At 34.0% G+C, this 47,822-nt stretch carries 47 protein-coding genes and 1 other RNA gene; 39 read left to right on the top strand and 9 right to left on the bottom strand.

Going from position 1 to position 47,822, the window contains the following annotated elements; genetic code table 11:
- The first annotated feature begins 165 nt into the window (after positions 1-165).
- Positions 166-426 (top strand): metal-sensitive transcriptional regulator, encoded by a 261-nt coding sequence (locus LB941_RS10285; protein WP_253361879.1) that lies wholly within the window; start codon positions 166-168, stop codon positions 424-426.
- 129 nt (positions 427-555) lie between these two features.
- Here LB941_RS10285 and LB941_RS10280 read toward each other — a convergent pair whose 3' ends face one another.
- Positions 556-1,368, bottom strand: a complete 813-nt coding sequence (locus LB941_RS10280; protein WP_253361877.1) for a Cof-type HAD-IIB family hydrolase — start codon at positions 1,366-1,368, stop codon at positions 556-558.
- A 200-nt stretch (positions 1,369-1,568) separates the two neighbouring features.
- Between LB941_RS10280 and LB941_RS10275 the strand changes: the two genes are divergently transcribed.
- Genes LB941_RS10275 through LB941_RS10260 form a run of 4 tightly spaced genes read left to right on the top strand, consistent with a single transcriptional unit; the run spans position 1,569 to position 5,066 of the window.
- Positions 1,569-2,318 carry an alpha/beta fold hydrolase gene (locus LB941_RS10275; protein WP_253361875.1) on the top strand — a complete coding sequence of 250 codons (750 nt, stop codon included), beginning with the start codon at positions 1,569-1,571 and terminating at the stop codon, positions 2,316-2,318.
- A 19-nt stretch (positions 2,319-2,337) separates the two neighbouring features.
- The gene (locus tag LB941_RS10270; protein WP_253361873.1) at positions 2,338-2,661 is read left to right on the top strand and encodes a metal-sulfur cluster assembly factor; all 324 of its coding nucleotides are present in this window, start codon (positions 2,338-2,340) and stop codon (positions 2,659-2,661) included.
- Positions 2,662-2,679: 18 nt separating this feature from the next.
- Complete coding sequence (locus LB941_RS10265; RefSeq protein WP_253361870.1) at positions 2,680-3,666, top strand: ABC transporter permease; 987 nt, start codon at positions 2,680-2,682, stop codon at positions 3,664-3,666.
- Positions 3,666-5,066, top strand: coding sequence for an RsmB/NOP family class I SAM-dependent RNA methyltransferase (locus LB941_RS10260; protein ID WP_253361868.1), 1,401 nt, complete (start codon positions 3,666-3,668; stop codon positions 5,064-5,066). The genes LB941_RS10265 and LB941_RS10260 overlap by 1 nt, the downstream gene beginning before the upstream one ends.
- A 163-nt stretch (positions 5,067-5,229) precedes the next feature.
- On the opposite strand, the gene fni is transcribed toward LB941_RS10260, so the two are convergent.
- Genes fni through mvk form a run of 4 tightly spaced genes read right to left on the bottom strand, consistent with a single transcriptional unit; the run spans position 5,230 to position 9,284 of the window.
- Positions 5,230-6,255, bottom strand: coding sequence for a type 2 isopentenyl-diphosphate Delta-isomerase (gene fni / locus LB941_RS10255; protein ID WP_253361866.1), 1,026 nt, complete (start codon positions 6,253-6,255; stop codon positions 5,230-5,232).
- Positions 6,256-6,266: 11 nt separating this feature from the next.
- Positions 6,267-7,337, bottom strand: coding sequence for a phosphomevalonate kinase (locus LB941_RS10250; protein WP_253361863.1), 1,071 nt, complete (start codon positions 7,335-7,337; stop codon positions 6,267-6,269).
- 25 nt (positions 7,338-7,362) lie between these two features.
- Positions 7,363-8,331 carry a diphosphomevalonate decarboxylase gene (gene mvaD / locus LB941_RS10245; RefSeq protein WP_253361861.1) on the bottom strand — a complete coding sequence of 323 codons (969 nt, stop codon included), beginning with the start codon at positions 8,329-8,331 and terminating at the stop codon, positions 7,363-7,365.
- The gene (gene mvk, locus LB941_RS10240; protein ID WP_253361858.1) at positions 8,331-9,284 is read right to left on the bottom strand and encodes a mevalonate kinase; all 954 of its coding nucleotides are present in this window, start codon (positions 9,282-9,284) and stop codon (positions 8,331-8,333) included. The genes mvaD and mvk overlap by 1 nt, the downstream gene beginning before the upstream one ends.
- A 156-nt stretch (positions 9,285-9,440) precedes the next feature.
- Between mvk and LB941_RS10235 the strand changes: the two genes are divergently transcribed.
- The 6 genes from LB941_RS10235 (at position 9,441) to nth (ending at position 16,795) form a co-directional block, all read left to right on the top strand.
- On the top strand, positions 9,441-12,224 hold the full coding sequence (locus LB941_RS10235; RefSeq protein WP_253361856.1) for a helicase C-terminal domain-containing protein: 2,784 nt from the start codon (positions 9,441-9,443) through the stop codon (positions 12,222-12,224).
- 87 nt (positions 12,225-12,311) lie between these two features.
- Positions 12,312-12,812 carry a cell wall elongation regulator TseB-like domain-containing protein gene (locus LB941_RS10230; RefSeq protein ID WP_253361854.1) on the top strand — a complete coding sequence of 167 codons (501 nt, stop codon included), beginning with the start codon at positions 12,312-12,314 and terminating at the stop codon, positions 12,810-12,812.
- Between the two features lie 22 nt (positions 12,813-12,834).
- Positions 12,835-14,013, top strand: coding sequence for a pyridoxal phosphate-dependent aminotransferase (locus LB941_RS10225; protein WP_253361852.1), 1,179 nt, complete (start codon positions 12,835-12,837; stop codon positions 14,011-14,013).
- 15 nt (positions 14,014-14,028) lie between these two features.
- Entirely contained in the window at positions 14,029-15,330 is a 1,302-nt protein-coding gene (gene asnS, locus LB941_RS10220; RefSeq protein ID WP_253361850.1) for an asparagine--tRNA ligase, read from the top strand.
- A gap of 96 nt (positions 15,331-15,426) precedes the next feature.
- The gene (locus LB941_RS10215; RefSeq protein WP_253361848.1) at positions 15,427-16,152 is read left to right on the top strand and encodes a DnaD domain-containing protein; all 726 of its coding nucleotides are present in this window, start codon (positions 15,427-15,429) and stop codon (positions 16,150-16,152) included.
- On the top strand, positions 16,145-16,795 hold the full coding sequence (gene nth, locus LB941_RS10210) for an endonuclease III (protein ID WP_253361846.1): 651 nt from the start codon (positions 16,145-16,147) through the stop codon (positions 16,793-16,795). The genes LB941_RS10215 and nth overlap by 8 nt, the downstream gene beginning before the upstream one ends.
- Positions 16,796-17,071: 276 nt before the next feature.
- On the opposite strand, the gene LB941_RS10205 is transcribed toward nth, so the two are convergent.
- Together LB941_RS10205 and recU are read right to left on the bottom strand one after the other, a co-directional pair.
- Positions 17,072-19,396 (bottom strand): transglycosylase domain-containing protein, encoded by a 2,325-nt coding sequence (locus LB941_RS10205; protein ID WP_253361883.1) that lies wholly within the window; start codon positions 19,394-19,396, stop codon positions 17,072-17,074.
- Between the two features lie 27 nt (positions 19,397-19,423).
- Positions 19,424-20,038, bottom strand: coding sequence for a Holliday junction resolvase RecU (gene recU / locus LB941_RS10200; protein WP_253361844.1), 615 nt, complete (start codon positions 20,036-20,038; stop codon positions 19,424-19,426).
- Positions 20,039-20,187: 149 nt separating this feature from the next.
- Between recU and LB941_RS10195 the strand changes: the two genes are divergently transcribed.
- The 4 genes from LB941_RS10195 to LB941_RS10180 all read left to right on the top strand — a co-directional run bounded on the left by LB941_RS10195 (position 20,188) and on the right by LB941_RS10180 (position 22,849).
- The gene (locus LB941_RS10195; RefSeq protein WP_253361842.1) at positions 20,188-20,742 is read left to right on the top strand and encodes an SLOG family protein; all 555 of its coding nucleotides are present in this window, start codon (positions 20,188-20,190) and stop codon (positions 20,740-20,742) included.
- 83 nt (positions 20,743-20,825) lie between these two features.
- Complete coding sequence (gpsB, locus tag LB941_RS10190) at positions 20,826-21,167, top strand: cell division regulator GpsB (RefSeq protein WP_253361840.1); 342 nt, start codon at positions 20,826-20,828, stop codon at positions 21,165-21,167.
- 24 nt (positions 21,168-21,191) lie between these two features.
- Positions 21,192-21,568: RNase P RNA component class B (gene rnpB / locus LB941_RS10185), an RNA gene on the top strand.
- Positions 21,569-21,697: 129 nt separating this feature from the next.
- The gene (locus tag LB941_RS10180) at positions 21,698-22,849 is read left to right on the top strand and encodes a THUMP domain-containing class I SAM-dependent RNA methyltransferase (RefSeq protein ID WP_253361838.1); all 1,152 of its coding nucleotides are present in this window, start codon (positions 21,698-21,700) and stop codon (positions 22,847-22,849) included.
- Positions 22,850-22,965: 116 nt separating this feature from the next.
- Here the strand turns inward: LB941_RS10180 and LB941_RS10175 are convergent, their stop codons facing one another.
- Positions 22,966-23,439 carry a universal stress protein gene (locus tag LB941_RS10175; protein ID WP_253361836.1) on the bottom strand — a complete coding sequence of 158 codons (474 nt, stop codon included), beginning with the start codon at positions 23,437-23,439 and terminating at the stop codon, positions 22,966-22,968.
- Positions 23,440-23,474: 35 nt separating this feature from the next.
- A complete protein-coding gene (locus LB941_RS10170) occupies positions 23,475-25,058 on the bottom strand; it encodes an Nramp family divalent metal transporter (RefSeq protein WP_253361834.1) in 1,584 nt (527 codons plus the stop codon).
- Positions 25,059-25,247: 189 nt separating this feature from the next.
- Between LB941_RS10170 and LB941_RS10165 the strand changes: the two genes are divergently transcribed.
- From LB941_RS10165 to murI, 24 genes are all read left to right on the top strand, one after another.
- Entirely contained in the window at positions 25,248-26,279 is a 1,032-nt protein-coding gene (locus tag LB941_RS10165; protein WP_253361832.1) for a helix-turn-helix domain-containing protein, read from the top strand.
- The gene (locus LB941_RS10160) at positions 26,276-27,721 is read left to right on the top strand and encodes a RecQ family ATP-dependent DNA helicase (protein WP_253361830.1); all 1,446 of its coding nucleotides are present in this window, start codon (positions 26,276-26,278) and stop codon (positions 27,719-27,721) included. The genes LB941_RS10165 and LB941_RS10160 overlap by 4 nt, the downstream gene beginning before the upstream one ends.
- Before the next feature lie 261 nt (positions 27,722-27,982).
- Positions 27,983-28,552, top strand: a complete 570-nt coding sequence (locus tag LB941_RS10155) for a LysM peptidoglycan-binding domain-containing protein (RefSeq protein ID WP_253361828.1) — start codon at positions 27,983-27,985, stop codon at positions 28,550-28,552.
- A gap of 69 nt (positions 28,553-28,621) precedes the next feature.
- Positions 28,622-29,296 (top strand): (d)CMP kinase, encoded by a 675-nt coding sequence (gene cmk / locus LB941_RS10150; protein WP_253361826.1) that lies wholly within the window; start codon positions 28,622-28,624, stop codon positions 29,294-29,296.
- A gap of 75 nt (positions 29,297-29,371) precedes the next feature.
- The gene (rpsA, locus tag LB941_RS10145; RefSeq protein ID WP_253361824.1) at positions 29,372-30,556 is read left to right on the top strand and encodes a 30S ribosomal protein S1; all 1,185 of its coding nucleotides are present in this window, start codon (positions 29,372-29,374) and stop codon (positions 30,554-30,556) included.
- An 86-nt stretch (positions 30,557-30,642) separates the two neighbouring features.
- Positions 30,643-31,953 (top strand): ribosome biogenesis GTPase Der, encoded by a 1,311-nt coding sequence (gene der / locus LB941_RS10140; RefSeq protein ID WP_253361822.1) that lies wholly within the window; start codon positions 30,643-30,645, stop codon positions 31,951-31,953.
- 224 nt (positions 31,954-32,177) lie between these two features.
- The gene (gene hbs, locus LB941_RS10135) at positions 32,178-32,453 is read left to right on the top strand and encodes a non-specific DNA-binding protein Hbs (protein ID WP_253361820.1); all 276 of its coding nucleotides are present in this window, start codon (positions 32,178-32,180) and stop codon (positions 32,451-32,453) included.
- A 103-nt stretch (positions 32,454-32,556) separates the two neighbouring features.
- Positions 32,557-33,816 carry a tetratricopeptide repeat protein gene (locus LB941_RS10130; protein WP_253361881.1) on the top strand — a complete coding sequence of 420 codons (1,260 nt, stop codon included), beginning with the start codon at positions 32,557-32,559 and terminating at the stop codon, positions 33,814-33,816.
- A 237-nt stretch (positions 33,817-34,053) separates the two neighbouring features.
- Positions 34,054-35,007 (top strand): LysR family transcriptional regulator, encoded by a 954-nt coding sequence (locus LB941_RS10125; protein ID WP_253361818.1) that lies wholly within the window; start codon positions 34,054-34,056, stop codon positions 35,005-35,007.
- 40 nt (positions 35,008-35,047) lie between these two features.
- Positions 35,048-35,974 (top strand): manganese-dependent inorganic pyrophosphatase, encoded by a 927-nt coding sequence (locus LB941_RS10120; protein ID WP_253361816.1) that lies wholly within the window; start codon positions 35,048-35,050, stop codon positions 35,972-35,974.
- 135 nt (positions 35,975-36,109) lie between these two features.
- The gene (gene hisJ / locus LB941_RS10115) at positions 36,110-36,943 is read left to right on the top strand and encodes a histidinol-phosphatase HisJ (protein ID WP_253361813.1); all 834 of its coding nucleotides are present in this window, start codon (positions 36,110-36,112) and stop codon (positions 36,941-36,943) included.
- A 363-nt stretch (positions 36,944-37,306) separates the two neighbouring features.
- Positions 37,307-38,485, top strand: a complete 1,179-nt coding sequence (locus tag LB941_RS10110; protein WP_253361811.1) for an ATP phosphoribosyltransferase regulatory subunit — start codon at positions 37,307-37,309, stop codon at positions 38,483-38,485.
- A complete protein-coding gene (gene hisG, locus LB941_RS10105; protein ID WP_253361809.1) occupies positions 38,460-39,092 on the top strand; it encodes an ATP phosphoribosyltransferase in 633 nt (210 codons plus the stop codon). Before LB941_RS10110 ends, hisG begins: the two co-directional genes overlap by 26 nt.
- Before the next feature lie 12 nt (positions 39,093-39,104).
- Complete coding sequence (gene hisD / locus LB941_RS10100; RefSeq protein ID WP_253361807.1) at positions 39,105-40,376, top strand: histidinol dehydrogenase; 1,272 nt, start codon at positions 39,105-39,107, stop codon at positions 40,374-40,376.
- 17 nt (positions 40,377-40,393) lie between these two features.
- On the top strand, positions 40,394-40,978 hold the full coding sequence (gene hisB, locus LB941_RS10095; RefSeq protein ID WP_253361805.1) for an imidazoleglycerol-phosphate dehydratase HisB: 585 nt from the start codon (positions 40,394-40,396) through the stop codon (positions 40,976-40,978).
- The gene (hisH, locus tag LB941_RS10090; RefSeq protein WP_253361803.1) at positions 40,978-41,589 is read left to right on the top strand and encodes an imidazole glycerol phosphate synthase subunit HisH; all 612 of its coding nucleotides are present in this window, start codon (positions 40,978-40,980) and stop codon (positions 41,587-41,589) included. Before hisB ends, hisH begins: the two co-directional genes overlap by 1 nt.
- The gene (hisA, locus tag LB941_RS10085) at positions 41,586-42,311 is read left to right on the top strand and encodes a 1-(5-phosphoribosyl)-5-[(5-phosphoribosylamino)methylideneamino]imidazole-4-carboxamide isomerase (protein WP_253361801.1); all 726 of its coding nucleotides are present in this window, start codon (positions 41,586-41,588) and stop codon (positions 42,309-42,311) included. Before hisH ends, hisA begins: the two co-directional genes overlap by 4 nt.
- A complete protein-coding gene (gene hisF / locus LB941_RS10080; protein WP_253361799.1) occupies positions 42,301-43,059 on the top strand; it encodes an imidazole glycerol phosphate synthase subunit HisF in 759 nt (252 codons plus the stop codon). The genes hisA and hisF overlap by 11 nt, the downstream gene beginning before the upstream one ends.
- The gene (gene hisI / locus LB941_RS10075) at positions 43,056-43,361 is read left to right on the top strand and encodes a phosphoribosyl-AMP cyclohydrolase (protein ID WP_253361797.1); all 306 of its coding nucleotides are present in this window, start codon (positions 43,056-43,058) and stop codon (positions 43,359-43,361) included. The genes hisF and hisI overlap by 4 nt, the downstream gene beginning before the upstream one ends.
- Positions 43,362-43,377: 16 nt before the next feature.
- Entirely contained in the window at positions 43,378-43,698 is a 321-nt protein-coding gene (hisE, locus tag LB941_RS10070) for a phosphoribosyl-ATP diphosphatase (RefSeq protein ID WP_253361795.1), read from the top strand.
- Between the two features lie 13 nt (positions 43,699-43,711).
- Positions 43,712-44,788, top strand: coding sequence for a histidinol-phosphate transaminase (gene hisC / locus LB941_RS10065; protein WP_253361793.1), 1,077 nt, complete (start codon positions 43,712-43,714; stop codon positions 44,786-44,788).
- Between the two features lie 103 nt (positions 44,789-44,891).
- The gene (locus tag LB941_RS10060) at positions 44,892-45,653 is read left to right on the top strand and encodes a DeoR/GlpR family DNA-binding transcription regulator (protein ID WP_253361791.1); all 762 of its coding nucleotides are present in this window, start codon (positions 44,892-44,894) and stop codon (positions 45,651-45,653) included.
- 69 nt (positions 45,654-45,722) lie between these two features.
- Positions 45,723-46,883 carry a pyridoxal phosphate-dependent aminotransferase gene (locus tag LB941_RS10055; protein ID WP_253361789.1) on the top strand — a complete coding sequence of 387 codons (1,161 nt, stop codon included), beginning with the start codon at positions 45,723-45,725 and terminating at the stop codon, positions 46,881-46,883.
- 71 nt (positions 46,884-46,954) lie between these two features.
- Positions 46,955-47,731: a glutamate racemase gene (gene murI / locus LB941_RS10050; RefSeq protein ID WP_253361787.1), complete on the top strand. Its 777-nt coding sequence runs from the start codon at positions 46,955-46,957 to the stop codon at positions 47,729-47,731.
- The last annotated feature ends 91 nt before the right edge of the window (positions 47,732-47,822 follow it).

Raw genomic sequence — 47,822 nt, 5'->3', positions numbered from 1 at the left:
GAGGACGTATCGGTTCGACCCCGATCACCGGTATAGTGATAAGCTTAACTGTTAATAAAGACAGTTAAGCTTTTTTTGGAATTGATTATGTTGTTAAACTAGCTTTAGTTAGAATCGAGTGTCTGAAGTTTGGTTATGAAATATATTAGAGAGGGTGTAGCTATTATGGAAAAACAGGATAAAATGGTGATAAATAGACTTAAGAGAACAGAAGGACAATTACGTGGAATTCAAAAAATGATTGCAGATGAAAAAAGTTGCGTGGATATAATTACACAACTTAGTGCAGTTCGATCTAGTGTAGATAGAATTATGGGTATTATAGTAGCTGAAAATTTAAAAGAATGTTTTGAAAACCCTGCAGAAAATGAAAAGCTTCAAAATCAAAAAATTGAACAAGCAATTAAAATGATTATAAAAAAGTAGTACCATCGAATAGAAAATTAGGGAATACAATAGTAAAATACTATTAGTATTTCCTACGTATAATAAATAATAGCCCACTACAAAAAGGTGTTAAATTTGTAGTGAGCTATTGTTTAATAAGTACAGATTTTATTCTGCTAAATCTAGATAGTCTTCTAAATAATGAGCTAAGCCATCATGATTATTGTCGTATTTAGTTACATCGTTAGCAACGCTTTTTAGTTGTTCTGTTCCATTTTGCATAACGACGCCCCAACCAGCATAGTTAATCATCTCAAAGTCGTTGTGCTCATCTCCAAAAGCGATAATGTTTTTGCGGTCAATATTAAAGTTTTGAGCTAAAAAGCGAATCCCATGTGATTTATCAACTCCTTTGGGAGAAAGCTCAAGAATCGGATTTGCTCCGCCCCAAACGCCAATATTTAGTTTATCACCAAATTCCTTTTTTAATTCAGTAACAACATATGGTAATTTAATTTTATCTACTAACATAGTCATTGCTGATGGATTACTAATAAGATTTTGGCGATTCAGAATTTCATTTGGTTTTAGCGTAGTCGGAAAGAAGTTAGGAATAAAGTTATTAGGTTGATCAACTAGAGCAATATTTTTTCCTTCTGCAGCAATGATTTTAATACCTAACTTTGCTTTAGCGGCTACTAATTCAAGAGCAATTTCTTTACTGAAAGTTAATTCATATTCTTTATCCCATTTTTTATGAGGAAGATGGCCAACAGCACCGTTAAAATTGATCATTGGGCTTTGCAGTTCGAGTTCATCATAAATGTTTTCAGACATTCGATTAGGACGTCCTGTAACGATTGAGACAATATGTCCTGCATTTATGGCTTTAAGTAAGACAGCTTTTGTTTTCGAACTAACTAAAGAGTCTTTATTTAGTGTTGTACCATCTAAATCAATCGCGATTAATTTTTGGTCCATAAAACCCTCCATAAATTTTGAATATTGGATTATTAAGATGTTTATATCAGACAGATACTCCGTTATTTTAACATAGTTTTATTAGTTAAGAAACATGTAACTATTATTCTAATTCCTTTAAAGAGGATAAAGTTCGTTGCTAAAGAGGTTAGAATCCTCTAAAATAGAAGATAAGACATAACAAGAAAGTGGGATGGAAAATGAGCATTATAGTTATAGAAAAAGCGATGGCGACTATTCCAGTTTTGGAATTAATAGACGATAATTTAGCGACTCAAAAATTGCCTTTAGTAGTTTTTTATCATGGATGGACAGGTTGTAAAGAAAAAGTGCTCACACAAGGGTATGAACTTGCTAAAAAAGGTTTTCGTGTCGTTTTACCAGATGCTTTGTATCATGGAAAACGTCAAGAAGGAAAGACCGAAGAACATCAAGCAGAATTTTGGAAAATTGTCGTTCAATCAGTTAAGGAGTTTCCGGATTTAATTAAAGCATATGAGAGGACTATAGGATATACCAAACTTGGGGTTAGTGGTTTATCTATGGGAGGAATTACAACTTGTGCATTAATAGCATCATATGATTGGATTGATGCTGGTGTTTGCTTGGAAGGCTCACCACACCCAGTGAAATTTGCCAATGCACTGTTAAAGGTTATCCCTAAAGCAAACGAATTGCCTAAAGAGTTTGTGAAAGAACAACTTAGTAGCTTAGATAAATATGATCTAGCTTTGCAATCGGAAAAAATAAATAAGCGTCCATTACATTTTTGGCATGGAACAGCAGATGAAATGGTACCATACAAGCTAACAAAAGAGTTTTATGATGAAATCAAAGATAAGCCATATGCTGCTAATGTAACTTTTACAACAACACAAGGTGCTCATCATAAGGTTTCTTATGCAACAACAATTGAGATGGCTGATAAATTCGAAACATATTTTAAATGACTAATACGGGAGAAAAAAGATGGCAGAAATAAAAAATAATGAAGCATTAAAAGCAGCTATTTTAGATGCATTGGAAGAAGTTATTGACCCAGAATTAGGTGTGGATATTGTTAACTTGGGTCTAGTATATGAAATTAATGTAAGCGATAAAGGTGAATGTGAAATTCAAATGACGTTAACAACAATGGGGTGTCCTTTGACGGATCTATTAGCTGATATGGTAGAACGTTCCTTAAATAAAATTTCTGAAATTACAGCAGTTGAAGTTAAGTTTGTGTGGGAACCAGCTTGGACGATGGATCGCATGTCGAGATACGCTAAGATGGCTTTAGGAATTCACTAAAGAAACAGAGGGATTGCTTTGTTTAAAAAAAAGTTTTTTGTAATTTTATATACAATGATTTTAGCATTTTTAGGAGTTTTAACTTTCTATAAAATACAGGAAAGAAATTTAATAATTCAGTTAAATAACCATAACTTATCTGCATCAGCTTATCGGATAAAGCTGAAGAATAATACAAATATTAATGATCTTGATAATCAATTATCGGCTGCGGGAAAGTTAGATGATATTCAAGTGCATTATCAAGATAAAAAAAATAAGAATATTACGTATTTTTATGGTAAAGGCGATTTTGCAACCCCACCAATGATTTCAGGAAGCTTTTTTTCGACTGATGATTTTGCTTCAGATGTCACGGTTGCAGTAGTAGGAAAAAATGTTGCAAAAAAATTATACAAACCGCAAGATCAAGCATACTTAAAATTACATGGAAATTATATTCCAGTCATTGGAGTTATGGGAGACACTAAGAGCTCGCAATTAGACAATCAGATTTTTATTGCTGAATCACAACTAAAAACAGTTAAAATGAGTACAAGCAAATATAAAATTGTTATTGATGCTAAAGAGCCAATGAAGAAAAAAGAAATCACTGAATCTTTGGCAATTAAATCTATTACTAGGTTGGTTTCAAATAAATTTATCGTGCCGCAAAGTACTTGGATAGTACAGCATTGGACACAAATGCTTTGTTTAATCGCTATTTTTGTTGGGCTGATAGGTGAATTGCTTTTATGGATTGCTTCATCTAAACGAAACTATTTAGCAGCAAGGTTTTTAGATATGAGTAGTCGTAAATATGCTTTTGAAGAATGGAAATCATATTCTCTTTATACAGGGCTAGGAACATTGATAGGTACACTTATCGGAAATCTATTTTTGTCTTTAAACTCCTTAGTTGGTGCTCTATGCTACTCAATAGGCACATATTTATGCATGAGTATATTATTTTTTATTCTAGTCAATAAAAGTATTAATAAGGTAGAAAGGAACGAGAAAGAATAGTGCACTTACCAAAAGACTTTGTTTCAAAATATGAAAAATTACTTGGCGCAGATGCTAGTGCTTTTTTGGCAAGCTTTGATAGTGAAGTAGAAAAAGGCTTTAGACTTAATCCACTGAAGCAGAATTATCAAAATACTAGCTATTCAAGTAATGAGAAAGTTAGTTATATTCCGACAGGGTATTATGGTGTCGTTAAGGGGAACACCTTGGAGCATCAAACCGGCTATGTATATAGTCAAGACTTGAGTGCAATGTATGTTGCGCAAGTAGCTAATGTTAAGCATGGAGAATGGGTATTAGATTTATGTGCAGCTCCAGGAGGAAAATCAACACAACTTGTAGAAAATATGTATAACGAAGGCTTGTTAGTCAGTAACGAGATTAATCATAAGCGAGCAACAATTTTAGCCGAAAATATGGAGCGGACAGGAGCACACAATTATATCGTATTAAACGAAGATCCAGCAACGTTGGCACACAACTTTGATGCAATATTTGATAAGATTATCGTTGATGCGCCTTGTTCTGGAGAGGGTATGTTTCGTAAGGATCACCAAGCAACTTCATATTGGCATCAAGATTATGCAGTAGAATGTGCTAAACGTCAAAAGACTATTTTAGTTGAAGCTATGAAAATGTTAAAATTAGGCGGTGAATTAATATATTCAACCTGCACATTTGCTCCCGAAGAAGATGAACAGATTATAGCATGGCTCTTAGAAGAATATCCTTATTTACAAGTGTTGCCAATTAAAAAATACTCAGGGATGGACAATGGTCGTCCGGACTGGGCTAATGGTGGAGCAAGTCTTATAAATACCGTTAGGCTAATGCCACATCATTTTCGAGGGGAAGGGCACTTTATTGCATTATTAAAAGATACACGCCAAGAAAATGAAAATGTATCCAAGCTATCTAGTGTTAAAAAGAAGAAAAAAAGAAGTAAAAAAAGGACCGTTAGCTTAACAAAAGAACAACTTATATTATGGCAAGAATTTAATCAAAATATGATGAAGAAATTTACTATTTTACCAGAAGACTTATACTTATCAGGTGACTATTTATATTATTACAATAGAAATTGGCCTGATATTTCACAAATGAAGTTTATGCGCCCAGGATTGATGTTAGGTATTTTTAAAAAGAAACGGTTTGAACCGAGTTATACATTAGCATTAGCTTTACATCCAAGCGAAACGAATAATGTGCTCCAGTTGAGTATGGCTCAATGGCAAGAATATGTTTTAGGCAATGTAATCCAACTTGATGAACAGATACCCAATGGATGGTATTTGCTAGTCTGTGAAGAAAAAGCATTTGGGTTTGGTAAGGTAGTTAATAAAACAGTAAAGAACTTCTTTCCTAAAGGATTAAGATTTAATGCAGGAAACAAAATATAGATAACTAAAAAGTGAGTTTAGGACAAATAAATCCTAGACTCACTTTTTTTGAATGTTTGGTGCTAAATTGGATGCTTGAAAGCAAGTTGTTACGCACAATAGTGTACAATCCGAATTACTGATTATTCGGGATCCGGACGCTAAGAGGCGTAATAGCCGCTTTTTAACTAAGTTGATTTTTAAAGTTAAGCAAGCAAGGAGATAATATATATTGAACTTGACGAAGTTCTGAGATATTTTGACATCCCAATAAGAGCATTAGTTGACGAATTTGCTGCTTTAATTCTTCAATAAAGGAAATTAACCCATCTTCACCATTTTTTATTAAAATATGCAAGAATTGCCCCGAGATACCAACGTTGTCAGCTCCCAAAACTAAACATTTAACAATATCAAGAGCATTTCTAATACCACCAGAGGCAGTAAAGGAGAAGTCAGTTTTAAAAGCTTGAGCCGCAATTAAAGCTTCCGCTGTTGTGATCGCCAATTCGTCAAAATAAGCTAATTCTTTGTTTTTACGCCGTTCATTTTCAATTTTGACAAAGTTGGTGCCGCCATAACCAGATAAATCGACATATTTAACGTTAGTTTGCTGTAAAAAGTGTAATGTTTTTGGAGTTATTCCGGTACCTACCTCTTTAACTAAAACAGGCACAGAAAGGTTATTAACGATGTCAGAGATGTTAGCAAGCCATTTAAATGCAATATCACCTTCAGGCATTACTAGTTCTTGGGCAACGTTAAGATGAAGCTCTAAAGCATCAGCATTTAACATTTTAACTGCACGGTTAGCAGCACTTAAATTATGATGAGCACCTAAATTTCCTAAAACAAGGCCTTGCGGATTTTCTTGCCGAACAATTTCAAAACTGGCTTTTGTTTCAGGGATACTTAAGGCGATGCTTTGCGATCCCGTAGCCATCGGAATGTTTGTAATTGCTGCAACACGTGCCAGTTTTGCATTCAACTTACCTGTTTGCACACTTCCGCCTGTCATTGCATTTATGAAAAAAGGATACTCAATACTATAGCCAAGAAAATTAGTGTGTAAATCTATTTCTGCTAGAGTAAGTTCTGGGATATTTAAAGGCAAGAGTCTTATTTGGGATAGTCCATTTTGTGATTCTGCGGTATATAGTTTTTCTGCAATAATAACATGCTCATCTTTGCGATGCGAATGCTTATTCATTTTTTTCTCCTTCATTTGATTATATGCACTTTTAAGTTAAGTGGAATTATGCCAAGTTCTTTCCATTTTGCAAGTAAAAGAGAGGTATCAACATTTTTATTTAAAATAATAATTCCACAGTCTCCGCCCCCAGCACCAGAAGTTTTTGCTGCACCGCCAAAACTTTTGGCAGAAGTAATTAACTCTTTTAATAATGGTGTTTCAATATTGAGACCGCTAATTTTTCCTAAATCATGAAGTAGTCTCCTATTGGTTTTTAACTCACGTTGGATTGTTGAAAGTGATTTAGTAGCGAAACCATTAATCATATTATTGAGACAAGATTTGCTTTCAGCCAAAAACGCAGTATATTTTTGCTGTTTTTCGGCCTTGGTTAAACTGACAGCATCAACGAGTTGAGAGGTAGATGCGGGGGAACCTGTCCAACCGATTAAAAGATTAAGACTGGCAGGTGGTGTCAGTTCTTTGATATTTAAATCAGGCCATGTCATTTTTAAGAGGGTAGAGAGGCTATACTTTTGCCGGGCTAACATTAACCATTCACGGTTGACGGAGTGATAAGCTAGCCAGCCACCATAGACACTAGCAGCGATATCACCAAGCGAGCCATTTCCTTGGACTTCAAAATGGGCAATTGCTGCTAGTTTAAATAAATATTCTTTTGTAATTGGTAAGTTGTAATAAGCACAAAGTCCTTTGACCGTAGCAACCGTAACAGCAGCAGAGGAACCTAAACCATATTTTTTACCATCATTACTATCAAGTTGACTGTCAACACTTAAATGATAACAGTCAAGCTTGCAATTGCAAATTTGCGCATATTCTTCTGTAATTTTAATACCTGCAAGGATATAGTGAAAAGGATTATCACGGTTGTCAAAAATCATATGATTACCTTCACGTGTCCAAAAAATCGAGTTTTCTTCATATTGCTTCGATACTATAGAACCAATAGAATCACTTTTATTGATAGTCACATGGACGAATTGATTTATAGCAACTAATATTGCTGGATAACCAGTTTCAACGACAGCATATTCACCTGCGATATAAAGTTTTCCTGGTGCTTTGACCTTAATCAAAAAAATCATGTCCCTTCAAGCGTAATTATATTAAAGTAACTCCTGGTCCTGGAGAAGATAAAAGTAATTGTTCAGGTGAAAAAACAGTTGAGAGTTTTTTCTTTATTGCAGTAACATCTTTACGTAGACATAAAACTTTAACATTAGGTCCAGCATCTAAGGTGTAGTAACAAGAAATACCTGTTTGACGTAATTCTTCAACTAAACGCATAGCGATTAAACTTTCTGGCTCAAAATAATTAAAGTGAGGGCTTGCACTAAGATTTAATGCATGCATTTTCATTGCATTTTCTTCAGAAATGCGGCCCATCTCATCAAAATTACGCGCTAAGATAGCTTTTTTTAAATCGCTAATATTTTGCTGGCAAGTCTCTACCCAAGCTTGATAGTAAGGTGATGAAGCAACGACAGATTGCATACCTAAACGAGATGTTATTTTCTTTTCCTTTGAATTTAAAACAATAGCAAGTACACTAATATCCCAATCAACATTTTCTAAAAAGGGTACTGCATAAGAATCCGTATCATTTGTTCCTTGTTGCCATTCAACAAAGCCGCCATAAATTGAGCGACATGCAGAACCTGAACCACGTCTGGCTAATCTTGATAGATTGGTTTTATTTAAATTAAGACCAGCTGCACAGCTAGCTGCTTTTGCCAAAGCTGCATATGCTGATGCAGATGAAGCCAATCCAGCTTGTGTTGGTACGTGATTAACAGAATCAATCGTAGCAAAGGTTTTAATGTTGGCTAAAGAGCGAACAAGATTCATAAAGCTTTTTATTTTAGGGTCATCTTTTAGTTTGTTATTAAGATAAAAAGTATCATGCTCTAGTTCTTTATCAAAAGTAACAGTTGTATCTGTATAAAAATGATCAAGTGTTAGTGATAAAGAATTATTCATAGGAATAATTAATTCTTGGTTTTTTTTGCCCCAATATTTAACTAATGCAATATTGGTATGGGCACGTGCAGTTACTGAGCACGACTTCATCAAAGTTCCTCCTTTGGTGACAAGGGTTGAATCCATGTTCTAGTCACTCCATTTTTTACTAAAATTTCAGCAAGTTTTATAGCATCAGTTTTATTTCGCATCAGGTTAATAAAACAGCCACCTTGACCTCCACCTGTAAGTTTACTACCAAGTGAACCATTGTTTCTACTTAGATTAATGAAGTTTTCTAAGGTGGGTGTGCTGACTCCAAGAGCCAAAAGATGGCTTTGAGCTTGATTAAAGGTTTGACCTAAACCAACAACTTGGTTAGTTGCAATTTGATTTTTAGCAATTCTGGCTAAATCACCTAAAGCAATAATGTGATTCTGTGTTATATGAGTGTTATTGTTAAGCTTTTCTTTAACAATTTGGATAGCTTTACTTGTCTGACCTTTAATACCACTATCACAAATTAACAAGTAAGCATCCATATCAATTGGTAAAGGTAACATTTCTTTATTACGGATCATCCAAATAGGCTGTGAACTTGCACTGGTAGCAACATCTAAGCCACTTGGATTACGATGAGTTTCGATTTCTTCAATATTTGCTAGACGGAGTAATTCAGAGTGCTCTAAAGTCCAGCCAAAGTACTTGTAAAAGCAACGGATAATAGCAATAGCTACTGCAGCTGATGAGCCCATGCCACGTTCAGCGGGCAATTGGCTAGTAATTGATAAAGCAAAACCTGTATCTATTTTACCATGTTCTGTTAATATTGCTTCAATTAGTAAATTAATGCCAGTCATCTCTAAGGGCATCTTTTTAATAGGACCACTAAAATAGCTACTGTTAATTGTCTGAATACCTGGGGCCTGTTTTTTTAAGCAAGCTTGGGTTTTTATTGTTGACAAGGGCATTGCGATTGCCGGTTGCCCGTACACAACAGCATGTTCACCTATCAAAATAATTTTTGCTTGTCCATAACCACAAACTGCTTTATTTTGTTCCATGGTATAAAAAGACTCCTTTCTACTAAATTAGTATCAAATTATAAGTATATCTAAACGGATGGAAAACAATTTAAATTATACCCGTTTAATGTACGGGCGACAAGAAAATATGCTAGAATTAAATGGAAAAGAATTCGAAAAGTCGGTGAAATTAAATTGAAATCTCCCACAATATATGCAGTTGTTGATTTAGAAACAACGGGGACTAGTCTCGATGGTAAACAACGTATTATCCAATTTAGTTGTGTATTGGTACAGAATAATAAAATTATTAATAAATTTAATACTTTAGTCAATCCGCAAATGAGTATTCCTTTAGAAGTTCAAAAGCTAACAAATATAACTAATAAGGATGTTAAGAATGCGCCTTGCTTTGATGAGGTTGTAGGAACTATTTTTGCATTTTTACAAGGAACTGTATTTGTAGCACACAATATTCAATTTGATTATCGCTTTTTAAATTTAGAATTTGAGAGAGTGGGATATCCTGCATTAGATTTATCAGGAATAGATACGGTCCAAATGGCTCAGATTTTATTACCTGATTTGCTATCATATCGATTAATTGATTTAGGCAAATATTTGGGATTAACCCATGAAAATCCACATCACGCAGATAGTGATGCTTTAGTTACGGCTAAAATTTTTATATTTTTACGGGAACGATTGAAGAAATTACCCTATATCTTATTAAAAAGGCTTGCATCAATGAGTCATTGTTTAGTATATGATACTAATCAATGTTTTAATGAGGCGTTAGAAAATAAATCAGAGTCTAATGAAGTTTTGGCAAATAACTTAATGGTAGTGGGAGATATCGTCATTCGCCGGCCCCAATTTAGCACACCGCCTAGGACACAGCTACAGTATCCGACAGAAAAAAAAGATAAGCAGCTTCAATTCGAGAATGTTATTGGTTGGCGGAGTGAACAAGTAAAACTAATGGATGATATTCATAGCTTTAATCAAAAAAAGCAACGCTATCTTATGGCAGAAGCACCAACAGGATTAGGAAAAACATTGGGTTATATGTATCCTTGTGCATATGAAGCATTAAATGGACGCAGAGTTGTAATTAGTACAGCAACTACAACACTACAAAATCAAATTAAAGAAAAGACTTTACCGGTTATTGAGCAACTTTTAGGACAAGATTTTAATACGGTTGTTTTAAAGGGAAACAATCACTATATTGATTTAGATAAGTTTTGGCATTCTCTGCAAAGACAGCAAAATAAACACACAAAAATTTTGCAGATGCGGATTTTAGTTTGGTTGACTAAAACAAAACAAGGAGATTTGGAAGAATTACATTTAACCCAAATGAATGATGCTTTATTTGCAGAAATTGCGCATACAGGATTACAAGGGCTTAGTCAGGACAGTTCTTTTTATAAAGTGGATTTTTTGCGGCGACAGCAAATTGCATTGCAAAATGCACAGTTTGTAATTACGAATCATGCATACTTACTGAGTCACGCTGAAGAATTTAGCCATCAAGAAAATTTTTTAGTTATCGATGAAGCACAAAATTTGATAGATATAGCAATAACACAGAATCGAAAGTTCATTGATTTTGATGAGATAAAAATCTTAGCAGATACTTTGTTAACTAAAATGGAATCACATATTTCGTTTTCATTTAAAGACCTTGTAGAACATGGCTTTTTAACCCAATATCAATTTTATGAACTAGTCAAAACAACTCGTAGCATAGACTATGACGTACCTGAGCTAAGAGGACAGTTGCAAAACTACTTTCTAGATAATGAAAAAAATGCTTTTGAGGTGTATGTTCCATTTGATAAGTTAAAGATTTTTGTTGAAAGGCATTTTGCGCAAATAAATCACATTCAAACAACTATTTATAAATATCAGCAGTTAAATAATAACTTAAGACGTTATTTTAATAGTAATAGTGACAATCTTACAGTAAGTGAGCAACAACTATTATTAGATTATTTTATCTTAGTAAATGCTTTGAATGATGCGCTTGTAAATTGGCAATATTTAATACTTGATAATGAAGTGGACAAGAAATCCGCTCAAGTATATTGGTTAAGCATACAAGAAAAGCAAAATAACGCACATTTACGCTTAAGTTATGGTATTCTTGAAGGTCAAAATTATTTGGAAACACAATTATATGCATATTTTAATAAGGTTATTTTAGTTGGAGCAAGTTTATTAACAGCTAAGACGCAAGAATATTTACTCAAGCAGCTTGATTTACCTGACAATATAGAAATCAGAAAGTATAACAGCCCCTTTGATTATCAAAACCAGGCTTGTACATTAATTGCTGGTGATGCATTAGATGTAAGTGATCCCAATTATGAAGTTTTTCTTGCACAAACACTAATTGAAATTATTCAAGCGCAAAAACGGCAAACATTAATTTTATTTAATTCGCTTGAAACTATTAAGCATATATATACAGCCTTAAGTCAAGCTGGATTGACTAATGAACGTGAGATTCTAGCACAAGGAATAACTGGTGGAGTTGAAAAAATTAAAAAACATTTTGTTTTAAATTCGCAAGGTAATAGTGTTTTACTAGGAACAGGCAGTTTCTGGCAAGGAATTGATTTACCGGCTAAACAATTAGAATTATTGATAGTAACTAGATTGCCTTTTCAAGCACCGGAATCATTGTATAATAAAGTTCGTTATGAACGAGCAAGAAAAAAAGGTGCCAATCCATTTTCAGATTTAGCGTTACCAGAAGCAATTATTAAGTTAAAGCAAGGTTGGGGGCGATTGATTCGAACACCTAATGATAAAGGTGCTTTTGTATTGCTTGATTCACGCTTTGTGACAAAAAAGTATGGACAAGAGTTTTATCAAGCATTTCCGTCAAATTTAAATCCACAAATTATTAAAACAAAGGATATAACTAAGAAATTGGATACATTTTTTATAAAAAAGAGTTGTGATTAGTTAGTTAGTCGTGACGAATTTGTGAATACAAGTTATAATAATATGGTGTAATCTTATTAGAGAAAGGTCACGGGTTGAAGGAAATATATGCGAAGAACAAAAAAAGCACGTTTTAGTTGGAAACAGTTAATAATAGTTTTATGCATCATTCTTGTAGGTTATGGTTGTTGGTATAGTTACCATAAAGCACAAGAACCATTAGTTGCTGCCAAGAAAGAAGCATATACATTAGCTGACAAGTATGCCAATCTTAAAACACATACAGCTTTTTATTGGTATAATCGAGAAAAAACGTATTATACGGTTGCCGGTAAAAATAATAAGAATGAAGCTGTTTATGTTATTGTTTCAAAAAAGGGTGATAAAATTAATATCTATTCTCAAAGTAAGGGTATTACTGCTAAAAAAGCCAAACAATATGTCCAAAGTAATGAGAAACCCAAAAAGATTTTAAAAGTTGCTTTAGGAATGAAAACTAAGAAACAACCAGTTTGGGAAATTACATATCTTAATAAAAAAGGAGAACTTTGTTATGATTTGATTTCCTTTAAATCTGGAAAAGTTATTAAATCAATTCAAAATATTTAATAGTTAAGGTGGGTATAAATCTATGAAAATTTCACAACGTGCACAAAATATTCAGCCATCAGCTACACTAGAGTTATCAAACAAAGCTAAAGAGATGACAAATAAAGGTATTGATGTTATTAATCTGTCTGTTGGTGAGCCGGATTTTCCAACCCCTGATTTTATAAAAGAAGCAGCGATTGCAGCAATTAAGGCAGGAAAATCAGATTCATATACAGCTGCTAGTGGTATTTTACCATTACGACAAGCGATTGCAGATTTTACAAACAAAGATTATGGAACAAACTTTAGTGCACAAGAGGTAGCTGTCACCGTAGGAGGTAAATTTTCATTATATGTTCTGGCACAAATACTTTTAGACGATGAAGATGAAGTGCTTATACCGCTACCTTATTGGGTTAGTTATGGTGAGCAAGTTAAGTTAGCGGGTGGAGTACCTGTTTTTGTGCAACCGGCTAATGGTAAAAAAGTTAGTGTGCAAGATTTAGAAAATGCGCGAACTAAAAAAACTACGCTTGCAATAATAAATTCACCACAGAATCCAAGCGGTTTGGTGTATACGAAAGAAGAATTAGAAGCAATTGGTAATTGGGCTGTTAAATATGATATAACTCTAATTACAGATGATATGTATAGTAAACTAGTTTATAATGGTACGAAGTTTGTTTCATTGTTAGATTTATCTGATGCAATTAGGAAGCAAACGATTCTAGTTAACGGATTATCTAAAGCATATGCTATGACCGGTTGGCGAATAGGGTATACGGTCGGGCCGATTGAGGTAATAAATAAGATGAATGCAGTGCTTGGACATGCAACGAGTAATATTGCAGCAGTAAGTCAATATGCTGCATTGGCTGCAATTACTGGCAATCAGGACTGTGTAAAGCAAATGTGTGCTGAATATGAGCATCGGTTAAATACGATATATCCGTTGATTAAGGCTTTACCTGGAGTGACTATAGATAAACCTAAAGGTGCTTTTTATATGTTCCCTAATGTTAAACAAACAGTGATTAAGACAGGGTTTGAGAGTACTGAAGAATTTGCGCATGCATTGCTAGAAGAAGCACATGTGGCAGTTGTTGCTGGTGTTGCTTTTGGGATGCCAGATTGTATTCGTATTAGTTATGCAACAGATATAGATAGTTTGAAGGAAGCTATAGCACGCATTAATAAATTTATTGAGCAACATCAGTAAGTAGGAGGATTACTAGTGGAAAAGATTAGTATTATTGACGCTAAGAATTATGTTAATGAAAAAGTAAAAATTGGAGTTTGGTTAACCAATAAACGTTCTAGTGGAAAAATTGCATTTTTGCAACTTAGAGACGGATCGGCCTTTTTCCAGGGAGTTGTTGTCAAAAGTAATGTTTCAGAAGAAACTTTTAAACTGGCAAAAGAGGTTAAACAAGAAGCAAGTTTATATGTAGTCGGAACGATTCATGAGGATTCTCGTTCACACTTTGGTTATGAAATAGAAATTGAAGAGATAGAGATTGTTGGTGAAAGTGAAAATTATCCAATAACACCTAAAGAACATGGAACAGATTTTTTAATGGATCATCGTCATTTATGGTTAAGATCTAAGCGTCAATATGCCATTATGCAAATTAGAAATGAAATGATTCGAGCAACATATGAATTTTTTAATAAGGAAGGCTTTATTAAGTTTGATGCACCTATTCTAACAGGTAGTGCGCCAGAAGGAACAACAGAATTGTTCCATACGGAATATTTTGATAAAGATGCTTATTTGTCACAATCAGGTCAGCTTTATGAAGAAGCCGGGGCAATGGCATATGGGAAAGTCTTTTCTTTCGGACCAACTTTTAGAGCAGAAAAATCTAAAACAAGAAGACATTTGATTGAGTTTTGGATGATTGAACCAGAAATGGCTTTTATGCATCAAGAAGAAAGTTTAGAAATTCAAGAACGTTATATAGCATTTCTCGTGCAAGGTGTCCTTGATAATTGTGATTATGCATTAACAATTTTAGAAAGAGATAAGGACGTTTTAAAAAAATATACAAAACTCCCATTTCCACGTATTTCTTACGATGAAGCAATTAAGATATTGCAAGATTCTAAGGAATTTCCAAATATTACATGGGGTGAAGATTTTGGCTCGCCAGAAGAAACGTATTTAGCTAATCAATTTGAGCAACCAGTATTTGTATTGAATTATCCTAAAGCAATTAAGCCATTTTATATGAAACCACACCCAACACGGGATGATGTTGTTATTTGTGCTGATTTGTTGGCACCTGAAGGTTATGGTGAAATTATTGGAGGATCAGAGAGAGCTGTTGATCCTGAATATTTGGAAAAACAGATTCAAAAAGCAGGTCTTGATAGTAAAGAATATCAATGGTATCTTGATTTAAGACGGTATGGTAGTGTACCACATGCAGGGTTTGGTTTAGGTCTTGAACGTGCGGTTACTTGGATTACAGGTGAAAGTCACATTAGAGAAGCAATTCCATTCCCACGTTTATTAAATCGCATTTATCCTTAAAGTATAGAAAATGAGATATATTAAAAAGCAAACTGATTTTCAATATTGAAGTTAGTTTGCTTTTTTACCAATAACTTAGAAAGGACGAATCTTGTGATGGAACAAAGTTTTGAAGAATATCTAAAAGCTGGACAAATGACAGTTTCAAATATGATTTTAAATAATTATCGAAAATTGGGTATGACGGAAATTGAATTTATCTTATTTTTAGAAATTGATAGTCAACTACAACAAGGAGTAGATTTACCTGATATAAAACGTATTGTTGATGCACTTGGATGTAGTAACACCAGAGTATATGAATTGATACATTCTTTACTGGAAAAAAAATTACTATCCATTATTTCGATAGAAGATGACAGTGGTAAGAAAAAAGATAAATATAGTTGGACATTACTATATCAGAAGTTAGATACTATCTTACGCCAAGAAAATAAAAATACTCAACAACAACAATTGATTAAACAACAACAAGATACGTACAAAAATATTGAAGTGGAATTTGGAAGGGCACTTTCACCAATTGAAATTCAAACTATTGATATTTGGTTTAAAAAAGATCATTACGCTCCAGAAATAGTTAATTTAGCGTTACGTGAAGCAGTTTTAAATCAAGTTTATAATTTGCGCTATATTGATCGGATATTGATTAGTTGGGAAAAACAAAATATTAAGACCGTTGCAGATGTGCAACGTATATCTCAAAAGCAACGGAGTAAATATAATAGTATTCCTAAAAAAGAGTCAAGGATAGAAGATAAAAAGCCTAATATACCTTTATATCATTGGTCTGAAGGAAAAGATGGTGATAATAATGCTTAATAGTGAGCAAACATTACAGGCAATTCAGATAATGGGGGATATGTATCCAACTACGGGTAGCTCACTTGTAGCAGATACACCGTTTCATTTTTTATTGGCAGTCATGTTAAGTGCTCAAACAACTGATAAAGCAGTTAATATGTTAACACCAGCTTTTTTTAAACAATATCCGACCCCCAAAAGTTTGGCCGCTGCTTCTGAATTAGAAATACAGAAATACATCAAAACGATTGGCTTATATCGAAATAAGGCGAAATACTTACATGAATGTGCCCAAAGTTTAGTGGATAGATTTGCCGGTGAAGTGCCACGAACACGTAATGAACTTATGCAATTACAAGGTGTAGGACGTAAAACTGCTAATGTGGTGTTAGCTGAATGTTTTGGCATACCAGCATTAGCCGTTGACACACATGTTTCAAGAATAGCGAGAAGGTTGGCTATTGTTCCTAAAAGTGCTACTGTTAGCCAAATTGAAGCAGTACTAATGAATAAGTTACCCAAAGAAATCTGGATTACTGCACACCATCGAATGATTACTTGGGGCCGTGAACAATGTAGTGCGCGTGCTCCTAAATGTAGGGACTGTCCTTTATTATTTATGTGTAATGAAGGTCAAAAGCGCCAAAAAGTAAATGTGTAAGATTATATTTCTATCTAAAAATTTTTAAAAATAAATGTAAAGGGCAAAATGGTTAACTAAAGAGCATTAATATTGTAAACAATCAAGTTTTGATTGTTTAAATTATAGTATAAAGCGCCATTAGTATCCTTTGAGCATACATTTTGGGAAAAAAGAAAGTCCAAGACTTTAGGATAATACATGAAGTACTTCATATATTATCCTAAAAGTTCTTGGACTTTCTTTATTGTCTTAGCTATGTGCATGTTTTTATAGCTTTTATGACGTATTTTCTAATTAATTACTGGTACTGTTTGAATTATCAGAGCTTGATGAACTAGTTGAAGAGGTGCTTGGATTTGAATTAATACTTGCAGAGGAATCTGCATTAGTAGAATCGCTTGCGCTTCCTGATGAGGTGTCTGATGATTCAGATGAAATACTATTTAAAACTGATGAAGTAGTTGTCATTGAACTAATGCTGGATGTATCAACTGAAGACGATGAACTATCAGAACTTGAGGTTTCTGAGCTGGAACTAGAACTGTCAGAATAAGTATCACTTGTTCCTGCTAAGTATAGATATTTAACGCCATCGATGGTTTTTACATACACATTACTTGGACGTTTCCAATTTTTATTTGATTTATTTTTTGAGATTGCTTGAATCAAATATTTATAGAAATACTGTGGTAAGTGTGAGCTAGAGGAGCTTAGGTAATTTGAGTCTTTATATGGATGATCATAGCCCATCCATATCGAAACGGAATAATGTTTTGTATAACCATTGAACCAAGAGTCCATAGTAGCATCATCAGGGAAATTAGTTGAGATGTTTGATGGATAGGCGTTAGTTCCGGTTTTACCTGCTTGGTAAAAGCCACTAATGTAAGCTCGATGACCTGTACCACTTGAACTAGAAATAACATTTTGAAGCATATAGGTAATCATATAAGCGGTTGAAGATTGCATAACTTGTTTACCTTTGCTTGAATAATGTTTAACTTCGCCATCAGCTACTTTAATTTTATTGATATATGTTGGTTTATAATATGTTCCTCCATTATCAAATGCAGAATATGCTGCTGCATTTTGCAATGTTGATGATGGTAATCCAATACCATTTGAATAAGATAGAGATTTACTATATTTAAAACCTAATTTACTGATGAAATTTTGAGCTTTAGTTAATCCAACAGCAGCTAATGCCCGAATAGCGGGAATATTTCGCGACTCTGTCAAAGCCTCTTGCATAGTCATGGTTCCTTTATAACTATCATCAAAATCATTTAATGCAGTACTTGTTCCTGGGTAGTTATACGCGGTGTCATCAAGTTGATGGTAAGTTGCCCAACTTAGATATTCAATTGCTGGTGCATAATCCATTAATGGTTTAGCTGTAGAACCATTAGTTCGGGAAGTTTGAACAGCTCGATTTAAACCATAAGTTACATTCCCTGTTTTTCTGCCACCAAGCATTGCAAGAACTTTACCATTATTTGGATTAACGACGGTAGCAGCAACTTGTACTTTATTATCAGGATATGACAATGTGTTTGAATTAGCTAATTTATACAATTTCTTTTGAATTTTCATGTTTAAATTAGTATAAACTTTTAAACTGCTCGAATAAGGATTATAGCCCTTGGCTTCAACCTGTTTAATAACTTGCTTTAGATAAGCATCTGACCAAGTTGCTTGTTTAGTTTTGCTAGTAGAAGAGTGAGAACTTTGACTAACTAAACCATCAGTTACGCTAACTTTTTTGGCAGCTGCAGCTTGAGCAGAGGTGATTTTCTTATTTGCAACCATTGCATCCAAAACTTCATTACGACGTTGTGTAGCTAACTTAGTACTTGAATAAGGATTATATGATGAAGGTGCATTTGGAATTCCTGCAATCAAAGCAGTTTGCGCTAAAGTTAGTTGACTTAACTTTTTACCATAATAATATTCAGCTGCAGTTTGCATACCATATATGCCATTACCCATAAAAACTTTGTTAATATAGAAAGTTAAGATTTGACTTTTAGAATATTTTTTATCCATTTGGATTGCTAACCATGCTTCTTGTGCTTTGCGCTTTAAAGTTTGGTCAGATTTTTTGGTTGAAAAATAAGCTAGTTTAATTAGCTGCTGATCTAAAGTACTACCACCCTGTAGCCCAGAAGATGAGCCTGTAAGATCTGAAATAGCGGCAGATACAATGCGATAAGGATCAACACCATTATGTTTGTAAAATCGGCGATCTTCTATTGAGACAATAGCGTCTTTTAGTTTTTTGGGTATTTGTGATTGACTAGCATTTTGGCGCTTTTCTGTACCTAAAGTTAAGATTTTGTTACCGGAAGAATCGTAAATAGTTGTTGAACTAGTACTTGTAAGTGCACTTTTACTCAATGTTGGAGCACTTTTAGCATAACTGAAAAATAAAATTGCTCCAGCAGAAACACCAATAATAAATAGACCAAGCAGTGCAAGTAATATACGCCCTATAATGCGTTTAATACTTTTTGGCTTTTTTTTCATTCCATTTTTAGAATGTTGTGATCGTTTGCCCCCTTGATCATCTTGCTTACGTCGAGCGACTCGCGATAACTTGGAATCCTGATTACTCATTATTAAACTCCTTTGTAGAATCCATTTACTTTAAAAATTTTTTTCTATCAGATTGTCAACGTATTTCAAATAAGGAACACGAGGTTGTATCTGATACTCAATTAAAAAACCGGCTTCTTTAATGTCATCTTTTGGAATAGATTTACGACCAGATTTCATATTATTCCAAAATTTAAACAAGAGATCAGCAGGCATTAAGTATATTTCTTGAGTTGTAGCAAATCGAATAATTGTAAAGCAAATGCCATGTTGTTTTTGGCAAGCTTTCATATGAACTATTTGATGCTCATGAAAATTTGCTAGAGGAAAAGCAGTAGTGCTTTTTGTTTCCTTTGCTTCAAAATCAATGTAATGTCCCTTATAAACACCATTGTAATCAGTAGTTGAAGGTTGTTTAAAATAAGCTTCCTTAATTACTGCTGCACTACGTTTAGGGTAGTCTACATTAACAATTTGAATAGGAATTGGCTTTTTGTGTATTACTGCAATTCCATTATTTAGATAGTATTGATTGCTCTGATTTATTTCTTCTTCTAATGTCATTCCACGATTCCCATATAGGATCGTTTTATGAGCATATGAATGTGAAGTAGAGATTAGTTTTTCTGAGTTGTATGTTTGGCCGTTTGGATAGCGTATGACCATAATGCATCACTCTCCCATTCTCATCATTATAACAACTATTCACCCTGTTGGTAAAGAAAACCTTGTTAAATAAATTAAAAATTACAAACGAAAATTGTAATATTTGATTACTGTAGCTTCGTAAAGTACAATTGTTTTGAGGTGAGAAAATGCGATTATGGGTTTCTGGATATCGTAGTTATGAACTAGGTATTTTTAACAGTAAAGATGAAAGAATTTTAGTAATTAAAGCAGCAATAAAGCAAGAATTGATACAAAAATTCGACCAAGGTCTTGAATGGATTATAACCGGACCACAACTAGGGGTGGAACAATGGACTATTGAAACAGCGCTAGAAATCAAAAATGAGTATCCAGAATTAAAAATTGCACTAATAGAGCCTTATACTGAATTTTCAAAGAATTGGGCAGAAGATAAGCAGCATAAGTTGACGGCTTTGCAGACGCAAGTAGATTTTTTTGCCTCTGTTAGTAAAAAAAAATATAATAATCCACAGCAATTACATAATTGTACTAAGTTTATGATTGCTCATACTGATGAAGCAATGTTTGTATATGATCCAGAATTTGAAGGAAAGATTAAATATAATTATCAAGCAGTGAAAGAAGAACAGGAAAAAAGAGATTATGCGCTCGAATTAATTGATATGTATGAACTTCAAGAAAAAGCCTTACAAATTAATGAAGAAAAAAGCAATAAGTAAAAAAATCTTGCAATTTAAATTGGATTTGATATAATGAAAATGTTATGAGTTAAGTTCCTAATATGGAGATGAGGTGCATTCCAATGGAAAATGTAAATCTTACGCCTAAGGATATCGTAAATAAAAATTTCAAGCCTAAAATGCGGGGGTATGACCCAGCTGATGTGGATGAATTTTTGGATGCAGTTATTCAAGATTATGAAACATTCACTAAGGAAAATCAACGTTTACAAGTTGAAAATGATCGATTAGTTGCGAAAGTTGATGAATTGACTAAGCAATTAGCTGTTGGAGGCACAGGTAAAGCTGTTCGCCCAGCAGCAACGACAACGAACATGGATATTTTGAAGCGTTTATCAAACTTGGAAAGACATGTTTTCGGTGCACAACTTAACGGTGAAGACGATCAAAGTAATCGTTTTTAAATGGTGGATAGTAATTAGTATGTAAATTTCGGGTAATCGCGGTTTGTTTTATGCAAACTGAGGAAAGTCCAGGCTTGCACAAACTGAGATGTTTGTAGTGATCGTACTTACTGAAAAAATAAGGTAAGGCATTTACATTATTGTAGATGACGGCGAACAAAAGAGCTAACGTTTTTATAAACCATGCTTGAGTAGTTCTTAAAAGTGCCACAGTGACGAAGCAATACGGGAAACGGTATTGATGGAACGCGGTAAACCCTGCGAGCAGGTAACCCAAACTTTGGTAGGGGCGCTTCATGACGGAAATGAACTAATCATGGGGGCGAGTTTTACTCGGAGATAGATGATTACCACCGAGACCAGTACCTAGCTGGTTGACGTACGGAACTTGGCTTATAGAGATTTACATACTTAATAGGAATAAATGGGCTGAGACAATGTCGTCTCAGTCTATTTTTATGTTTGGACACAACTATATTTGAATCTAGATTAAAGAAAAAAGATTTATGCTATAGAAAAGAGGCTTTTTGATGAAAGAGTACAATTTAATTGCAACAGCAGCTGCTGGAATAGAAGCTATTGTAGGTAATGAATTACGTCATTTAGGGTATAATGTTCAAGTTGAAAATAGTAGAGTTCGTTATACAGGCACAATTGCAGATATTCTAAAAACAAATTTATGGTTACGAACTGCAGATCGCGTGAAAATTATTGTCGGTGAATTTGAAGCAACCACTTTTGAAGAATTATTTGAACAAACAAAGAAACTTCCTTGGGATGAATTATTACCATTAGATGCAGAATTTCCAGTGGCAGGTAAATCGCAAAAATCCAAATTGCATAATGTGCCAAGTGTACAAGCAATTGTTAAAAAAGCAATTGTTAATAAAATGAGTGAAGTATATCATCGTAAAACACGGCTACCAGAAACAGGAGCGTTATTTCCATTAGAAGTTGCAATTAACAAAGACAAAGTATTACTAACGCTAGATACAACAGGTAGTAGTTTATTCAAACGGGGATATCGTATTAATAAGGGAGGGGCACCACTTAAAGAAAATATGGCGGCAGCACTTATCTTATTAGCACATTGGTATCCTGAAAAAACCTTTGTTGATCCTGTTTGTGGATCTGGAACGTTGCCAATAGAAGCAGCACTTATTGGACATAATATTGCTCCTGGATTTAATCGAGACTTTGTGTGTGAAAGTTGGGATTGGGTACCTAAAAAACTTGCAGAACAAGTACGTGCTAAAGCTGATAGTGAAGCTAATTATGATGCTAAACTTGATATTTTTGGTTATGATATTGATGGCAAAATGATTGAAATTGCTAAACAGAATGCACGTGAAGCAGGTTTGCTAGATAGTATCACTTTTAAGCAAATGGCGGTTAAGGATTTTAAAACGGAGAAAGAATCTGGAGTGATTGTCGCTAATCCGCCTTATGGAGAAAGATTAAGTGATCAAGAAAATGTTCGAATATTATATAGACAAATGGGGCAAGTTTATCAACCGCTTGAGACGTGGAGTAAATATATTTTAACCAGTGATTTAGAATTTGAAAATTATTATGGTAGTAAGGCTACAAAACGAAGAAAGTTGTATAATGGATCATTACGGACAGATCTATTTCAATATTGGGGTAAAAAAAAGCGTGTAACAAAATGCACTATTAACTAAAAAATTGAAATTTAGAATAATTAGCGCCCTTTTAGATATTAAATAAGCAGTATGCAAAATTCTGGAAATAGAATTTGCATACTGCTTATTTGGATGTCTGATTTAGAAGAAATAAATTAGCGAACTACAATTACAGAACATGGAGCATTTTGAGCCATAGCGCTGGCTTGTGATCCAATAAAAATTTTCTTCCGTTCATTAACGGGTTTTGTCTTTGAACCACAGACTAAAAGATCTGGATTAAATTCAGGTAGAATATCATTTATGATAATGTCAGCAGGTTTACCTTCACCAGTAAAGGCTTGAATTTCTTTAACGCCAAAACTACGTGCTTTGTTAACATAACGCGCTAAATCATCGGTAACTTGTGAACGCCGCTGTTTCATTACCTCGGGGCTTAGCGTATCAAATATATTAAAATCTTCTACTTCTAAAATAGAAACGATACCTAATGGAGCATTTAAGCGTTTGGCTGTAGTAACTGCATAATTAAATGCACGTATTGACGAATGTGAGTCATCTTCATCAACAGCAACTAAAACACGAGTAAAACTACGAGGTGAAATTTCAAAATTAATATTATCCGACAATGTTAAACTCTCCCTTCAAATTAATTATAGAAATTTTAATTGTTAGTTTTCTTTTTTCTCATTTGCATAGCTTTAGTATAACGTAAATCCCCTTTATGAACCTCAACAATTGTCCAAACTAGTAGAACTAAGATTGCTAAAATTAAAATATATGCAATTGTATGGGCAATCGTAACTTGAGTAGCACTAGGGTTACTGCCGAAGAAATCAGTAATTGAATCAGGCAATCCACGTAAGTTTAAGACCGTTAATGAAATAACCGAGAACCATCCAGTAATTTTAAGAAATAATGAATTCTTGAAGTGACCCATGGTATTTTTACTATCAGTCATCATTATTAAAGGAATCATTGAAAAAGGTAGGGCAAAAGCTAAAAAGACCTGGGAGTTATTCATTAAAGTATTAAGTGATCTGTGTTCTTGTAATTCACTTTGTCCGCTAGTTAGCAAGACACAAATCATTACAGGAATAACGGCAATTAACCTTGTTACTAAGCGTCGAGCCCATAATGGCATTTTTAAATTAACAAAACCCTCCATTATAACTTGTCCAGTTAACGTTCCTGTAATAGTGGAGTTTTGGCCTGAAGCAAGCAAAGCAACTGCAAACAAAACAGATAGTATTCCAGATTTTGCAACACTAATTAAAACACCGTTGCTTAAACTAGAGGTATCTGATAAAGCCGAGTATAATCCGAAGAAAGATGGATCTGAAACGGCACCAGACTTGAAAACTGAAACACCCATAATCAATAACAAACAATTTACAACGAAAGCGGCAGTTAATTGAATGTTAGAGTCCCAACCAGAAAACTTTACGGCTTGTGCGACAGCTTCATCATCAGTATGATCAATTTGCCGTGTTTGAGATACAGCAGAATGTAGATACAAATTATGTGGCATAACGGTAGCGCCAATAATGCCAAGGGCACCACTTAAAGGCGTCATTCCATTAACCGTTTTAGAGGTAGAGAAAGTTTTTGCATTTGGAATAAAGCCACTAAAAACGCTACCCCAATCAGGATTGGAAAGTGCAACTTGATAAATGAAAACAAACAAAATTACTAGAATTAGAGCTACGACAATAGCTTCAATTTTGCGAAATCCAACTTTGGTTAGCAATAATAATACTAAAACGTCTAAAATAGTAATAAAAACAGCTATGATTAATGGAATTCCAAAAAGTAAGTAAAGTGCAATTGCGGCACCAATAACTTCAGCGATATCGGTTGCCATAATCGCAAGTTCCGTCATAATCCACAAAACAACTCCTAATGGTTTGCTAGTTCGAGAACGAATGGCCTGGGCTAAATCTAGTTGGGTAACAATACCAAGTTTAGCTGCCATATATTGTAGAAGCATTGCAACCAAACTTGACATTAAGATGACAGACATTAAAAGATACTGAAAATTTTGTCCGCCAGTAATAGATGTTGACCAATTACCGGGGTCCATATAACCAACGGCAACTAGTGCACCTGGACCAGAATAGGCTAATAATGTTTTCCAAAATCCTTTACCTTTAGGAACTTTAACAGATCCATTAATTTCTTCCAGTGATGGTCCATTGGCATAAGCAATAAATTTACCTTTAGCGTGCTCTTTTTCATTGTTGTTCACAGTGAAAACCACCCTTCTTTTTAATAGCACACTTGTATTTTACCTTGTTTTTATACAATTTAAAAGATGTTTTAAGGTACACCGTAAAATAATTATCATTATTATTGACGGATTTAAGCAGGAACACTTAAACTGATGGTAGATAGTATTTCGGAAATATAAAATATTTGGTGTTAGCGAGGTTTGAAAATGGATACATATTGGTTGTTGTTTTTTTCACCGACACAAGCGCGTAGATCTGCGGTATTGCGACAGTTACTATCAAACTCACAAAAGGAATCAGCGCTATATTGGGGTATGATATACGGGTGGTTAGATTACATTAATGTATATCGAGAATTATCAAAAAATGAGTTTGACTCTCAAATTCAAAGACTAGTTACAGCAAATTTTCTACATGAAACTGAGGATGGGTATCTGTTAACTGAAGCAGGATGTGCAGAAATAAAAAAACAAAATGAACATTTTATTCTAAAAAAGCCAACGTTGTTTCGAATCTTAAATATTAGTTTATTGAATGAAGTAATATGTTTAGCAGTTCAAGTTGCATCTGAAGCTAGCTATAGTAATAAGAAATACTATGTGGTTAGTGAAAATATAAGAGCTCAAACGATAATGAAAGAATGGCTTAGACAATATGGGGTTAAAAAATTAGCAATTTTATTGGTTAAGGATTTACAGTATTTTCTTGGACAGCAAGATAAGGTCGATGCGGATATTTTTTGTCTTAAATTAGTAGGTCATAATATTATTGGAAAAACAGACGCACAATTAGCTAAATTTTTTTCAAAATCAGAATTCGATATCCAACGAATATGGCTAGATTTGCTTAGTCGTTTTTGTTGGTACCTTTATATAAATAATGATTTATTGGCACAAATCATTCAAGCAACTGGTGTTAATATTGAACCAGTTAGAAAAAGTAGATTTGAAACGATAAATCGTTTTAAAAAAGGAGAGAGTATTACTGAAATTGCAAGTGATTTAAAAATAAAAACCAATACGATAGAAGAACATTTGCATGAAGCATTTATTTGGCATAAACAATTAGATTTGATGAAGCTATTAACTGCAACTGAAGTTGAAAATTTAAAAGAAGTGACACAAAAATTAGGGTCACAAGAACACTGGAATTATAAAAATGCACTAGCAGAGGGATTAGATGTTAGTTTCTTTAAATTTAGAATCTTCGAGATTGAAAGGGGACGTGGCAAAAGATGAGCCTTGAAAAATTTTTACAAGACAATTATGGCTTTTCGAATTTTAGACCAGGGCAAAAAGAAGTAATTGAAACCTTAGTAGCACAAACATCATTATTAGCGATATTACCGACAGGAAATGGGAAATCATTGTGTTACCAATTTATTGGCAAGTACCTACATATACGGACTCTAATTATTTCACCGCTATTATCTTTGATGCAAGATCAAGTAAGTCAGATGCATTTTCAAGGAGAAAAAAAATCAATTGCGATAACATCGGAGCTAAGTTTTGAGGATAAAAAAAAGATTATTAAAAACCTGGATGAGTATATGTATATATTTGTAGCTCCAGAAATGTTGCAGCGCCCTGATTTAAAAGAAAAACTGCAAAAAATAGCTATTGGTTTATTGGTTATTGATGAGGCACATTGCATTTCACAATGGGGCCCAGATTTTCGCCCAGATTACTTGGATTTAGGAAATATAAAAAAGATGTTAGCAAATCCATTAACCTTAGCATTGACGGCAACTGCAACTCCAACAGTTCAAAAAGATATTTGTCAGCAATTAGGCTTAAAAAAGGTATACCATCGTTCTGTTGATCGGCCTAATATCTATTTAGGTGTTCTTATAGTCAATGATGCGCTTGAAAAAAAAGAGGAATTATTAAAGCTAGTAGAAAAATTATGTGGCCCAGGATTAATTTATTTTTCAAGTAAAAAAATGGCAGACGATGTTAGTATATGGTTGAATGAAAAAAGTCAGTTGCGAGTTGCAGCATATCATGCAAATTTAGCATTAAGTGAAAGATACAAAGTTCAACGACAGTTTATAAATGATGAATTGGATATAGTTTGTGCAACTAGTGCTTTTGGAATGGGGATTAACAAAGCAAATATTCGATATGTTATTCATTATCATCTACCTGCAGATTTAGGAAGTTACTTGCAAGAAATCGGGCGAGCTGGTCGAGATGATAAGCAAAGTTGCGCTATTTTATTATATCAAAAGGGTGATGAAAACATTCAAAGAAGACTTGCAGAAAATACTTTGCCCTCTGAAAGAGAAGTTAAACAGTATTTTATGATAAAACAGCGAGAAAATCACAAAGTGATTGATGCAGTTACAGAACAAGCATTGCTGATTGATAAGTTTAAAAAGATGGGTTTCACGCAAGAAAAGCTGGTCTCATTTTGGCAGAGACGAAAAGAGGAAAAAAGGCAAGCACTTTTGGCTATGATAAAATACGCAACTACAAAAGCATGTAAGCGGCAATTTATTTTAAATTATTTTTCGGAAGAAACGCAGGTTGTACATAATGATACTAATTGCTGTAATTTAAATGATGAGACTTTTCCTCTGAAAAATTTGGGGTTGTTTCGAAAAAAAATGATAGATCAAGTTGATAATAGAAAAGATTACCATGAGATATTGAAGGAACTTTTTAATGTTGGCAATTAATTTTTAAGAGTTCATATTTTTGATGCGAGTAGCAAAAAAAATAGTGATAATTGTTGTCGAAGGATGCAAGCAATGTTGAAATGTATATATAAGGATGCCTAATCACTATTTGATATAAAAAGTAATATCTGTCAAGTTAAGAGAACGTATGCAAAGCACGCAATAATGCACATTTAAGAAAAAGTTCAGCAAATGAATACCCCAAAGTTAAGCTGTTATGGTAAAATACACTAGTAGTATTGTTTTTAGGAGGCGAGAGGCATGAGTAGCCACAACAAAAAGCCATGGGAGAATACGTTTGAAGATGAAAAGGATGATCGAGGCAATTATTCTCGAACTGTTAACCGCCGTAATACTAAGCGAAACACAGCGTTAACGACATCGTTATTAATTATATTTATTGTTATTATTCTAGGTACTATTGGTCTATATTTTGTATCACAAAAAACATCAAATGATTCTTCGAGCAGTAGTTCAATCACGGTTGCAACATCTAACTCAACTAGCAAGAAAAAATCCAGCAAAACAAGTAGTTCAAAACAAAAAGCGAGTAGTGTAAAATCAAGTACAAGTAGTGAAACACAAAGCACAAGTAGTAGTACAACTGAGCAAAGCGAGAGCACAGAAGCTTCGGAAACTAGTTCAAGTAGTTCGGCTTCAAGTACAGCAAGTTCTACGACAAGTGCGTCATATGCTACAGTTGAGTCGGGCCAGGGGATATATCGTGTTGCAGTTAATAATGGATTAACTGTGGCTGAATTATTGGAACTTAATCCGACATTGACAGCAAGTACGACTTTAGCTCCTGGACAACAAGTTAGAGTCAAGTAAAGTTGTATTATAAAGAAAATATGAGGCTTTTAGCCTCGATTTTTTGTGTAAGGAGAATAATTTATTTTTATGAAAAGAAAAATTCAAATAGCAATTGACGGACCAGCTTCTGCAGGCAAAAGTACAGTAGCTAAATTGGTTGCAAAAAAATTAGGCTATATTTATTGTGATACAGGTGCTATGTATCGTGCTGTAACGTACGCAGCAATGAAAAAAGATATTCGGCTTGATAATGATAAAGATTTAAATCAATTGTTGCAAAAACTTAGTATAGAATTTGTGCCGGCTAATCCAGAACAAAAAGTATATGTTGATAATGTTGATGTAACAAAAGAAATTCGTTTGCCAGGAATCACAAATAATGTTTCTATTGTAGCAGCACAATCGAGTGTTCGGACAGATTTGACAAAACGGCAGCAGCAAATTGCACAAGCTGGTGGTATTGTGATGGATGGTCGTGATATTGGAACCACAGTCTTACCTAATGCACAGGTAAAAATTTTCTTAGTTGCTAGTGCAAAGAAAAGAGCTTTGCGAAGATATAAAGAAAATATCTTAAAAGAAATTAATACACCATTAGATGTTTTGGAACAAGAAATTATCGAGCGTGATTATAAAGATTCACATAGAAAGATTTCGCCACTTGTCCAAGCAAGTGATGCAATTGAGATAGATACAACTGAACTTACAATTGATGAAGTAGTCCGAGAAATAATGAAAATCATTGAAAATAGACTAAATTAAAAGTTTATACTGGAATTTTACATAGCAATAAGTTAAAATGTAGGTTAGAGTTAGTCGTTAAGGAGGACATGGTCCATGAGTGAAACAGAAGCAAATAAGGATTTATTAGAGGCTTTAAATAGCGTACAAGATGTCAAAGTTGGAGATGTAGTTAAGGGTGAAGTCTTAGCTTTTGATGACTCCAAGCAAGCCATCGTTGGGATTGAAAATGCCGGAGTAGAAGGTGTCGTACCTGCACGTGAATTAAGTAATAGAGAAGACAACTTAGAGGTTGGCGATGTTTTAGATTTAGTTGTTATTTCTAAAATCGGATCTGATAAAGAAGGCGGCAGTTACTTACTTTCACAACGTCGATTAGAAGCCCGTAAAGTATGGAGTGACATCGAAAAAACGTTTGAAGCAGGTCAAACAATCAAAGCTCCTGTAACTCAAGTCGTTAAGGGTGGTTTGGTAGTTGATGCTGGGGTGCGTGGTTTTGTACCAGCTTCAATGATTTCTGATCATTTTGTAGAAGACTTGAGCCAATTCAAGGGTCAAGAACTAGAATTCAAGATTGTTGAAATTGAACCAAGTGAAAATCGTTTGATTTTATCAAGACGTGAACTAGTTAAAGAAGAACGTGAAGCTAAAAAACAAGAAGTCATGGCTAAATTAGTTGTTGGCGATGTTGTTAAAGGCAAAGTTGCACGTTTAACAAATTTTGGTGCCTTTATTGATTTAGGTGGCGTTGATGGCTTGGTACATGTTTCAGAAATTGCATTTGAACGTGTTAACAAACCTGCTGATGTTTTAAAAGTTGGTCAAGAAGTTGATGTTAAGATTTTAGCAGTTGACGTTGATAAAAATCGTATTTCACTTTCAATTAAGCAAACATTGCCACAACCTTGGGATAAGGTTGCAACAGAAGTTGCTGAGGATGATGTTCTTGAAGGAACAGTTAAACGTTTGACAAGTTTTGGTGCATTTGTTGAAGTTTTCCCTGGAGTGGAAGGCTTAGTGCATATCTCTCAAATTTCACATAAACATATTGCAACACCAAATGAGGTTTTGAAGTCAGGTGAAACAGTTAAAGTTAAAGTATTGAGTGTAAATGCGACAGATCATCGTCTTTCATTATCTATTAAAGCATTACAGGAAAAACCAGCCTTTGAAAAAAAGGAAGCACCTGTTAAAAAAGAAAGTAAAATGGAAATTCCTGAAGAAGAAACAGGCTTTACTTTAGGTGATCTTGTAGGTGATGAATTAAACAAAAAAGACTAGTTAATAACTGATTTTTATACTGACCCGAAAGTCTTGCACCTTTGGGTCAGTTTTTTATTGATAAAAATAGAAAGTGAGGCGTAATAATGGCAAATCCTATTGTTGCTATTGTGGGTCGGCCTAATGTGGGCAAATCCACTGTATTTAATCGAATTGCAGGCGAACGAATTTCAATTGTAGAAGATATCCCTGGTGTAACGCGTGATCGTATTTATGCTCATAGTGAATGGATGGGACAAAAGTTCAATATGATTGATACAGGTGGTATTGATATTGGGGACGAACCTTTTATAACGCAAATTACAGAACAAGCAGAGATAGCGATTGATGAAGCTGATGTGATTGTTTTTCTTGTAAGTGCTAAAGAAGGCGTAACTGATGCAGATGAAAAAGTTGCTAAGATTTTGTATGGAACTGATAAGCCAGTTATTTTAGCGGTTAACAAAGTTGATAATCCTGAAATGCGAACCGAAATCTATGATTTTTACTCGTTAGGTTTTGGGGAACCAGTACCTATTTCTGGGACACATGGGATTGGTACGGGGGATTTACTTGATGTTGTTTGTCAGGCTTTTCCAAGTCAAGGAAAGTCGATAGAAGATACATCAGTTAAGTTCAGTTTTATTGGTCGACCTAATGTGGGTAAATCTTCGTTAGTTAATGCTATTTTAGGTGAAAATCGAGTTATAGTTTCTAATGTTGAAGGAACGACTAGAGATGCAATTGATACCAAATTTATTTCAGAAAATAAAACTGAGTTTACGATGATTGACACAGCCGGAATTCGAAAAAAAGGTAAAGTATATGAAACAACTGAAAAGTATTCTGTGTTGCGTGCTTTACGTGCAATTGATCGTTCAGATGTAGTTTGTGTTGTATTGGACGCAAAAGATGGAATTCGTGAGCAAGATAAGCACGTTGCAGGTTATGCGCATGAAGCAGGGCGTGGGATAGTTATTGTGGTTAATAAATGGGATGCAATAGAAAAAAATACGCATACAATGCAGGAATTTGAGGCAACGATTAGAGCAGAGTTTCAATATCTAAGTTATGCGCCAATTGTGTTTGTTTCTGCTAAAACAACACAGCGTTTAAATAACCTGCCTGAACTTATTGAAAGAGTTAATAAGAACCATCAGCGTCGAATTGCTTCTTCCGTTTTAAATGATGTTGTAATGGATGCAATTGCACATAATCCAACTCCAACAGATAATGGTAAACGCTTGAGAGTATATTATGCGACACAAGTTGCAATTCAACCACCTACATTTGTTGTTTTTGTAAATGATCCAGAATTGATGCATTTCTCATATGCACGCTTTTTGGAAAATCAAATAAGGGCTGCTTTCGATTTTGAGGGAACACCAATTCATCTAATTGAAAGACGCCGAAAGTAGTGTTTTGATATCGTTTTCTAGCTAAAATTATAAAAAGACTAAAAACTTGCCTATTTAAGCTTAAAATTCTAAAAAAAGCTTGTTATATAAGGCTTTATATGGTATTTTAGTTAGTGAGCAATGATTTGTTGGTCATTGTTTCAACTCTTGCGGTTTTTCCGTAGAGTTATTTTAATGGTATGTCACATGACTTATCAGATTTTCGCTTCAAGGAGGTGAAACATATGGCAAACAAAGCACAATTAATCGAGAATGTTGCAGAAAAGACTGGTTTAACCAAAAAAGATGCAACAGTTGCTGTTGATGCAGTATTCGGTTCAATCCAAGACTTTCTTAAGGATGGCGAAAAAGTTCAATTAATCGGTTTTGGTAACTTCGAAGTACGTGAACGTGCTGCTCGAAAAGGTCGTAACCCACAAACTGGGGAAGAAATTCAAATTCCTGCAAGTAAGGTACCTGCATTTAAACCAGGTAAAGCTTTGAAGGATGCGGTTAAATAAACTCGTAATACCTTAAAGAAAAATAAAGAGGAGGCTAGGATTTTTCTGGCCTCCTCTTTATCTAAAAGAATAGTTGGTTTTTAGCAAATTAAAGGATGATATGATGACTTATTCAGAAGATACACTTACTTTATTGACTAATGGAGATATAAAAGAGGCAAAAAAGAAATTTGCTTGGGCTTTACGTAAGGACGACGATGATATATTGTATAGTCTAGCTGAAGAATTATATTCACTTGGATTTACAAATATGGCTAAAAGAACTTATGAAAAATTATTAGAGCGTTATCCAAAAGAGGATGAACTTAGGACAAGTTTAGCAGATATTGCTATTGCTGAAGGAAACGATGATGAAGCTTTGAACTATTTACAAACAATATCATCAGATTCATCGGCATATCTGGAATCATTATTAGTAGCGGCTGATTTATATCAGACACAAGGCATATTTGAAGTTAGCGAGCAAAAGCTTTTAACAGCATATAAGTTAGCACCAGAGCAAGAAGTTATTCGCTTTGCTTTAGCGGAGTTTTATTACAATGTGAAAAAGTATTCTCAAGCTCGAGATTTTTATTTGTCTTTGATAAAACAAGGTGTTTTTGAATTTTCAAAGGTCAATTTGATACAACGGTTAGGAATGTCGTATGTAGCTGATGGACATTTTGAACAAGCATTAGGCTATTTAGAACAAATTCCTTATGAAAAATTAGATGCGGATAGCTTATTTCAATTAGCGTTTACGTATAAGCAATTAGATGATTTAGATAATGCACAAAAAAATTTTGAAAAGCTGAAGCAAACAAACCCTGATTATGCAACCTTGTATCCTGCTTTAGCAGATATATATGAGCAAAAAGGGAATATTTCACAAGCTTTAATTACAATTCAAGAAGGATTAGCTGTCGATGAATTTAATACAGCATTATATCAAAAAGCGGCAGAATATACGCAAAAACTCGGGTATCCAGAAAAAGCAAGTGCTTATTTAAATGAGGCACTTGTACAAGATCCAGAGAATATGACATTAGTTTTGGAATTAAGTAATTTATATCTAGTTACATCGGAAGATCAAAAGAATATTGTATTGATAACGAACTATTTAAACAATAATGAAGTTGATGCGCAATTATATTGGAATTTGGGTCGTTCATATGCACGTCTGGATGACTATGAACATGCACTAGTTAACTATCAAGCAGCTCAAAAAGATATGGAAAATGTCCCTGAGTTTTTACATGACGCAAGCTTTTTTTATAGAAACGCCGGTGAACGTGAAAAGGCTATTAAATGTATCAGAGCATACTTAAAGTTAGATCCAAATAATATGGAAATAAATCAATTGCAAGAAGAATTAGAATATTAGTAAATATTTTAAAGAGACTATAGTTTAATAAAAGCAAACAATACTTAGTGTAATGTTAAAAATACTGGGTTATAAAAATAAAAAGTTATTTTAACTATAAGCAAAAAAATATATAGAAGATACCAAAAATTATAAATATAACTTGTCTATTGAATAAAAAATGATGTATTATATGTTTATATAATTATTAAAGGATAGTTATGTATCAAAACTAACTGAGGGGAGATTTGCAGATTTATGAAGACAAAACAGGAAAACATTTTTTCTTCAAAAACATTAAGTTATTTTTTACAATTAGCCGAAACAATGAGCTATACACAAGCGGCACAAATTTTAGGTATTACGCAACCAGCATTAACTCAGCAAATCAAGAAATTAGAAAGAACAGTTGGAGCACCTTTATTTTATTCTATTGGTAAGAAATTACATCTATCAGATGCTGGATATACAATGCTAGATGCGACACATCAAATATATGAGACTTTAAATCGAGCAACGGATGAAATACAGCAAACAACCAGTGCTACACAAGGTGAAATAAATATTGGGTTACTAGCTTCTATTGAAGAAAAAGTTTTCACTGATTTTGCTATTGAATATTTTAAGGAAAATAATGGAATTAAACTAACCGTCCATAGTTTAACACGTAAAGAGATTTGGGAACGTCTAGAGAATAATACTGTTGATTTGGCAGTTATGTATTTACCAGATGAAAGTATCAAAAATTGGAAACCATACGAGTCAAAACGTATTTTAACTGAAGACTTACTTTTCTTGCACAATGATGAAAAGCTTTCGAAAAGACGGCGGATTAAAATGCGCGAGACTTTGAATAATAAGTGGGTGACTTATCCACCACAGTATTATTTAAATGACATTATTCGTGAATATTATCGAAATTCCATGGTTGATAAGCCAGTAAGTGTTGCTCATTTTACAAAACCAGATCAACTGTTCAAATTTGCAAAGACGGCTAATGTATATACGGCTTTACCAAGTTCTTATGTTATGGCACACAATGATGGCGAACAGATGAAGACAGCATTATTTGAACCTGAAGTTAAGTTTGATATGTCCTTTGTTTTCCGCAAGGGAAAAGATCAAATTCCACGTATTGAAAGCTTTTTACAAGCCTTTGATGATTATTTAAACCATAAAGATTACGTTAGTCGTTTAAAAAACAATGATTAATATTACAATAATAGTTTTATAGATTGGAGATTTTTTTAACATGAAAGAACTAGTTTTTGGACATCAGAATCCGGACACAGATGCGATTGTAGCTGCAAAGGCTTATTCGTATTTACAAAATAAGCTTGGTAAAGATACAGAGGCTGTAGCATTAGGAAATCCAAATGAAGAAACAAAATTTGTTTTGGCTCATTTTAATGAACCAGCCCCACGCGTAATTAGTAGCGCTAAAGCAGAAGTTGACGCTGTTATGTTAGTTGATCATAATGAAGCGCAACAAAGTGTTTCAGATTTAAAAGATGTTACAGTAACACATGTTATAGACCATCATAGGATTGCAAATTTTGAAACGGCAGCACCACTTTATTATCATGCTGAACCTGTTGGGTGTTCAAGTACAATTGTTTACAAAGAGTTTGAGTCAGCTGGTGTTGAAATTCCCGCTAAGCTAGCCGGATTGATGCTATCAGCAATTATTTCAGATACGTTATTGTTTAAATCGCCAACAACAACAAAAGAGGATTTAAAGATAGGTAAGCAATTGGCTAAAATAGCAAATGTAGATTATGAAAAATACGGTTTGGAAATGCTAAAAGCAGGTACAAATTTAGCAAGCAAGACAGAAGCTGAACTAATTGAAGCAGATGCTAAATCTTTTGATATGGCTGGCAAAACTGTGCGAGTTGATCAAGTTAATACAGTTGATTTAGATGATGTGTTTAGTCGCGAACAAGCTTTTCGTGATGCAATTGAAAATGCCAATGAAAAGAATGGTTATGATTTATTCTTGTTGATGGCAACTAATATACTAGATTCAAATACACGTTTGTTGGTTGTTGGTGAACCACAGAATGTGGTTGAAAAAGCTTTTAATGTTAAATTGGTGGATAATAAAATTGATCTACCGGGTGTTGTTTCACGGAAAAAGCAAGTTGTCCCACCATTAGAAGAGGCATTTAAAAAATAAGTTTATAAAAAATATTAATACAGAGTTGAACCAGTTGGTGTTCGACTCTCTTTTTATATCTTTCCTATATAAGTATAAAGTTACTTTAACTTAATTGTAAAAAAAGCAAAAAAAGAAACAGAGAGGATCGGTTACATGAAGATTGAAGGGCATTCTCACACTGAATTATGTCCACATGGGTCAGGTGATTCAGTTGAAAAAATGATTATGAAAGCAATTAAATTAGGTTTTACAGATTACTGTATTACGGAACATGCCCCCTTACCACAGGAATTTAATAAATGTTTTGCTGGAAATTTAATAGGATTGAAAACAGCATCCTTGCGAAGTGATCAAGTCGATGAGTATTTAAAGCTGGGGCAAGATATGCAAGAAAAATTCGCAAATCAGATTAATATATCGGTGGGCTTTGAAGTGGATTATCTACAAGGTTTTGAAACAGAAATCAAGCAATTTTTGGATGAAGTTGGTCCATATACAGATCAAAATATTTTATCTTTACACTATATGCCAGGAATTGAACAAAAGTTTTACGGTATTGATTATGATACGCTTGAATTTGCAACAGGCTTTGGTCCATGGTTAGATGAACCTGACATTTTATATGGAAAATATTTTGCTCAAATAAAGCGTTTGGTAGATGCTGATTTGGGAGAATATACCCCCAAAAGAATTGGACATATGTCTTTAATAAAAAAATATCAAGATTATTTTAATTTTCCTAGTAAATGGGATTCGGAAAACATTAAACAAATTAAGGAAATATTAGATGAATTAAAAGAGCAAGGACGAGAGTTGGATTTTAATACGGCTGGATTACGTAAGCCATATTGCAATGACTTTTATCCAGGTAAGCGAATTGTTGAATTGGCACAAGAAAGGGATATTCCGCTTGTTTTTGGATCTGATGCACACAGCTTAGAAGAAGTTGGTGCTGCTTGGCATTTGTATGAAGATTATGAAAATTAAAGCTTGACAGAAATATGTTTTGATATTAAGATAATAGAAAAATTAATAATAGATTAAATTATAATAGTTTTGCGTAAACAAGTAACTACTTTTTAGATACATACAGAGATTCCTCTAAGCTGAAAACAGGATTGAGAAAGGTAGTGAAAACACAGTTACAAATAACTGGTAAATTGAACAACTTTATTTTTAGTAAGTTTACCCGAGTGAACTCGTTATCACAGTTGATAAATTCAACATGAGATTTGTTTTGTGAAAAACAGATAATTTTGAGGTGGAACCGCGTTAAAACGCCCTCTTGCTACTAAAAGCAAGAGGGCGTTTTTGTATTATTAATTTAATTGATTTTAGGAGGTATTGTAATTGAACAAATACAAGTTACCAGTAGGATTACGTGATTGTTTTGGTGAAACTGCACATAAAAAAGCAAAATTACGACATTATCTATTAAGTCAATTTGAAGATTATGGATATACAAGTATAGAAACACCATTATTGGAATATCAAAAGGTTTTTGATAAGTATAATATGCGGCAAGGAAACCTTTATCGTGTTTTGGAACCTGATGGAGAGGTTTTAGTATTACGACCGGATTTAACGTTGCCAATAGCCAGATTTATGGCTACTACTAATGTGGTAATACCACAAAAATTTGCTTATATTGGTGATTTGTTCAAGCGCAATAAGGAACTGGTTGGATTATACAATCAGGCAACACAAGCAGGAGTTGAATTAGTTGGCTATGAAACGAATAAAGCAGAATTAGAGTGTTTGTGTTTGATAAACAGACTGAATCGAAATGTTCTTGCAGGAAAGCTTTATGTTGAATTGGGACATGCCATGCTAGCACAGAAAATTTTGAGTTTATTAGAAGAAGATCATGATTTACTCGAAAGTGTAAAACAAGCTTTATTTACAAAAAATATTCCCTTATATGAAAATCTAATAGAGAAATATGCAGATAAAAAGATATTTAATTTTTTAAAAAAATGGCCGCGATTATTTGGTGATTTAAATGAAGTTAGAAATATGCTAAAAAATACTTATATCCCTAAAGAAGCCCGAAAGGCTATTGAAGAAGTCTTTTCAATTGGAGAACTTGTTGAGTCATTACCAAAACAAAGAGTAACCGTTGATTTTAGTAGTCCGGCACCACAAAGCTATTATACAGGTTTAACTTTTAAAGGTTACTTAGCAAATGTTTCAGAGTATGTAGTTAGTGGTGGACGCTACGACAAGCTATTAGCTAATTTTAAAGATAAAGAAGAATCTGCTGTAGGGATGGGAATTGAACTTGATTTATTAGCACGTATATTGGTTCAACAAAATCAAGCCGAAAGTAGACATCGAGTACTGATATATTTTAATACACCACAATTATCACAAGCTGCTACTATAGTTGAACAAAATCCAGATTACGAATTATGTTTAGCTGCTACATTAAATAATGCCAGGAAAGTTGCCAAATTAAAAAATGCTCGCCTAATGATTTTAACAAAGAGAGGAGAGTTGTTGGATGACTTTGAAAATAGCTTTAACTAAAGGTCGCGTGGAACGTCAATTTGTTGAGTTGCTTGATAAGATGAATATTGATACAGCACCTTTAAAAAATAAGCAACGAAAATTACAAATTAGTTTAGCTAGAGATAGATACGAATTTATCTTAGCTAAGGGACCAGATGTAATGACTTATTTATCAAATGGTGTGATGGATATAGGTATTGTTGGCAGTGATATCTTAATGGAGCAGGATTTAGAAGCATTTGAACTTTTGGATTTAAATGTAGGTAAATGCCAATTCATTCTTGCATCAACTACGGATTTTAATATGCAAAGTCCAGGTAGAAAGGTTATAGGAACTAAATATCCTAAAATAGCGCAAAAGTATTTTGCTAGTCAAGGTCAAGATGTTGAAATTATTAAAATTGAAGGTTCTGTTGAGTTGGCACCGCTAATTGGGTTAGCAGATGCAATCGTGGATATTACTGAAACAGGAACAACATTACGCGAAAACAATCTAAAAATTTACGCTTGGTTACCCAAGGTTTCAACAAGACTGGTAGCTAATCCATTATCGCTAAAGCAAAAAAAAGCTGAAATTTTTAATTTTGTAGACGAATTGGCCAAAGTTATTCCTAGTGAGAAATAGAAGGAGAAAAGTATGAAAATATATCAAAAAAACTTGGATGAAATGAAAGAAATCGTTAGTGAATATACGCAAGCAACAGTAGATATGCACATAGAAAAAAGTGTCCAAGACATTATTCAAAAAGTGATTAAAGACGGAGATAAGGCACTACGTGAATATTCGCAAAAATTTGATGGAGTAGATGTAAGTGATTTTTTAGTACCTGAAACTGATTTAGAAAATGCATGGCAGACATTACCTGAAAATCTAAAAAATAGTCTGTTATTGGCTAAAAAAAATATTACTAGTTTTCATGAATTAGAGAAAAGCAATGGCTTTGTAGATGCAAGTACGCCTGGAATTATTCGTGGACAAAAGGTCATACCTTTAAAACGGGTAGGGTTATATATTCCAGGTGGAACTGCTGCTTACCCTTCAACAATATTAATGAATGCAATTCCAGCTAAAATTGCAGGGGTTGAAGAAATTGTAATGGTGACACCTCCGCAAAAAGAAGGTATTAATCAAGCTGTTCTTGCAGCAGCAAAGTTAGCTGGTATTGATGCTGTTTATCAGGTTGGTGGTGCACAAGCAATTGCAGCACTTGCATTTGGTACAGAAACAATTAAACCGGTAGATAAGATAGTAGGGCCTGGCAATATATTTGTAGCAACTGCAAAAAAACAAGTCTTTGGTCAAGTTGCTATTGATATGGTAGCAGGTCCATCAGAAATAGGAATTTTAGCAGATGATTCGGCTTGCGCGAACGAGTTAGCTGCAGATTTATTATCACAAGCTGAGCATGACAAGCGGGCACGTGCGATGCTGGTAACAAATAGTTTACAATTGGCAAAAAACGTTGCAAATGAAATAGAAATTCAATTAGAAAAGTTACCCAGAAAGAAAATTGCACAGGCAGCTATTGAGGATCGCAGTTTTATTGCAGTAATGGAAAATATTACGGATATGTTTTCTTTAATGAATACTATTGCTCCGGAGCATTTGGAAATTCAATTTAATGATCCTATGGAATATTTAGGCCTCATCAAAAATGCAGGTTCTGTTTTTCTAGGACGATATGCTTCAGAACCACTAGGCGATTATGTTGCTGGACCTAATCATGTTTTACCTACGGGCGGGACAGCACGTTTTTCTTCTCCGCTAGGCGTCTATGATTTTGTAAAAAGAACACAGTTTATTCAATTTTCTAAGGCAGCATTAAAAGCAGATGTTGCAGCAATTACTACCTTAGCACGTACAGAAGGCTTGGAAGCTCATGCGCGTGCAATAGAGGCAAGATTTTAAGTAGAGGGAGAGATAATATGAGAATAGCAAATATTACTAGAAAAACGAATGAAACAGATATTTTCGTTGAACTAAATGCGGATCAAGAGTCAGGCATAGATATAGACACAGGTAATGGCTTTTTTAACCATATGTTGACACTTTTTGCCAAGCATGGTCGTTTTGGATTAATAGTTAAAGCAAAGGGCGATTTAGATGTTGATGCCCACCATACAGTTGAAGATACAGGGATCGTTTTAGGTGAATGCTTTAAAAAGGCTTTGGGTAATAAAGAGCAGATTGAACGATATGGTGATGCATTTGTTCCGATGGATGAAGTTCTTGCACATGTTGCAATTGATTTAAGCGGTCGTTCTTACTTAGTTTTTGATGCTGAATTAGATAATCCTAAATTGGGAGATTTTGAAACAGAGATTACAGAAGATTTTTTTCAAGCACTAGCCTTTGCTTGTGAAATGAATTTGCATATGCGTGTTTTATATGGTCGCAATACACATCACAAAATTGAAGCTTTATTTAAAGCAACAGGAAGAGCAATGCGAAAAGCTGTTACTATAAATTCTAGTATAAAAGGAGTTAATTCAACGAAAGGAGTCATTTAATGATAGCAATTATAGATTATGGTGCGGGCAATACTTATAATGTTGCAAAAGCATTTCAATATTTAGGTGTTCAGACGGTTCTTACAGCAGATGCACAAACAATACTGGCAAGTGAGGCTGTTGTTTTACCAGGTGTCGGCGCATTTAGACCAGCTATGGAACAATTAGAAAAGCGAGATTTAATAAATGTGATTAAACAAGTGGCAGCAAATAAAATACCATTGTTAGGTATTTGTTTAGGAATGCAATTATTGTTTGATTCTTCAACAGAATATGGATTACATGCAGGATTAGGCTTAATACCTGGGAAAGTAATTGAATTTTCAAAAGATATGAATCTATCAATTCCGCAAGTTGGTTGGAATAAAAATAAACTTTTGCAAGATAAAAGTGTTTTTGCTGATGTTGCGGAGCAATATACCTATTTTGTTCATTCTTACTATGCTAAATGTGATGCTAAATATATTGTTTCAGCCGTTGATTATGGAGTTTCAGTTCCTGCAATAGTTCAAAATGATAATGTCTATGGAATGCAATTTCACCCAGAAAAAAGTGCACAGGTTGGATTAAACTTACTTAAGAATTTTATTGAAGAGGTGGTGGCAAAATGATTTTTCCTGCAATTGATTTAAAAAATGGTCAGAGTGTGAGACTGTATCAAGGTGATTTTTCAAAAGATACGTTAATTGAAACAACACCTGAAAAGCAAGCTCAAAAAATTAATGCTGCTGGTATCTCAGCGCTACATTTAGTTGATTTAGATGGTGCGAAAGCAGGTAAGCCTCAGAACTTAGATGTAGTAAAAAAAATAAGAGATTCTTTTTCGGGAATTATTGAAATTGGTGGTGGTATTAGAAACATTGCAGCATTACAACAGTATTTAGAGATGGGGATTAATCGGGTCATTCTTGGCTCGGTAGCATTAAAAGATCCTGAATTTACAAAAAAAGCTCTGCAAGAATTTGGTGCCGAAAAAATTGTAATTGGAGTTGATGGCACAGATAGCAAAGTTGCTGTAAGTGGTTGGTTAGAACAATCTAATGTATTAATGTCAGAATTAATTGAAAAAATGATAACTTCAGGTGCAAAACATTTTATTGTAACAGATGTTAAGCGGGATGGTACATTGCAAGGTGCAAATGTTGAATTGCTAATAAAGTTGCAAACACTTTTTCCTCAAGCAAATATTATTGCATCTGGCGGAATAAGAGATTTACGTGATATCACAGAGTTAAGGAGTAAAGGAATAAAGGATGCAATTGTTGGTAAATCTTTATTTGAAGGAACCTTGACCTTAAAAGAGATTGCGGAGGTGAACACAATTGTTAGCTAAACGAATCATCCCCTGTTTGGATGTAGATAATGGAAAAGTGAAAAAAGGCATCAATTTTGTGAACCTCATTGACGTGGGAGACCCTGTAGCAATTGCCGCTGCATATGAGAAGCAAGGAGCAGATGAATTAGTTTTTTTAGATATCACCGCAACAAATGAGCAACGTCACACAATGAGAGATGTTGTTTCAGCAGTCTCAAAAGAAGTTTTTATGCCTTTGACAGTGGGCGGAGGAATTAGCTCTGTTGCTGATATGCGGGCTTTATTACAAGCCGGAGCTGATAAGATTTCATTGAATTCAGCAGCTGTTGCTAATCCTAAATTGATTAGCCAAGGAGCACAAACCTTTGGTAATCAGTGTATTGTTGTTGCAATTGATATAAAAACTGATTTGAAAACAGGAGAAAAAATAGTTTATACACATGGAGGTCAACAAAGAACGGACCTCGAAGCTCTATCCTGGGCGAAGAAGGCAGTTGCCTTAGGTGCAGGAGAATTATTGGTTACTAGCATGGATCATGATGGTACAAAAAAAGGATTTGATGTTGAGTTTTATCAAAAATTAACTGAGTTGGTAAAAGTACCCGTAATTGCATCTGGTGGTGCGGGTACAAAAAAAGATTTTGCTGATGTTTTTTTAAAATCAAATGTTACCGGCGCATTAGCAGCATCTGTATTTCATTTTGGTACTCTAAAGATTGATGAGGTTAAAGAATATCTTAGTCAAAAAGGAGTTAATGTGCGATGAAACCAGATTTTAGCAAAGGATTAGTAACAACTGTAGTGGTTGACAATCAGACAAAAGATGTTTTGATGGTTGCATGGATGAATGAAGAAAGTTATCAAAAAACACTTGAAACTAAAGAAACATGGTTTTGGTCGCGTTCACGTAAAGAATTATGGCATAAAGGTGCAACCAGTGGAAATTTACAACAAGTAACGGAAATTTATTTAGATTGTGATCAGGATACATTACTAATATATGTAAATCCAAAGGGCCCAGCTTGTCATACTGGCAAGAGAACATGTTTTTTCAATAAGGTTTTATAAGAAAGGAAGTATTGTTATGCAAGACTTAGAAGAATTATATCAATTAGTGGTAGAGCGAAAAAAAAATCCCCGTCCAGGTTCATATACAGATTATCTATTTTCAAAGGGTTTAGATAAAATTTTAAAAAAGGTAGGTGAGGAATCTACCGAAGTTGTTGTTGCTGCTAAAAATAATAGTAAGGATGAACTAAAATACGAAACAGCAGACTTGCTATATCATTTAATGGTTTTACTTGTGGAACAAAATTTATCTTATGATGATATCAAAGAAGAACTAGCGAAACGTGAAGGATTAATGAGTACTACAAAAGACCGACGTGAAATCGAAGATCTATAGGAGGGTTATTTATATGAAAGAAAGTATTCAGCGGTTAAATAGCTATATCCCTGAAGAACCATTAGAGAAGGTTAAACAAAAATATAATTTGACACACTTAGTTCGTTTATCAGCTAATGAAAACCCATTTGGAACTTCACCTACTGTTAAAGATGCGGTTGTGAAATGGTCGTTTGAAGAAAGTAATCGTTATCCAGACAGTTATGCGAGTGAGTTAAGAGATTTAATTATGAAAAAAACGGGTGTTCCTAAAGAACAATTAGTTTTTGGCTCAGGCTTGGATGAAATACTAGAATTGTTATCCCGGACATTTTTGGAAAAGGATGATGAAATTCTAGTTGCTGGGCCTACTTTTTCAGAATATGCACTTCATGCTAAAATTGAAGGAGCTAAAGTCGTAAATATTCCTGTTTTGGCAGATACCGGCCATTATGATTTAGACAAATTTCTAGATAATATCACAGCTAAAACAAAACTGATTTGGTTGTGTAATCCTAATAATCCTACAGGAGTTTATGAAAGTAAAAAAAATATTCGTGATTTTATTGAGCAGGTACCTAAAACAGCACTCGTTTTAATTGATGAAGCGTACATTGATTATGTAACGGATGAGAGTATACCAACTAACTTTGAATTACTTTCGCAGTTTGAAAATGTAGCTGTTCTTCGCACATTTTCAAAAGTTTATGGCTTAGCTAATTATCGTGTAGGGTATATAGCTATGGCGCCTAAACTGGCAGAATACTTGCAAACTATCAGATTACCGTATAATCTAAATTCACTTGCACAAACTGCTGCAATTAGTGCATTTAAAGATCAGAAATTTGTGCAGTATTCTGTTCAAAAAAATGCAGAGGAAAGGGAAAAATGGGAAGAGTTTTTACAAGTAAACGGGATAAAGTTCTTTCATTCACAAGCTAACTTTATTTACTTCAAGTATTTTGATGCAGATAAATTAGCAGATAAACTTTTGCAAAATGGATTTCAAGTACGTCGAGGACTACAGAAAAATTGGTTGCGTGTTACAATTGGAAAAAATTCAGATAATGTGGCAATTCAAAAAATAATTGCTAGTGATTTAAATAGATAAAAAGACTTCTACCTATAACTGCTTATAATTACTTATTTATTTTATATGTTATAAGGATTATAATAATACTATAAGCAAATTAACAGATAAGGGGCGAAGTCTTTTGAGTCAAGAAAAACGGATAGAGCTTATTAAGCAACTTTTAGAAGAAAAGCAGGAACTTTCAACTAAGGATATAATGGAAGAATTTGGTATTTCACAAGATACAGCTCGACGAGATATTGTATTATTGGCTAAACGGGGCGAAGTAAGGCGAACTCATGGTGGCATATTACCTTTAGATTTTGGAAGAAGTGTCCCTAATTTCCAAAGTAGATTAACACGTTTTACTAAGCAAAAAACGCAAATGGCATTATCTGCGGTTGATTATTTCAAAGCACATCATGTTTATTTTGTTGATTCTTCAACAATTCTATTAAAAACATGCCAAAATCTAAATATGCCATTAACAATTGTTACGCATTCGTTAGATAACTGTATGGCTTTAGCTGAACATAATAAAGTAACGGTTAAAGTTCTGAGCGGTACATTGAACCATGAAAATCGTTTTTTTTATTCTAATAGAGCAATGGGTGAATTACAAAATGTGGCATTTGACACGGCTTTTGTGGCTGCATCAGGCATAGATGAGAATGGGATTTATTTGTTGGATCAAGGTGATGCTGAAATTGTTGGTCTAGCTGTTAAACGGGCACGTAAAGTAATATTAGTTGCTGAACATCAGAAGTTTATAAATAAGTCTTACTATCGAATTTGTGCATTAGACAAAATTTCTTTGTTTATTACAGATAGACCTTTGGCTAAAGGGCAACGAGAAATGTTTCCTAAATCCACAGAAATTAAGGTGGCTTCAAAATTAAAATAGGTGGTATTTATTAAAAAATGATATCATTGTAATTGAAATAAAATTATCTAAGAGATGAGGTAAGTGATTTTGCAAAATAAATTTAATCATAAAATAGAAAAAATTGCTGTTTCTGATATTCGACAATTCGATACAGAAGTAAGTTCTATTCCTAATATTATTAAGTTAACTTTAGGTGAACCCGATTTTAATACACCAGAGCATGTCAAACAAGCAGGGATAGATGCAATTATAGATAATCAGTCACATTACACACCTAATCCAGGTATCATGGAATTACGTAAGGCTACAGCAGATTACTATAATGAAAAATATAATTTAAAATATTCAGCTAACCAAGTTATTACAACAATTGGGGCAACAGAGGCAATTAGTGTTGTATTACAGACTATTTTAAATCCGGGAGATACAGTAATTGTGCCGACACCTGTATTTCCTATCTATATGCCAATTACAGAAATTAATAATGGTAATTATATTACAGTTGATACAAGTACAGATGGCTTTGTCTTAACTGCTGAAAAGCTTGAAAAAGTATTAGCTGATAATAAAGAAAAAAATATTAAAGCATTGGTACTTGTTTATCCAAGTAATCCAACCGGTGTTACTTATTCAAGACAGCAACTTGAAGAACTTGCTGCCGTTGTGCGTAAAGCGGGAATTTGGGTTTTATGTGATGAGGTTTATGCAGAACTTACATATAATGGCCAACATACATCCATTGCTGAATTTTTACCAGAGCAAGCATTATTAGTTTCTGGCTTGTCAAAATCACATGCTATGACTGGTTGGCGGATTGGTTATTTATTAGGACCTGATGATTTTATTGAACAAGCAGTTAAAGCACATCAATATATGGTCACAGCACCAACGGACAATGTCCAATTTGCTGCTTTAGAAGCCATGAAAAATGGTAAAGAAGATAGTGCTGTGATGAAAGAACAATATTTAAAGAGACGCAATTTTATGCAGCTAGCTTTAAAGCAAGCAGGTTTTGAGGTTGCAAGTCCTGATGGAGCATTTTATCTTTTTGCTAAGATTCCTAATAAGTTTGATAAAGATTCATGGAAATTTGTGCGAGAATTAGCTAAAAAAGCAAAGGTAGCCTTAATACCCGGAGTTTCTTTTGGACCTGGCGGTGAAGGCTATGTCCGTTTAAGTTATGCAGCTTCGATGGAAACGCTAGAAGAAGCAGCTAAACGTATTCAAGCTTTTGTAGATGCTAAATAGAATCTTAGCTTTTTAACTGATATGTGGTAAAATTAATGCTGATACTAATAAGGTAAGGAAGTTTTTCTAATATGGATTTACAATTTAGAAATAAGGCCATCGGAATTTTTGATTCAGGGCTAGGTGGTATTAGTGTTTTAAAAGAAGCAGTAAAGTTGATGCCAAATGAAGATTTTATTTTTTTTGGTGATTCAAAAAATGCACCCTATGGAGTAAAATCAGTTGAACAAGTTTATGCGTTGAGTAATGCAATTGTAGACAAGTTTCTAAAAGAAAAGGTTAAAGCTATCGTTATTGCATGTAATACAGCTACTAGTGCAGCTGCAAAGCGGTTAAGACTTGAGCATCCAGAAATACCAATTATTGGGTTAGAGCCAGCTTTGAAGCCAGCTGTTTTAAATAAACCTAACTCGAGAATTGTTGTAATGGCTACACCATTAACGTTAAAAGAAGAAAAATTTGCAAATTTAATGCAACGTTTTGAATCGCAGGCACATATAATCAAGTTGCCAGCCCCTGATTTAGTTGAATATGTTGAAAAGGGTCAACTTGATACACCAGAGGTAAAAGAGTACTTGCGTACAATTCTTGCGCCATATATTGATAAAACTGATGCAATTGTATTAGGATGTACGCATTTTCCATTTGCTAAAGAAACAATACAAGATATTATGGGAACGAAAGTGACTATTTTTGATGGCGGTGCGGGAGCAGCACGTGAATTGCAACATCTATTAGAAGAAAATAAAACACGACGTACAGACGATGCTATTGGTAAAATTAAATTTACCAATAGTTTAGACACTGCAGAAGAAATTGCTTTAAGTAAAAAACTATTTAGTTTATAATTAAGTCCGTTTAAAAATCATGACCACCCGTCAAACGGGTGGTTTGCTCCAGGGCTATAAGCCCTATGTACTTGCCAGCGTCTCAAGGCGC

The organism is Ligilactobacillus ubinensis (genome assembly GCF_024160875.1).
Classification (GTDB): domain Bacteria; phylum Bacillota; class Bacilli; order Lactobacillales; family Lactobacillaceae; genus Ligilactobacillus; species Ligilactobacillus ubinensis.
This window is presented reverse-complemented; position numbering and strand designations above follow the sequence as displayed.

Coding starts and splice junctions, on each gene's coding strand:
- LB941_RS10285 (WP_253361879.1), top strand. CDS start 166: ATGGAAAAACAGGATAAAATGGTGATAAATAGACTTAAGAGAACAGAA.
- LB941_RS10280 (WP_253361877.1), bottom strand. CDS start 1,368: ATGGACCAAAAATTAATCGCGATTGATTTAGATGGTACAACACTAAAT.
- LB941_RS10275 (WP_253361875.1), top strand. CDS start 1,569: ATGAGCATTATAGTTATAGAAAAAGCGATGGCGACTATTCCAGTTTTG.
- LB941_RS10270 (WP_253361873.1), top strand. CDS start 2,338: ATGGCAGAAATAAAAAATAATGAAGCATTAAAAGCAGCTATTTTAGAT.
- fni (WP_253361866.1), bottom strand. CDS start 6,255: ATGAATAAGCATTCGCATCGCAAAGATGAGCATGTTATTATTGCAGAA.
- mvaD (WP_253361861.1), bottom strand. CDS start 8,331: ATGAAGTCGTGCTCAGTAACTGCACGTGCCCATACCAATATTGCATTA.
- mvk (WP_253361858.1), bottom strand. CDS start 9,284: ATGGAACAAAATAAAGCAGTTTGTGGTTATGGACAAGCAAAAATTATT.
- LB941_RS10230 (WP_253361854.1), top strand. CDS start 12,312: ATGCGAAGAACAAAAAAAGCACGTTTTAGTTGGAAACAGTTAATAATA.
- LB941_RS10225 (WP_253361852.1), top strand. CDS start 12,835: ATGAAAATTTCACAACGTGCACAAAATATTCAGCCATCAGCTACACTA.
- LB941_RS10215 (WP_253361848.1), top strand. CDS start 15,427: ATGGAACAAAGTTTTGAAGAATATCTAAAAGCTGGACAAATGACAGTT.
- nth (WP_253361846.1), top strand. CDS start 16,145: ATGCTTAATAGTGAGCAAACATTACAGGCAATTCAGATAATGGGGGAT.
- recU (WP_253361844.1), bottom strand. CDS start 20,038: ATGGTCATACGCTATCCAAACGGCCAAACATACAACTCAGAAAAACTA.
- LB941_RS10195 (WP_253361842.1), top strand. CDS start 20,188: ATGCGATTATGGGTTTCTGGATATCGTAGTTATGAACTAGGTATTTTT.
- gpsB (WP_253361840.1), top strand. CDS start 20,826: ATGGAAAATGTAAATCTTACGCCTAAGGATATCGTAAATAAAAATTTC.
- LB941_RS10180 (WP_253361838.1), top strand. CDS start 21,698: ATGAAAGAGTACAATTTAATTGCAACAGCAGCTGCTGGAATAGAAGCT.
- LB941_RS10165 (WP_253361832.1), top strand. CDS start 25,248: ATGGATACATATTGGTTGTTGTTTTTTTCACCGACACAAGCGCGTAGA.
- LB941_RS10160 (WP_253361830.1), top strand. CDS start 26,276: ATGAGCCTTGAAAAATTTTTACAAGACAATTATGGCTTTTCGAATTTT.
- LB941_RS10155 (WP_253361828.1), top strand. CDS start 27,983: ATGAGTAGCCACAACAAAAAGCCATGGGAGAATACGTTTGAAGATGAA.
- cmk (WP_253361826.1), top strand. CDS start 28,622: ATGAAAAGAAAAATTCAAATAGCAATTGACGGACCAGCTTCTGCAGGC.
- rpsA (WP_253361824.1), top strand. CDS start 29,372: ATGAGTGAAACAGAAGCAAATAAGGATTTATTAGAGGCTTTAAATAGC.
- der (WP_253361822.1), top strand. CDS start 30,643: ATGGCAAATCCTATTGTTGCTATTGTGGGTCGGCCTAATGTGGGCAAA.
- hbs (WP_253361820.1), top strand. CDS start 32,178: ATGGCAAACAAAGCACAATTAATCGAGAATGTTGCAGAAAAGACTGGT.
- LB941_RS10130 (WP_253361881.1), top strand. CDS start 32,557: ATGACTTATTCAGAAGATACACTTACTTTATTGACTAATGGAGATATA.
- LB941_RS10125 (WP_253361818.1), top strand. CDS start 34,054: ATGAAGACAAAACAGGAAAACATTTTTTCTTCAAAAACATTAAGTTAT.
- LB941_RS10120 (WP_253361816.1), top strand. CDS start 35,048: ATGAAAGAACTAGTTTTTGGACATCAGAATCCGGACACAGATGCGATT.
- hisJ (WP_253361813.1), top strand. CDS start 36,110: ATGAAGATTGAAGGGCATTCTCACACTGAATTATGTCCACATGGGTCA.
- hisG (WP_253361809.1), top strand. CDS start 38,460: ATGACTTTGAAAATAGCTTTAACTAAAGGTCGCGTGGAACGTCAATTT.
- hisD (WP_253361807.1), top strand. CDS start 39,105: ATGAAAATATATCAAAAAAACTTGGATGAAATGAAAGAAATCGTTAGT.
- hisB (WP_253361805.1), top strand. CDS start 40,394: ATGAGAATAGCAAATATTACTAGAAAAACGAATGAAACAGATATTTTC.
- hisH (WP_253361803.1), top strand. CDS start 40,978: ATGATAGCAATTATAGATTATGGTGCGGGCAATACTTATAATGTTGCA.
- hisA (WP_253361801.1), top strand. CDS start 41,586: ATGATTTTTCCTGCAATTGATTTAAAAAATGGTCAGAGTGTGAGACTG.
- hisI (WP_253361797.1), top strand. CDS start 43,056: ATGAAACCAGATTTTAGCAAAGGATTAGTAACAACTGTAGTGGTTGAC.
- hisE (WP_253361795.1), top strand. CDS start 43,378: ATGCAAGACTTAGAAGAATTATATCAATTAGTGGTAGAGCGAAAAAAA.
- hisC (WP_253361793.1), top strand. CDS start 43,712: ATGAAAGAAAGTATTCAGCGGTTAAATAGCTATATCCCTGAAGAACCA.
- murI (WP_253361787.1), top strand. CDS start 46,955: ATGGATTTACAATTTAGAAATAAGGCCATCGGAATTTTTGATTCAGGG.